At 75.4% G+C, this 55681-nt stretch carries 58 protein-coding genes and 1 pseudogene (2 of these 59 running past the window's edge); 24 read left to right on the forward strand and 35 right to left on the reverse strand.

Annotation, left to right across the window (positions count from 1 at the left end):
- Positions 1–32, reverse strand: the beginning of a protein-coding gene (locus BLS21_RS25240; RefSeq protein WP_175479617.1) for a YdeI/OmpD-associated family protein. 106 nt of this gene lie to the left of the window's left edge; 32 of the gene's 138 nt are visible here — the first part of the coding sequence; its start codon is at positions 30–32; its stop codon lies off the left edge, out of view.
- Between the two features lie 102 nt (positions 33–134).
- Here BLS21_RS25240 and BLS21_RS17915 point away from each other — a divergent pair, with 102 nt between their 5' ends.
- Both BLS21_RS17915 and BLS21_RS17920 read left to right on the forward strand, forming a co-directional pair.
- Positions 135–713 (forward strand): gamma carbonic anhydrase family protein, encoded by a 579-nt coding sequence (locus tag BLS21_RS17915; RefSeq protein WP_245700535.1) that lies wholly within the window; start codon positions 135–137, stop codon positions 711–713.
- A 79-nt stretch (positions 714–792) separates the two neighbouring features.
- Positions 793–1821 carry a zinc-dependent alcohol dehydrogenase family protein gene (locus BLS21_RS17920; RefSeq protein WP_091221594.1) on the forward strand — a complete coding sequence of 343 codons (1029 nt, stop codon included), beginning with the start codon at positions 793–795 and terminating at the stop codon, positions 1819–1821.
- Positions 1822–1832: 11 nt separating this feature from the next.
- Here BLS21_RS17920 and BLS21_RS17925 read toward each other — a convergent pair whose 3' ends face one another.
- The 7 genes from BLS21_RS17925 to BLS21_RS17955 form a co-directional block, all read right to left on the reverse strand.
- Positions 1833–2606: an amino acid ABC transporter ATP-binding protein gene (locus tag BLS21_RS17925; RefSeq protein WP_425431618.1), complete on the reverse strand. Its 774-nt coding sequence runs from the start codon at positions 2604–2606 to the stop codon at positions 1833–1835.
- Positions 2603–3568 carry an amino acid ABC transporter permease gene (locus BLS21_RS17930; protein WP_091221596.1) on the reverse strand — a complete coding sequence of 322 codons (966 nt, stop codon included), beginning with the start codon at positions 3566–3568 and terminating at the stop codon, positions 2603–2605. The genes BLS21_RS17925 and BLS21_RS17930 overlap by 4 nt, the downstream gene beginning before the upstream one ends.
- A gap of 18 nt (positions 3569–3586) precedes the next feature.
- Positions 3587–4528, reverse strand: coding sequence for an ABC transporter substrate-binding protein (locus BLS21_RS17935; RefSeq protein ID WP_217636187.1), 942 nt, complete (start codon positions 4526–4528; stop codon positions 3587–3589).
- A 115-nt stretch (positions 4529–4643) separates the two neighbouring features.
- Positions 4644–5135 (reverse strand): Rv3103c transmembrane domain-containing protein, encoded by a 492-nt coding sequence (locus tag BLS21_RS24740; RefSeq protein ID WP_139177197.1) that lies wholly within the window; start codon positions 5133–5135, stop codon positions 4644–4646.
- On the reverse strand, positions 5132–6025 hold the full coding sequence (locus BLS21_RS17945; RefSeq protein ID WP_091221602.1) for a mechanosensitive ion channel family protein: 894 nt from the start codon (positions 6023–6025) through the stop codon (positions 5132–5134). The genes BLS21_RS24740 and BLS21_RS17945 overlap by 4 nt, the downstream gene beginning before the upstream one ends.
- A 44-nt stretch (positions 6026–6069) precedes the next feature.
- Positions 6070–6873: a thioesterase family protein gene (locus BLS21_RS17950; protein WP_091221951.1), complete on the reverse strand. Its 804-nt coding sequence runs from the start codon at positions 6871–6873 to the stop codon at positions 6070–6072.
- Positions 6874–6896: 23 nt separating this feature from the next.
- A complete protein-coding gene (locus BLS21_RS17955) occupies positions 6897–7274 on the reverse strand; it encodes a hypothetical protein (protein WP_139177198.1) in 378 nt (125 codons plus the stop codon).
- Positions 7275–7532: 258 nt separating this feature from the next.
- Between BLS21_RS17955 and BLS21_RS17960 the strand changes: the two genes are divergently transcribed.
- Both BLS21_RS17960 and BLS21_RS17965 read left to right on the forward strand, forming a co-directional pair.
- Positions 7533–9374, forward strand: coding sequence for a BCCT family transporter (locus tag BLS21_RS17960; protein ID WP_091221607.1), 1842 nt, complete (start codon positions 7533–7535; stop codon positions 9372–9374).
- 112 nt (positions 9375–9486) lie between these two features.
- Positions 9487–10440 (forward strand): EamA family transporter, encoded by a 954-nt coding sequence (locus BLS21_RS17965; RefSeq protein ID WP_091221610.1) that lies wholly within the window; start codon positions 9487–9489, stop codon positions 10438–10440.
- A gap of 290 nt (positions 10441–10730) precedes the next feature.
- Here BLS21_RS17965 and BLS21_RS17970 read toward each other — a convergent pair whose 3' ends face one another.
- Positions 10731–11729, reverse strand: a complete 999-nt coding sequence (locus tag BLS21_RS17970; RefSeq protein WP_175479618.1) for an ABC transporter substrate-binding protein — start codon at positions 11727–11729, stop codon at positions 10731–10733.
- A gap of 104 nt (positions 11730–11833) precedes the next feature.
- On the opposite strand from BLS21_RS17970, the gene BLS21_RS17975 reads away from it, so the two are divergent.
- A complete protein-coding gene (locus tag BLS21_RS17975; protein WP_217636188.1) occupies positions 11834–12754 on the forward strand; it encodes a siderophore-interacting protein in 921 nt (306 codons plus the stop codon).
- Positions 12755–12780: 26 nt separating this feature from the next.
- On the opposite strand, the gene BLS21_RS17980 is transcribed toward BLS21_RS17975, so the two are convergent.
- From BLS21_RS17980 to BLS21_RS18005, 6 genes are all read right to left on the reverse strand, one after another.
- The gene (locus BLS21_RS17980; RefSeq protein ID WP_091221615.1) at positions 12781–13614 is read right to left on the reverse strand and encodes an ABC transporter ATP-binding protein; all 834 of its coding nucleotides are present in this window, start codon (positions 13612–13614) and stop codon (positions 12781–12783) included.
- A complete protein-coding gene (locus BLS21_RS17985) occupies positions 13611–14669 on the reverse strand; it encodes a FecCD family ABC transporter permease (protein ID WP_091221618.1) in 1059 nt (352 codons plus the stop codon). The genes BLS21_RS17980 and BLS21_RS17985 overlap by 4 nt, the downstream gene beginning before the upstream one ends.
- Positions 14666–15760: a FecCD family ABC transporter permease gene (locus tag BLS21_RS17990; RefSeq protein WP_175479619.1), complete on the reverse strand. Its 1095-nt coding sequence runs from the start codon at positions 15758–15760 to the stop codon at positions 14666–14668. Before BLS21_RS17990 ends, BLS21_RS17985 begins: the two co-directional genes overlap by 4 nt.
- A gap of 81 nt (positions 15761–15841) precedes the next feature.
- The gene (locus BLS21_RS17995; RefSeq protein WP_091221620.1) at positions 15842–16561 is read right to left on the reverse strand and encodes a mycothiol-dependent nitroreductase Rv2466c family protein; all 720 of its coding nucleotides are present in this window, start codon (positions 16559–16561) and stop codon (positions 15842–15844) included.
- Complete coding sequence (locus BLS21_RS18000; protein ID WP_091221622.1) at positions 16558–17052, reverse strand: glutathione peroxidase; 495 nt, start codon at positions 17050–17052, stop codon at positions 16558–16560. Before BLS21_RS18000 ends, BLS21_RS17995 begins: the two co-directional genes overlap by 4 nt.
- A 12-nt stretch (positions 17053–17064) precedes the next feature.
- Positions 17065–17472 carry a DUF2237 family protein gene (locus BLS21_RS18005; RefSeq protein ID WP_091221625.1) on the reverse strand — a complete coding sequence of 136 codons (408 nt, stop codon included), beginning with the start codon at positions 17470–17472 and terminating at the stop codon, positions 17065–17067.
- 166 nt (positions 17473–17638) lie between these two features.
- Between BLS21_RS18005 and BLS21_RS18010 the strand changes: the two genes are divergently transcribed.
- Positions 17639–19639: an acetoacetate--CoA ligase gene (locus tag BLS21_RS18010; protein ID WP_091221627.1), complete on the forward strand. Its 2001-nt coding sequence runs from the start codon at positions 17639–17641 to the stop codon at positions 19637–19639.
- A 107-nt stretch (positions 19640–19746) separates the two neighbouring features.
- On the opposite strand, the gene BLS21_RS18015 is transcribed toward BLS21_RS18010, so the two are convergent.
- Genes BLS21_RS18015 through BLS21_RS18025 form a run of 3 tightly spaced genes read right to left on the reverse strand, consistent with a single transcriptional unit; the run spans position 19747 to position 21580 of the window.
- Positions 19747–20415: an NUDIX domain-containing protein gene (locus BLS21_RS18015; RefSeq protein ID WP_175479620.1), complete on the reverse strand. Its 669-nt coding sequence runs from the start codon at positions 20413–20415 to the stop codon at positions 19747–19749.
- Positions 20412–20789: a DUF4406 domain-containing protein gene (locus tag BLS21_RS18020; RefSeq protein ID WP_091221961.1), complete on the reverse strand. Its 378-nt coding sequence runs from the start codon at positions 20787–20789 to the stop codon at positions 20412–20414. The genes BLS21_RS18015 and BLS21_RS18020 overlap by 4 nt, the downstream gene beginning before the upstream one ends.
- Complete coding sequence (locus BLS21_RS18025) at positions 20786–21580, reverse strand: DeoR/GlpR family DNA-binding transcription regulator (protein WP_091221630.1); 795 nt, start codon at positions 21578–21580, stop codon at positions 20786–20788. Before BLS21_RS18025 ends, BLS21_RS18020 begins: the two co-directional genes overlap by 4 nt.
- 240 nt (positions 21581–21820) lie before the next feature.
- On the opposite strand from BLS21_RS18025, the gene BLS21_RS18030 reads away from it, so the two are divergent.
- Positions 21821–23095 (forward strand): MFS transporter, encoded by a 1275-nt coding sequence (locus BLS21_RS18030; protein WP_091221633.1) that lies wholly within the window; start codon positions 21821–21823, stop codon positions 23093–23095.
- Between the two features lie 7 nt (positions 23096–23102).
- Here BLS21_RS18030 and BLS21_RS18035 read toward each other — a convergent pair whose 3' ends face one another.
- Complete coding sequence (locus BLS21_RS18035; protein ID WP_091221637.1) at positions 23103–23867, reverse strand: TetR/AcrR family transcriptional regulator C-terminal domain-containing protein; 765 nt, start codon at positions 23865–23867, stop codon at positions 23103–23105.
- Positions 23868–23934: 67 nt separating this feature from the next.
- Here BLS21_RS18035 and BLS21_RS18040 point away from each other — a divergent pair, with 67 nt between their 5' ends.
- Complete coding sequence (locus BLS21_RS18040; protein WP_091221639.1) at positions 23935–24312, forward strand: VOC family protein; 378 nt, start codon at positions 23935–23937, stop codon at positions 24310–24312.
- Between the two features lie 72 nt (positions 24313–24384).
- On the opposite strand, the gene BLS21_RS18045 is transcribed toward BLS21_RS18040, so the two are convergent.
- The 5 genes and pseudogenes from BLS21_RS18045 to BLS21_RS18060 form a co-directional block, all read right to left on the reverse strand.
- The gene (locus BLS21_RS18045; RefSeq protein ID WP_175479621.1) at positions 24385–25380 is read right to left on the reverse strand and encodes an ROK family protein; all 996 of its coding nucleotides are present in this window, start codon (positions 25378–25380) and stop codon (positions 24385–24387) included.
- A 51-nt stretch (positions 25381–25431) separates the two neighbouring features.
- Positions 25432–25566: pseudogene (locus BLS21_RS26460) on the reverse strand (MarR family transcriptional regulator); the annotation flags it as partial.
- Between the two features lie 4 nt (positions 25567–25570).
- On the reverse strand, positions 25571–26518 hold the full coding sequence (locus tag BLS21_RS18050; RefSeq protein ID WP_217636189.1) for a carbohydrate ABC transporter permease: 948 nt from the start codon (positions 26516–26518) through the stop codon (positions 25571–25573).
- Positions 26518–27474: a carbohydrate ABC transporter permease gene (locus tag BLS21_RS18055; protein WP_091221645.1), complete on the reverse strand. Its 957-nt coding sequence runs from the start codon at positions 27472–27474 to the stop codon at positions 26518–26520. The genes BLS21_RS18050 and BLS21_RS18055 overlap by 1 nt, the downstream gene beginning before the upstream one ends.
- Before the next feature lie 13 nt (positions 27475–27487).
- The gene (locus BLS21_RS18060; RefSeq protein WP_091221647.1) at positions 27488–28894 is read right to left on the reverse strand and encodes an ABC transporter substrate-binding protein; all 1407 of its coding nucleotides are present in this window, start codon (positions 28892–28894) and stop codon (positions 27488–27490) included.
- A gap of 167 nt (positions 28895–29061) precedes the next feature.
- Here BLS21_RS18060 and BLS21_RS18065 point away from each other — a divergent pair, with 167 nt between their 5' ends.
- Both BLS21_RS18065 and ggh read left to right on the forward strand, forming a co-directional pair.
- Positions 29062–29868 carry a sugar phosphate isomerase/epimerase family protein gene (locus BLS21_RS18065; RefSeq protein ID WP_217636190.1) on the forward strand — a complete coding sequence of 269 codons (807 nt, stop codon included), beginning with the start codon at positions 29062–29064 and terminating at the stop codon, positions 29866–29868.
- 25 nt (positions 29869–29893) lie between these two features.
- Complete coding sequence (gene ggh / locus BLS21_RS18070; RefSeq protein ID WP_091221650.1) at positions 29894–31243, forward strand: glucosylglycerate hydrolase; 1350 nt, start codon at positions 29894–29896, stop codon at positions 31241–31243.
- A 140-nt stretch (positions 31244–31383) separates the two neighbouring features.
- On the opposite strand, the gene BLS21_RS18075 is transcribed toward ggh, so the two are convergent.
- A complete protein-coding gene (locus BLS21_RS18075) occupies positions 31384–33093 on the reverse strand; it encodes an alpha-glucosidase (RefSeq protein WP_091221652.1) in 1710 nt (569 codons plus the stop codon).
- Positions 33094–33149: 56 nt separating this feature from the next.
- Here BLS21_RS18075 and BLS21_RS18080 point away from each other — a divergent pair, with 56 nt between their 5' ends.
- A complete protein-coding gene (locus tag BLS21_RS18080) occupies positions 33150–33896 on the forward strand; it encodes an SDR family oxidoreductase (protein WP_245700540.1) in 747 nt (248 codons plus the stop codon).
- Here BLS21_RS18080 and BLS21_RS18085 read toward each other — a convergent pair whose 3' ends face one another.
- On the reverse strand, positions 33897–34286 hold the full coding sequence (locus BLS21_RS18085; protein WP_091221658.1) for a VOC family protein: 390 nt from the start codon (positions 34284–34286) through the stop codon (positions 33897–33899).
- Positions 34287–34384: 98 nt separating this feature from the next.
- Here BLS21_RS18085 and BLS21_RS18090 point away from each other — a divergent pair, with 98 nt between their 5' ends.
- Positions 34385–34762 carry an FKBP-type peptidyl-prolyl cis-trans isomerase gene (locus BLS21_RS18090; RefSeq protein WP_091221660.1) on the forward strand — a complete coding sequence of 126 codons (378 nt, stop codon included), beginning with the start codon at positions 34385–34387 and terminating at the stop codon, positions 34760–34762.
- 5 nt (positions 34763–34767) lie between these two features.
- On the opposite strand, the gene BLS21_RS18095 is transcribed toward BLS21_RS18090, so the two are convergent.
- Positions 34768–35163, reverse strand: coding sequence for a MerR family transcriptional regulator (locus BLS21_RS18095; protein ID WP_091221663.1), 396 nt, complete (start codon positions 35161–35163; stop codon positions 34768–34770).
- Positions 35164–35230: 67 nt separating this feature from the next.
- On the opposite strand from BLS21_RS18095, the gene BLS21_RS18100 reads away from it, so the two are divergent.
- Genes BLS21_RS18100 through BLS21_RS18110 form a run of 3 tightly spaced genes read left to right on the forward strand, consistent with a single transcriptional unit; the run spans position 35231 to position 38165 of the window.
- Positions 35231–36466 (forward strand): MFS transporter, encoded by a 1236-nt coding sequence (locus BLS21_RS18100; protein ID WP_091221665.1) that lies wholly within the window; start codon positions 35231–35233, stop codon positions 36464–36466.
- Entirely contained in the window at positions 36463–37467 is a 1005-nt protein-coding gene (locus BLS21_RS18105; RefSeq protein WP_091221667.1) for a cation diffusion facilitator family transporter, read from the forward strand. The genes BLS21_RS18100 and BLS21_RS18105 overlap by 4 nt, the downstream gene beginning before the upstream one ends.
- A gap of 29 nt (positions 37468–37496) precedes the next feature.
- The gene (locus BLS21_RS18110; protein ID WP_175479622.1) at positions 37497–38165 is read left to right on the forward strand and encodes a DsbA family oxidoreductase; all 669 of its coding nucleotides are present in this window, start codon (positions 37497–37499) and stop codon (positions 38163–38165) included.
- 287 nt (positions 38166–38452) lie between these two features.
- Here BLS21_RS18110 and BLS21_RS18120 read toward each other — a convergent pair whose 3' ends face one another.
- Positions 38453–38695, reverse strand: coding sequence for an acyl carrier protein (locus tag BLS21_RS18120; RefSeq protein ID WP_091221674.1), 243 nt, complete (start codon positions 38693–38695; stop codon positions 38453–38455).
- 77 nt (positions 38696–38772) lie between these two features.
- Complete coding sequence (locus BLS21_RS18125; RefSeq protein ID WP_091221676.1) at positions 38773–39006, reverse strand: hypothetical protein; 234 nt, start codon at positions 39004–39006, stop codon at positions 38773–38775.
- 73 nt (positions 39007–39079) lie between these two features.
- Here BLS21_RS18125 and BLS21_RS18130 point away from each other — a divergent pair, with 73 nt between their 5' ends.
- Both BLS21_RS18130 and BLS21_RS18135 read left to right on the forward strand, forming a co-directional pair.
- Complete coding sequence (locus BLS21_RS18130; RefSeq protein WP_091221679.1) at positions 39080–39409, forward strand: ArsR/SmtB family transcription factor; 330 nt, start codon at positions 39080–39082, stop codon at positions 39407–39409.
- Positions 39406–39921 (forward strand): SRPBCC family protein, encoded by a 516-nt coding sequence (locus tag BLS21_RS18135; protein WP_091221681.1) that lies wholly within the window; start codon positions 39406–39408, stop codon positions 39919–39921. The genes BLS21_RS18130 and BLS21_RS18135 overlap by 4 nt, the downstream gene beginning before the upstream one ends.
- Before the next feature lie 5 nt (positions 39922–39926).
- Here the strand turns inward: BLS21_RS18135 and BLS21_RS18140 are convergent, their stop codons facing one another.
- On the reverse strand, positions 39927–41099 hold the full coding sequence (locus BLS21_RS18140) for an NADH:flavin oxidoreductase/NADH oxidase (protein WP_281241954.1): 1173 nt from the start codon (positions 41097–41099) through the stop codon (positions 39927–39929).
- 226 nt (positions 41100–41325) lie between these two features.
- Between BLS21_RS18140 and BLS21_RS18145 the strand changes: the two genes are divergently transcribed.
- From BLS21_RS18145 to BLS21_RS18160, 4 genes are all read left to right on the forward strand, one after another.
- Positions 41326–43140 (forward strand): phosphoenolpyruvate carboxykinase (GTP), encoded by a 1815-nt coding sequence (locus BLS21_RS18145; protein WP_091221684.1) that lies wholly within the window; start codon positions 41326–41328, stop codon positions 43138–43140.
- Between the two features lie 177 nt (positions 43141–43317).
- Positions 43318–44532: an MFS transporter gene (locus BLS21_RS18150; protein ID WP_091221687.1), complete on the forward strand. Its 1215-nt coding sequence runs from the start codon at positions 43318–43320 to the stop codon at positions 44530–44532.
- A 20-nt stretch (positions 44533–44552) separates the two neighbouring features.
- Positions 44553–44960: a rhodanese-like domain-containing protein gene (locus BLS21_RS18155; protein ID WP_091221689.1), complete on the forward strand. Its 408-nt coding sequence runs from the start codon at positions 44553–44555 to the stop codon at positions 44958–44960.
- A 35-nt stretch (positions 44961–44995) separates the two neighbouring features.
- Entirely contained in the window at positions 44996–45652 is a 657-nt protein-coding gene (locus BLS21_RS18160) for an acVLRF1 family peptidyl-tRNA hydrolase (RefSeq protein ID WP_281241955.1), read from the forward strand.
- A gap of 68 nt (positions 45653–45720) precedes the next feature.
- Here the strand turns inward: BLS21_RS18160 and BLS21_RS18165 are convergent, their stop codons facing one another.
- Complete coding sequence (locus BLS21_RS18165; RefSeq protein WP_217636191.1) at positions 45721–46731, reverse strand: zinc-binding dehydrogenase; 1011 nt, start codon at positions 46729–46731, stop codon at positions 45721–45723.
- A gap of 247 nt (positions 46732–46978) precedes the next feature.
- On the opposite strand from BLS21_RS18165, the gene BLS21_RS18170 reads away from it, so the two are divergent.
- Together BLS21_RS18170 and BLS21_RS18175 are read left to right on the forward strand one after the other, a co-directional pair.
- Entirely contained in the window at positions 46979–48991 is a 2013-nt protein-coding gene (locus tag BLS21_RS18170; RefSeq protein ID WP_091221692.1) for a HelD family protein, read from the forward strand.
- A 100-nt stretch (positions 48992–49091) separates the two neighbouring features.
- Positions 49092–51521, forward strand: coding sequence for a transglycosylase domain-containing protein (locus tag BLS21_RS18175; protein ID WP_091221694.1), 2430 nt, complete (start codon positions 49092–49094; stop codon positions 51519–51521).
- On the opposite strand, the gene BLS21_RS18180 is transcribed toward BLS21_RS18175, so the two are convergent.
- From BLS21_RS18180 to BLS21_RS18190, 3 genes are read right to left on the reverse strand one after another with little or no spacing between them, the layout of a single operon-like run.
- Positions 51506–52354, reverse strand: coding sequence for a YhjD/YihY/BrkB family envelope integrity protein (locus BLS21_RS18180; protein WP_245700545.1), 849 nt, complete (start codon positions 52352–52354; stop codon positions 51506–51508). The genes BLS21_RS18175 and BLS21_RS18180 overlap by 16 nt on opposite strands.
- Positions 52348–53901, reverse strand: a complete 1554-nt coding sequence (locus tag BLS21_RS18185; RefSeq protein ID WP_091221697.1) for a phytoene desaturase family protein — start codon at positions 53899–53901, stop codon at positions 52348–52350. The genes BLS21_RS18180 and BLS21_RS18185 overlap by 7 nt, the downstream gene beginning before the upstream one ends.
- Positions 53902–53943: 42 nt before the next feature.
- Positions 53944–54156: a hypothetical protein gene (locus BLS21_RS18190; RefSeq protein ID WP_091221699.1), complete on the reverse strand. Its 213-nt coding sequence runs from the start codon at positions 54154–54156 to the stop codon at positions 53944–53946.
- A 361-nt stretch (positions 54157–54517) separates the two neighbouring features.
- Here BLS21_RS18190 and BLS21_RS18195 point away from each other — a divergent pair, with 361 nt between their 5' ends.
- On the forward strand, positions 54518–55570 hold the full coding sequence (locus BLS21_RS18195; protein ID WP_091221702.1) for a C40 family peptidase: 1053 nt from the start codon (positions 54518–54520) through the stop codon (positions 55568–55570).
- A gap of 69 nt (positions 55571–55639) precedes the next feature.
- Here the strand turns inward: BLS21_RS18195 and BLS21_RS18200 are convergent, their stop codons facing one another.
- Positions 55640–55681, reverse strand: the end of a protein-coding gene (locus tag BLS21_RS18200) for a hypothetical protein (RefSeq protein ID WP_175479624.1). 495 nt of this gene lie beyond the right edge of the window; the window shows 42 of its 537 coding nt (coding positions 496–537); its start codon lies beyond the right edge, outside the window; it ends in the stop codon at positions 55640–55642.

A 55681-nucleotide genomic window follows, 5' to 3' on the forward strand; every position in this document is an offset into this window, starting at 1 on the left:
GCCGGCACCGGCAGGTCGGTCGGCAGCGTCACGGCGGCCGTCCTGGCGGCGGCCGGCGTCGCGGTCCACGGTCGCCGACGCCGCGGTGCATCCGGCGGGTGCGACCGCGACGCGCCTGTGCTGTGCTGTCGCCCGTGGCCGAGAACTACATCGCCGAGTTGCCGTTCGGGTCCCCGCGCATCGACGGCGAGGCCTTCGTCGCGCCGACGGCCGTGGTGGTCGGTGCCGTGACGATGGGCCCGCGGTCCAGCATCTGGTACGGCGCGGTCGCGCGCGCCGACGCCGAGGTGATCGAGATCGGCGAGGGCTCCAACATCCAGGACGGCTGCACCCTGCACTCCGACCCCGGATTCCCCCTCGTCGTGGGCCGCGGGGTGACCGTCGGGCACCGCGTGGTCCTGCACGGCGCGCGCATCGACGACGACGTCCTGGTGGGCATGGGCAGCGTCGTCATGAACGGCGCGCACATCGGCTCGGGCTCGATCGTCGCCGCCGGCGCCGTCGTCACCCAGGGCACGCAGGTGCCGCCGGGCTCGCTCGTCGCCGGCGTCCCCGCCAAGGTCATCCGGCAGGCCCGGGACGAGGACCTGCAGCACATCCGCGGCAACGCAGCCAGCTACACCGAGCGGCTGGACGGTGCCCGCAAGGTGCGCCCGGTCGTCCGCACCCCGCTCCCGCCGGCCGGGCAGACGCCCGGCGACGCGATGGACTAGGCAGACGGCGGCAGCGCGAACCAGACGGCCCGACCGGGCCACCGGGGACGTGCCGAGCGGTCTGGGGCAGGCTGCCCGGGTGCGTGCACTCGTGTTCGAGTCCTTCGGCGGCCCGCTGACCGTGCAGGACGTCCCCGCTCCCGACCCGGCGCCCGGCGGTGTCGTCGTCCGGGTGGGCGCCAGCGGCCTCTGCCGCAGCGACTGGCACGCCTGGCAGGGCCACGACCCGGACGTCGTCCTGCCGCACGTGCCCGGCCACGAGCTGGCCGGCACCGTCGCCGCCGTCGGGGCCGACGTCCGGCGCTGGCGGGTGGGCGACCGCGTCACCGTCCCGTTCGTGAACGCCTGCGGCCGCTGCGCGCAGTGCGCCGCCGGCGAGCACCAGGTGTGCACCCGGCAGACCCAGCCCGGGTTCACGCACTGGGGCTCGATGGCCGAGTACGTCGCGCTCGACGCCGCCGACGTCAACCTGGTCGCGCTGCCCGACGGGCTGGACGCCGTCACGGCCGCGAGCCTGGGCTGCCGGTTCGCCACCGCCTTCCGCGCGGTGGCGCAGGTCGCGCGGGTCCGGCCCGGTGAGTGGGTCGCCGTGCACGGCTGCGGCGGGGTGGGGCTCTCGGCGGTGCAGGTGGCCGTCGCCGCGGGCGCCCGGGTGGTCGCCGTCGACGTCTCCCCGGCGGCACTGCGGCTCGCCGCCGCCAACGGCGCCGAGCACGCGGTGGACGGCGGCGGCGGCGTCCCGGCCACCGTCGCCGAGCTCACCGGTGGAGGAGCGCACGTCTCCCTCGACGCCCTCGGCGCGGCCGTGACCTGCGAGAACTCGATCCGGTCGCTGCGGCCGCGGGGCCGGCACGTGCAGGTCGGGCTGCTGCCGCCGGCGCAGGGGCGGCCCGAGGTGCCCATGGACCTCGTCGTCGCCCGCGAGCTGCAGGTGCTGGGCAGCCACGGGATGGCCGCGCACGCCTATCCCGAGCTGCTCGGTCTCATCGCCGCCGGCCGGCTGCGGCCGCAGGCCCTGGTCACCCGGGAGCTCGGTCTCGACGAGGCCGGTGCCGCGCTGGCCGCGGTCGGCCGGGGCCCCGGCATCGCGGTGGTGACGGGCTCGTAGCGCCCCGGCTCCTAGAGGACCTTGGAGAGGAACGCCTGGGTGCGCGGGTGCTGGGGGTCGGTGAGCACCCGGCGCGGGTCGCCGGCCTCGACCACCACGCCGTCGTCCATGAAGACGAGGGAGTCACCGACCTCGCGGGCGAAGCCCATCTCGTGGGTGACGACGACCATCGTCATGCCCGACTCGGCGAGCCCCCGCATGACGTCGAGGACCTCGCCGACCAGCTCCGGGTCCAGCGCCGAGGTCGGCTCGTCGAAGAGCATGAGCTTGGGCTCCATCGCCAGGGCCCGGGCGATCGCCACCCGCTGCTGCTGGCCGCCGGAGAGCTGGTTCGGGTAGTTGTGCACCCGCTCCCCGAGACCCACCCGCTCCAGCAGCTCGACGCCGCGGGCGCGGGCCTCCTCCCGGCGGACCCCCTTCACCCCGACCGGCGCCTCGACGACGTTCTCCAGGGCGGTCATGTGCGGGAAGAGGTTGAACCGCTGGAAGACCATGCCGATGTCCCGGCGCTGCGCGGCCACCTCCCGGTCCCGCAGCTCGTGCAGCTTGCCGCCCCGTTCCCGGTAGCCGACGAGGTGCCCGTCGACCCAGAGCCGGCCGGCGTCGATCTTCTCCAGGTGGTTGATGCAGCGCAGGAAGGTCGACTTGCCCGAGCCGGAGGGGCCGATGACGCAGACCACCTCGCCCGGCGCGACCTCCAGGTCGATGCCCTTGAGGACCTCCACGTGGCCGAAGGACTTGCGCACGCCCTCGGCCCGGACCATCGCGGCCCCGTCCCCGGTCACTTCTGGCTCCCGACGTCGGCGGCCCGGCGGGCGGCCCGCTGCGCGCGGGTCTCGGTGGCGCCGAAGCCGCGGCTGAACCGCTTCTCCAGGAAGTACTGGCCGATCATGAGCAGGCTGGTCAGCGCCAGGTACCAGAGGATCGAGGCGACGGCCATCGGGATGATCTGGAAGGTCCGGGAGCCGATCGCCCGCAGCTGGAAGTTCAGCTCGGTGGTCACCGGTACCGCGATGAGCAGCGAGGTGTCCTTGAGCATCGCGATCGTCTCGTTGCCGGTGGGCGGGATGATCACCCGCATCGCCTGCGGGAGCACGATCCGGCGCATCGTGCGGCCGCGGCTCATGCCGAGCGCGTGCGCCGCCTCGGCCTGGCCCGGGTCGACCGACTGGATGCCGGCCCGGACGATCTCGGCCATGTAGGCGCCCTCGGACAACGCCAGGCCCAGCAGGCCGGCGGTGAAGCCGACGAAGATCTCGTTGCCGTCGAAGCCGAACAACCGCCAGTCGGCCTGGAACCCGAGCAGGTCCATCAGCTGCCGGTCGAACGGGAAGCCGAACTCGTAGCGCGCGTAGAGCGCGCCGAGGTTGGCGATGAAGAACAGCAGCACGATGCGGGGGATCGCGCGGAAGAACCAGATGTAGGTCCACGCCGCGCCCGAGACGACCGGGTTCGGCGACAGCCGCATCACCGCGAGGACGATGCCGAGCAGCACGCCCAGCACCATGGCCGCGACCGTCATCACCAGGGTGGTCCGCGCCCCGCGGAGCACCGCGGGCGTGAACATGTTGTCGAGCATGAAGTCCCACTGGAACACCGGGTTGGTGGCCAGCATGTGGACGAACATGGCCGCCAGCACGGCGATGACGGCGGCGGCGACCCATCGGCCCGGGTGCCGGACCGGCACCGCGCGGATCTGCTCGGGCGGTGCCGGCCGGGCCGTCGTGTCGGGCGCCTCCGCGGCCATGGTGGGGAGTCCTCCGGGTCAGCCGACGGTGGGGTCGACCGTCGGGTCGTCGATGGCGCCGTCCTGCACGCCCCACCGCTCGAGGACCTGGGTGTAGGTGCCGTCGTCGATCAGCGCCTGCACGGCGTCGCGGACCGCCTGCGCGAAGTCGGCCTGGTCCTGCGGGAGCACGTAGCCGTAGGGCGCCGAGTCGTAGATGTCGCCGAGGAGCTCCAGCTGCCCGTTGGTCTGCGCGACGGCGTAGGCCATGACCGGCGAGTCGGCCAGGACGGCGGCGTCGCGGCCGGAGACGACCGCGGCCGTGGCGTCGCTCTGCGCGTCGTACTGGTCGATCGTGATCGGCTCCTGCCCGGCGGTCTCGCACGCCTGGGAGCGGGCGGTGATGTCGTCGACCTGCACGGTGCCGCGCTGCACGGCGATGGACAGCCCGCAGGCGTTGTCGGGGTCCACGCCGTCCGGGTTGCCGGCGCGGGTGGCCCACTGGGTGCCGGCGTCGAAGTAGCTGACCATGGTGGCCTGCTCGAGGCGCTCGGGGTTGATCGTGAACGACGAGACGCCCACCTCGTACCGGCCCGAGCCCACGCCGGCGATGATCGAGTCGAACGGCGCGGTCTCGAACTGCGCGTCCAGGCCCAGCTTCTGCGCGACCAGCTCGAACAGGTCGACGTCGAAGCCGATGATCGTCTGGCCGTCCTCGGCGAGGAACTCGCTGGGCGCGTAGGTGCTGTCGCTGCCCACGGTGATCACCCCGTCCTCGGCGACGGCCGGGGGGACCCGCGCGGCGAGCGCGTCGTCCGCCGCGACGCTCGGCAGCGGCTCGCCGGTGTCCGGTGCGCCTCCCGCGCCGGTGCTCCCGCCGGTGTCGCCGGAGTCGCCCCCGCATCCGGCGAGGACGAGGGTGAGGCCGGCGACGGCCGCGACGGCGGCCCGTCCACGCCGGGTCAGGGATCGGTCAGCCACGTGTTCTCCCTCCACGGGGCCTCGCGGACGACGAGGCACGGGATGCCGATCCTGCCCTGTGCGCGCCCGGTGCGGCACGGCCAGGGTGCCCACACCGGTGCGGCGGTGGCACCGGTCACGGCGTCGGGGAGGCCGCCGTCGTCCGCGGCGGCGGAGCGGGGGCCTCCGTGGTCGTCGGCTGGAGCGTGGTCGTCGGCTGGACCGTCGTCGTCGGCGTCCGTCCCGGCGACTCCCCGGCCGGCCCGCTCTCCTCCGTCGGCGACGGCGCGGTCGTCGGTTCCGTGGTGGGGGCCGTCGTCGGGGCCGTCGTGGTGGGTCCGGGGGTCTGGGTCGGCTCCGCGGGTCCGGGAGTCGCCGGAGCCGACGTCACCGGCGTCTGCACCGTCGACCCCGACGTCGGCCCGGCGGGCGGGTCCGGCGGGCGGACGTAGAGGTAGAGGACGTAGAGCCCCACGAACAGCAGCGCCAGGACGACGGTCGAGGTGCGCGCGCGGCCGAGGTGGTGCGGCACCGCCGTCCACCAGCGGCGCGGCGCGGGCGGCGGCGCGGTGCTCACCGACGGCTCGCGGGTCGGCTCGCCGGGGCCGTTGGTCTCCGGGGTGGTCACCGGGCGCCGTCCGAGGAGGGGGAGAGCCCACCGGTCGGCGCGCCCGCCGTCGGCGCGGGGACGTTGAGACCGGCCTGGCGGAAGGCCTGGACGACGCGGGCGCGCAGGTCGCGGCCGACCTCGAACTGCTTGCCGGGCAGCGTGCGGGCCACCATCCGGACGTTGACCTGCTCGAGGTCGAGGGTCTCGACGCCCATCACGCTGGGCGTGTCGAGCAGCAGCGGGCGCAGCCGCTGGTCGCGGAAGGCCTCCGCGCCGACCTCCCTGAGGATGTCGTTGACCCGGCTGACGTCCAGCGTCGTCGGCACCGGCACGTCGACGACCGCGCGCGCCCAGTCGCGGGAGAGGTTGACGACCTTCACGATCTGCCCGTTGGGCAGGGTGATCACCTCGCCGTTGGGGGAGCGCAGCCGGGTGACCCGCAGCGTGACGTCCTCGATCGTGCCCTCGGCCGGGTCCCCGCCCCCGACCACCGTGATGGAGACGACGTCGCCGAAGCCGTACTGCCGCTCGGTGATGATGAAGAAGCCCGCCAGCACGTCACCGACGACCCGTTGTGCGCCGAAGCCCAGCCCGACGCCCAGCACGGTCGCCGGCGCCACCAGCCCGCCGATCGGGATGCCCGCCCGGTCCAGGACGGCGAAGACGGCGATCGCGTAGACGAGCACGACCAGCGTCCAGGTGATCACCTGGGTCAGCGAGTGCCGGTGCTTGGCGGCCTCGGAGCGCACCAGGGCGTCGCCGCCGGTCGCGCGGGCGTCGATGCGGTCGGTGATCTTCTCGCCGACCCAGGCGACGAACCGGGCCAGCAGGACCGACCCCAGGACGATGAGGGCGATGGGCAGCCCACGCCCGGCGAGCCAGGTCAGCAGCGGATCGAGCAGTGCCATCGCGCTCCAGCCTCCCCAACCGATCCCGGCAGCGCCAGCACCGGTCAGCGCGGCGCGACGAACAGGGCCTGCGCCGAGCGGCCGATCGGGCCGGTGGCGTCGTGGAGGTCGGCGAAGCACTGCCCGGCGCCGGCCGGCCCGATCGTGGTGGTGGCGTCGACGCCCAGCCACTCCCCGGCCGGCGGGCGCACCAGGGCGACGGTGAGGTCGACGTTGGCGAACGTGGCCCGCTGCCAGTCCAGGACGGCGGAGATGCCGCTGGCCGCGTCGGTCATCACCAGCAGGTGCTGCAGCGGGCTCATCGGCTCGCCCTCGACCAGCGTGCACAGCGCCCGGGTCCACGCGGCCGCCGGGCCGGGCGCGTTGAACGAGCCGTGCACGAAGCGCCAGTCCAGCGCCCGGTGGTAGGCGACGTCGGTGGTGAAGAAGGCCGCCGTCTCGGGGTGGCTCTCCTCCGGCCCGGGCATCGGGACGCCGGCCTGCGGCGTCCCCTCGACCGCGGAGCTGCGCATCCGCCAGGCGGTCAGCCTCATCAGCGGCCGCTCGCGGTCGGCGGAGGAGGAGCCCGCGCTGAGCACCGCCTCCACCAGCTCGATCCGCCGTCCCGGCCGCAGCAGCCGGGCGCCGACCTGCACCCGGCCCACCGGCACCGGCGCGAGGATGTCGAAGGCCAGCCGCACGGTCTGCCCGTCGGGGATCCCGGTGACCCGCTCGGCCTCGCGGGCCAGCAGGGCCGCGACCGGCCCGGCGTGCTGCAGCCCCGGGTCCCACGGCCCGATGGTGAGGTCGGTGGCGACGAAGCCGTCGCCGTCGGGCAGGTAGAGGGCGGTGGGCAGGCCGGCGGTCACGGGTGCCGAGTCTGCCGCCGCGGTCAGCCGCCCGAGCGGCGGGTCTCCCACACCGCGAACGCCGTCCACCCGGCGGCGGCGACCGCGGCGACCACCCACAGCCAGCGCAGTGACGACCCGGTCGGGTTGGCCATCACCAGCAGGACGGCGACCACCAGCACCGCCCCCGCCAGGGGTGGCGTGCGCAACAGGGTGCCCAGGGTGTCGGGTCCGGGCACGGTGATGAACACCACCAGCGCGACCACGAGGAGGAAGGCGCAGAGGGCGGCTCCGAAGCCCGCCGTCACCCCGAACTCGTCGGGCAGGCCGGCGGCGCCCAGGCCCCCGAGGACCGCCCCCACCGCCAGCCACACCAGCAGCCTCCGACGGCGTGCCGACCAGGGCGGACGCGGCTCGCTCACGGTCGGGACCTCCCCCTGTCACGACGCCGCCGTCCCGGCCGGGCGGACGCCTCGCTGCCGGGTGTGTGCCCGGCCCCGGGGGCGGGCACACAGCACCCGGTCGTCCTCCCGAGAGGTCTCGCCCAGATCAGGGCGGACCCGCACCCGTCGCACGACGTCCCTACCGTGGACGGGTTGCCGCCGTTGCCCCTGGTGCCGTCGGCCACCCGTCGTCGACCGAGAGAGGGAGGTGCGCCGAGACCGGCGCCACGGACACCTGTGACCACCACACCTGCACACTCCAGACCGTCCGGGTCCGCGGAGGCCCACCCCGCCGTCGCCGAGCCACCGCCGTCGCCGGCCGACCGCGGGGGGTCGCTGGACCGGGCCGTCTTCGGGGTCTCCGCCGTGGTGGCCCTGGCCTTCGTCACCTGGGGCTTCGCCACCCCGGAGGGCCTGGGGTCGGCCAGCGCCACCGCCCTCGAGTGGGTGGAGACCAACCTCGGCTGGCTGTTCGTGCTGCTCGCCTCGGCGTTCGTCCTCTTCGTCATCTGGCTGGCGGCCGGCAGGTACGGGCGGATCCCCCTGGGCCGGGACGACGAGGCGCCGGAGTTCCGGACCGTCTCCTGGGTCGCGATGATGTTCAGCGCCGGCATGGGCATCGGACTGATGTTCTTCGGCGTCAGCGAGCCGCTGTCGCACTACGTCTCGCCCCCGCCGGACACCGTCGCGGCCGAGACGCCCGAGGCGCTGCAGACCGCGATGGCGACCACGATGTTCCACTGGTCGCTGCACCCGTGGGCCATCTACGCCGTCGTCGGCCTGGCGATCGCCTACGGCACCTTCCGCCGCGGCCGCCGGCAGCTGATCAGCTCCGCGTTCGCCCCGCTGTTCGGGCAGCGGCGCACCGAGGGCTGGGCCGGCCGGACCATCGACGTCCTGGCCATCTTCGCCACGCTGTTCGGCTCGGCGGCCTCGCTCGGGCTGGGCGCGCTGCAGATCGGCAGCGGCGTGCAGATCCTCGGCTGGGTGGGCAACGCCGGCAGCGGCCTGCTGGTCGTCGTCATCGCCGTCCTGACCGCGGCCTTCGTGGCCTCCGCCGTCTCCGGCATCGCCAAGGGCATCCAGTGGCTGGCCACCACCAACATGGTGCTGGCCGTCGTCCTGGCCGTGTTCGTGTTCGTCGTCGGCCCGACCGTCCTGATCCTCAACCTGCTGCCCACCACGATCGGCACCTACTTCGCCGACCTGGCCCGGATGGCCGCCCGCACCGAGGCCAGCGGCGGCGACGCCACGGCCGAGTGGCTGCGCGGGTGGACGGTCTTCTACTGGGCCTGGTGGATCAGCTGGACGCCGTTCGTCGGCCTGTTCATCGCGCGGATCAGCCGCGGTCGCACCATCCGCCAGTTCGTCACCGGCGTGCTGCTGGTGCCCAGCGTCGTGAGCCTCGTCTGGTTCGCCGTCTTCGGCGGAGCCGGGATCGCCGCGCAGCGCAGCGGCGCCGACGTCGCCGGGCAGGCCACCGCGGAGGGGCAGCTGTTCGGCGTCCTGGACACCTACCCGCTGGCCACCGTGATGACCGTGCTGGTCATGGTGCTGGTGGCGATCTTCTTCGTCTCCGGCGCCGACGCCGCGTCCATCGTCATGGGCTCGCTGTCCGAGCGCGGCACGCTCGAGCCGAGCCGGACGGTGGTCGTCTTCTGGGGCGTGGTCATGGGCGCCGTGGCCGCGATCATGCTGCTGGTCGGCGGCGACGCGGCGCTCACCGGCCTGCAGAACCTCACGATCATCGCCGCCCTGCCGTTCGCCCTGGTGATGGTCGGGCTGGCGGTGTCGCTGGCCAAGGACCTGCGCTCGGACCCGCTGGTGCTGCGGCGCTCGGTCGCGGCCGAGGCGGTCGAGCAGGCCGTCGTCGACGGCATCACCCGGCACGGCGAGGACTTCGTGCTGGTGGTCGAGGCGGCACCGGACGCCGACCACGACGGCGTCCCGGACACCGCCACCGGCACCGCCCCGCTGCCGGCCACGGAGCGGCGCGGCGCCGACGGCGACCGGACGACGCGCGACGTCGGCTCGCCGCTGCCCGAGGCCGGCTCGCCGGTCCCCGGCCGCGGGCGATGAGCCCGGCCGGTCGGCCCCGTCCTCCCTGCGACGGGGCCGACCGGGCCCCCGCCGCCGTCCAGTGACCCCCCGGTAGGGGGCTCGGGCCCCGACGGTCGCTACCGTTGGGCCCGTGTCCCGTCCTCCGCTCGGCTCCGCGCTGACCGTCGGCGCCGCGGGCCTGTTCGCCGTCAACGGCACCGTCTCCACCCTGGCCCTCCAGGCGGGGGTCCCCGCGCCGTGGCTGACCGCGCTGCGCTGCGGCGGGGCGGCGGTCGTGCTGCTCGCCGTCCTGTCCGTCGTGGCGCCGGCGCGGCTGCGGGTCGCGTGGCGCGAGGTGCCGTTCCTCGCCGCGTTCGGCGTGGTCGGCATCGCCTTGACCCAGTACCTCTACTACGTGGCGATCGGCCGGTTGCCGGTCGGCATCGCGCTGGTCTTCGAGATGACCGCGCCGGTGTTCATCGCGCTGTGGGTGTGGCTGGTGCGCGGCGAGCGGGTGCGGCGCCGGCTGTGGGCGGCGCTCGGGCTGTCGCTGTCGGGGCTGGTGCTGGTCGCCGAGGTGTGGCAGGGCGGCGGCTCGCTCGACGTGGGCGGTGTGGCCGCGGCCCTCGGTGCGGCGCTGTGCCTGGCCGGCTACTACCTGATGGGCGAGCGCGGCACGACCACCCGCGACCCGGTGGCGCTCACCTGCTGGAGCTTCGTCGCGGCCGCGCTGTTCTGGGCGGTCGCCGCGCCGTTCTGGCCGTTCGACCCGGCCGTGCTCGGCTCCTCGGTGCCGGTCTCGCTCGGCTCGCTGGAGCTGCCGCTGTGGGTGCTGGTCGGCTGGATCGTCGTCCTCGGGGCGGTGCTGCCGTTCTGGCTGTCCCTGGCGGCGCTGCGCCACCTGCCCCCGACGACGGCCGGGCTCATCGCCACGGTGGAGCCGGTGCTGGCCTCGGTCGTGGCCTGGGTGTGGGTGCAGCAGGTGCTCTCCGGCTGGCAGGTGCTCGGCGGCCTCGTCGTCCTCGTGGGGATCGGGCTGGCGCAGACCGCCCGGACGGCTCGTCGTGAGGCCGCCGCGCCCGTGCCGGAGGCGGTCCCCGCCTGAGCGCGGCGAGATCGCCGGTCCCACGACGGTTCTCACGCGACGCCGCTCCCCGGTCGAGCACCGCCATGACCGCCGACGGGCTCGCGGGGTGCAGTACCTCCGTGGAGCTCCACCCCTGCTCGCCCGTGCAAGCAGGGGTGGAGGTCCACGGAGGGCGTCCGGCGGCCGTGTCTCGCGACGCAGTCCGCGTCGGGGCTGCCCCGATCGCGTGCCGCCGGCCGGCTCGTCCACACCGGCCCCGTCCCGGGTCCCGCCCTGAGCTCGCGGGGGGTGGGGAGGACGGGGTCCTCTCAGGTGACCTTCTCGGCCTCGTCCAGCCAGCCGGCCAGCTCGGTCATGTACGCCGCCTGGGCGGTGTGGTCCATGCCGATGTACTTCCAGGGGTGCTCCTGGCCGGCCTGGACGGCGGGCAGCAGGGGATAGGTGGGCTGGGCGCGCATCTGCTCCGGCGTCTCCCCGCCGCGCAGCGAGTACAGGATGACGTCGCTCGGGTGGTCGGTCACCCGCTCCCAGCTGGTGGTCTCCCAGAAGTAGCCGTCGCCGCCCGGGTCGACGAAGTCGACGCCCAGGTCGGAGTAGAGGCGCAGCGAGGGGTCGTCGGGCGCCTTGCCCATCCACCAGCCGTCCGTGGCGGTGGCGTAGACCGGCAGCACGGTGATCCCGCGCTCGCCGGCCGCGGTGAGCTCGGCCGACGCCGCCTCGTAGTCCTCGCGGGCGGCGTCGATCGTCGCGCGGTCGGCGCCGAGCGACTCGGCGAGCTCGACGGTGCGCTCGATGACGTCGGCGGCCGACCCGCGGTAGGCGATGGCGACGATCGGCGCGATCCGGGCGACCTGCTCCTGCTGCTGGAGCGACTCGAAGCCGTAGAGCGGCTGGCTCTCGTCGATCGTCCCCGAGGAGTCCGTCGGGTAGACCGAGGTGACGATGAGGTCGGGGTCGGCCGCGGCCAGGCGCTCGAGGTCGATCTGCCCGTAGCTCTCGCCGACGATCTCCAGGTCGGCGAGGTCCCTGCCCTCGAAGGCGACGTCGTCGGCCGCCGAGGTCTGGCCGAAGCCGGCGACCGGCTCCACGCCGTAGTTCCACAGCGAGGCGATGACGTCGTTGAGGCCCGCGACCCGGGTAGGCGTCGCGTCGAGCTCGACGGTGGTACCGAGGTCGTCGGTGAAGCTCCAGCCGCCCTCCCCGGCCGCCGGGGCCGGCCCGGCGGACCCGCCGGAGCAGCCGGCCGTCGCGACCAGCGCGGCGAGGGTGAGGGCGGCGCCGGCCAGGCGGCGGGGTCTGCGGTGCAACGGGTCTCCTCCGATCGGGCCCGGGGGTGGTCCCCGGCCGGGCGCTCAGGTTAGCCTCACCTAAGAAGGTCGCCGCACGGGCCGACCGGAACGGGGGACGACGCGTGACGCTCACCGCGCAGCCGGAGGTCGGAGCCGCTCCCGCCTGGCAGTTCTTCGACGCCTCGGTGGCCGCCGTCCGCCGGCTGGGCCCGAGCTCCGTGCGGCTGACCCTCACCGGTCCCGAGCTCGCCGGGTTCGGGGCGGCCGGCTGCGACCAGCGCTTCAAGCTGGTGCTCTCGCGCGACGACGCCGGGCTGGACCGGCTGCGCGAGCGCGGTCCGGACTGGTACCCGGCGTACTGCGCGATGCCCGAGGAGCAGCGCCCGGTCATCCGCACCTACACGGTGCGGGCGGCCCGGCCCGAGCGCGCCGAGCTCGACGTCGACGTCGTCCTGCACGGTACCGACGACGGCTCCGCCGGCCCGGCCGCGAGCTGGGCCGCCGCGGCGGTGCCCGGCGACCGGATCACGCTGCTGGGCCCCGACCGCCCCGGCTCCGGCCGGCCGTGGGGCGTGGAGTGGGCGCCGCCCCCGGCCGCGCGCACGCTGCTGCTGGCCGGCGACGAGACCGCCGTCCCCGCGGTGTGCGCGATCCTCGAGTCGCTCGGTGCAGGACGGTCGGTGACCGCGCTGCTGGAGGTCCCCGTGGCGGACGACGCGGGAGACGTCGCGCTGCCGGCCGGGGCGACGCTGCGCTGGCTGCCGCGGGACGGCGCGGCCCGCGGGTCGCTGCTGGTGCCGGCGGTGCACGCGGCGCTGTGCGAGCTGGGCATCGCCTCGACGCCCGCCGCGCCGCCGGAGGAGGTCGGCGACGAGCTGCTCTGGGAGGTCCCCGATCCGGACGCCGCGTCGGGCTGCTACGCCTGGCTGGCCGGTGAGGCCGGCGTGGTGAGGACGCTGCGCCGCCGCCTGGTGGGCGACCTCGGCGTCCCCCGCGGGTCGGTGGCGTTCATGGGCTACTGGCGGCAGGGCGTCGCCTCCTAGCTGCGGCCCCTGACGGGGTCCTGCGTTCAGCGCAACCGGCGGACCGGCACCACCATCGGCGTCCCGGCCACCGGGTCGGGCACGATCCGCGCCTCCAGGTCGAAGACGTCGGCCAGCAGCTGCTCGGTGAGCACCTCCGCCGGCGTCCCCGAGGCGACCAGCGCGCCGTCGTCCATCGCGACCAGCCGTTGCGCGTAGCGCGCGGCGAGGTTCAGGTCGTGCAGCACGACGACGACGGTGCGGCCGCGCTCGGCGTGCAGCCGCGCCACCAGCTCGAGGACGTCGATCTGGTGGGAGAGGTCCAGGTAGGTCGTCGGCTCGTCGAGCAGCAGCAGGTCGGTGCCCTGCGCGAGCGCCATGGAGATCCAGGCCCGCTGCCGCTGCCCGCCGGAGAGCTCGTCGACCGGCCGGTCGGCGAGGTCGGCCATGTCGGTCCAGGTGAGCGCCTCGGCCACCGCCGCCTCGTCGTCGCGGGACCACTGCCGCAGCCACGACTGGTGGGGGTGCCGGCCGCGCGCGACGAGGTCGCCGACGGTGAGGCCCTCCGGGGCGACCGGCGTCTGGGGCAGCAGGCCGAGCACCCGGGCCACCTCGCGGGTCGGCGTCCGCGCGATCGCCCGGCCGTCGAGCAGCACCTGGCCGCTGACCGGGCGCAGCAGCCGGCCCAGCGCCCGCAGCAGCGTGGACTTGCCGCAGCCGTTGGGGCCGACGACGGCGGTGAACGACCCGTCGGTGAGCTCCAGGTCCAGGTCGCGCACGACGACCCGGTCGTCGTAGGCCAGGCTGACCGACTCGGCGGCGAGACGGACCGTTCCGGTCCCCGGCAGGGTGGGGGTGGTGGTCGCTGAGTTGACGGTCACAGCGTCGATCGCCGCCTTCCGCGGACGAGCAGCCAGAGCAGGTACGGCGCGCCGACGGCGGCGGTGAGCACGCCGACCGGCAGCGCCTGGGGGAGCACGGTGCGGGTCAGCAGGTCCGCGCCGACGACGAGGGCGGCGCCGAGCAGGCCGGAGGCCAGCAGCGGCGGCCGCGAGCCGCCGGTGAGCCGGATCGCGACCTGCGGGACCACCAGCGCGACGTAGGCGATCGGGCCGGCCGCGGCCACGGCGGCGGCGGTGAGCCCGACCGCGACGAGGACCACGACCGCCTGGGTGGGGACCAGGCGCACCCCCAGGCCGCGGGCGGTGTCGTCGCCGAACTGGACGACGCCCAGCACGCGGCTGCAGGCCAGCGCGGCCGGCAGCAGGACGGCGAGGGCGACCAGCAGCGGCACGGCCTCGCTCCAGGTCCGGGCGTTGAGCGACCCGGTGATCCACACGTAGGCCGACGCGGCGTCGTAGATCTCGGCGCGGGTGAGCAACCAGTCGACCAGTGCCGCCGCGACCGCCCACAGCGCGATGCCGACCAGCACCAGCCGGTAGCCGTCGATCCCGGCACGCCAGGCGAGCAGCAGCAGGAGCAGGCCGGTCCCCAGGGCGCCGAGCAGCGCGGCGAGGGGGACGCCGATGCCGCTCGCCGTCCCGCCGAGGACGATCGCCGCGACCGCGCCGACCGACGCGCCCTGCGTGATGCCGAGGACGTCGGGGGAGGCCAGCGGGTTGCGGGCAGAGGTCTGGAAGAGCGCGCCGGCCACCCCGAGGGCCAGGCCGACCAGCGCGCCGACGGCGATCCGCGGCGCCCGCAGCTCCAGCACGATGAACCGCTGGGTCTGCTCACCGAGGCCGACCAGGGCGCGCAGCACGTCGGTCAGGCCGATCGGGAAGTCGCCGCGGCCGAGGCTGACCGCGGAGAGCAGGACGACGGCGACGGCCGCGCCGAGCGGAACGGCGACCTGCCGCCAGCGGACCCGGCCGGAGACCGGGCCGACGCGGACGACGGTCCCGCCGGGCCGGCCCACCCGCTCGGTCGTCGTCACGTGCTGACCAGCCGGCGGCGGCGGATCAGCGCGATGAAGAACGGCGCCCCGAGCAGGGCCAGTACGATGCCGACCTGCAGCTCGCCGGGGCGGACGACGACGCGGCCGAGAACGTCGGCGACCAGCAGCAGGGCGGCGCCGAGCAGGCCGGAGCAGGGGACCAGCCAGCGGTGCGCGGGGCCGGTGAACACCCGGACGACGTGCGGCACCACCAGGCCGACGAAGGCGATGGGCCCGCAGGCCGCCGTCGCCGCGCCGCAGAGCAGGGTGACCGCGGCCAGGCCGACCGAGCGGGCCAGCCACACCCGCTGGCCGAGGCCGCGGGCCACGTCCTCGCCCAGGCCCAGCAGGTCGAGGGCGGGGGCGTTGACCAGGGCGAGCACCAGGCCGGCCGCGATGAACGGAGCCACCTGCCAGGCGACGTCGGCGCCGCGGCCGGCCAGCGCGCCGACCACCCAGAACCGGAAGGCGTCGAGGCTGTCGGTGTCGCTGACCAGGACGGCCCGGACCAGCGCGTAGAACAGCGCCGACAGCGCGGCGCCGGCCAGGGCCAGGGTGACCGGCGTGGCACCGCCGCGGCCGGCCGAGCCGAGCGAGAAGACCAGCACGGTGCCCACCAGGGCACCGGCGAAGGCGAACCAGACGTACCCGGCCGGCGTGCCGACGCCGAGCAGGTGGATGGCCAGGACGACGCCGAGCGAGGCCCCGGCGGTGACGCCGAGCAGGCCCGGGTCGCCGAGCGGGTTGCGGGTGTGGCCCTGGGCCAGCGCGCCGGCGACGCCGAGGGACAGGCCGACCATCAGGCCGAGTGCGGTGCGCGGCAGCCGCAGCTCGCGGACGATGACCGTCTCCTCGGTCGGGACGCCGGGATCGGTCAGCGCCTGCCAGACCGCGCCCAGGCCGATGCCGCGGGAGCCGACCGCGATGCTCAGCGTCGCGGCGACGACCACGAGGACGAGCAGCAGGAGCAGGCCGAGCAGCCGGCTGCGCCGCTGCCGGAGCAGGCCGCCGTGCCGCGGAGCCGTGCCCTCCGGTCCGCCGAGCCCACCGGGACCCTGCCGCCGCGGGGCGGCGTCGGTCGAGGAGGACACGAGCGGCTCCCGGGGCGGACGGCGAGACAGGTGAGCCTCACCTTAGTCGCGATGCCGGACCGGGTCGGGCGAGCACCCGGCTCAGCGGTGCTGGCGGCGGCTGCCCCCGTGCCAGTCCTCCTCGAGCCCCGCCTCACCCGGGCGCACGCCGAACGCCGGCAGCTGCGGCCGCTCCCGCAGGCTGCGCTTGAGCTCGGCGAAGCCGGCGAACCCGGCCAGGCCGATGACGTGGTCCCACAGCTCGACGGCCTTGCCCGGATCGGGCAGCCGGCTGATCACCGGGCCGAAGAAGGCGGTGCCACCGGGCGGGCGGAAGTGCAGGATCGGCGTCCCGACGTCCTTGCCGGTGAGCCGCAGGGCGGCGTCGGTCTCCTCCTGGACCTCCGCGTCCCACGACTCGTCCCCGACGGCGGTCGCGAGGTCGGCCGGCAGCCCCGCCTCGGTGAGCACCTGCTCGAGGAAGGGCCGGCTGGTGACCCGCTCCGGCGGCGGCTGGCCGGCCGGGTCCTCGAACACGTGCCGGCCGAGGGTGGCGTAGAGCGGGTCGAGCGCCTGCGCGCCGTGCTCCGCGCGGGCGCGCGCGGCGACCCGGAGCAGGTGCAGCCCGGAGGTGTGCCCGGCCTCGTACTCGGGTGGGAACTGCGCGTCGTAGTCCACGTGCCGGTTGAGCAGCCGCAGCGAGATCAGCCGCCACTCGACCCGGTACTCGCGCTGCTCGGCCACCGTCCGCACCCACTTGCTGGTCATCCAGGCGAAGGGGCAGACGGGGTCGAACCAGAAGTGCAGGTCGGTGTCGCTCACCGGTGCAGGACCTCCTCGATCGCGTGCCGTACCTCGGGGGCGTCGGGCTGGGTCGCCGGGCGGAACCGGGCCGCCACCTCGCCGTCGGCGCCGACCAGCCACTTCTCGAAGTTCCAGGCGACCGGGCCGGCCTCGCCGGAGGCGTCCGGCGCCTCGGTGAGCCGCTGGAACAGCGGGTGCGCCCCCGGGCCGTTGACCTCGAGCTTCTCGGTCAACGGGAAGGTGACGCCGTACGTCGCCGAGCAGAACCCGGCGATCTCCGCAGGTGTGCCCGGTTCCTGGCCGGCGAACTGGTTGCACGGCACGCCGACGACGGTCAGGCCCCGCCCGCCGTACTCCTGCTGCAGCGCCTCGAGCCGGGTGTACTGCGGGGTCAGGCCGCAGCGGCTGGCGACGTTGACGACCAGGGCGGCGCCACCGCCGGTCAGGTCCCGGAGGGTGGTCGGCTCGCCCTGGAGGGTGGTCAGGGCAGTGCCCAGCAGGTCGCTCACGGGGGTCCTCTCTCAGTCCAGGCCGCTCAGGTCGTCGGGGACGTCGACCGCGTGCTGGCGCAGCGCCTCGATCGGGACGACCTCGAGGGCCTTCGCGTTGGTGGCCGCCAGGACGACGCCGGCCGCGGCGCCCGCCTGGTAGGCCTGCAGCCACCGCGCGGCCACCACGCACCAGCGGTCGCCCGGGCGCAGACCGGGGAAGCCGTACTCCGGCCGCGGGGTGGTCAGGTCGTTGCCCAGGGCGCGCTGCAGGTCCAGGAACTCCGCCGAGACGACGGTGCAGACGGTGTGGCTGCCCAGGTCCTCGGGGCCGCTGCTGCACACGCCGGTGCGGTAGAAGCCGGTCAGCGGCTCGGTGCCGCACGGCTGCAGCGGCCCGCCGAGCACGTTGCGCTCGACCTCGCCCTGCGGCTCGCTCATGGGTACCCATCCTGCTGCCGGACGGCGGTCCGCGCCCCTCGGCCGCGGTCGTCCCGGCACCGTCTCGGCGCGGCGTGTGCCCGCGCCGCGGTCCCGCCGGCTGCCGGCTCGGGCTGCGTGCACATGGTGCTCTCCGGGCCGGGGAGCCGGGTGGCAAGGTGGCGCCGTGAGCGCTGACACGTCCGCCGTCCCCGCGGTCCTCTGGAGCCCCACGCCCGGGTCGATCCGGGCGACCCGCCTCGCGCAGTTCGCCGACCGGGTGGCCACCCGGCGCGGACTGGACTTCGGTGACCCGCCGGACTACGACGCGATCTGGCGCTGGTCGGTCGAGCGCCTCGACCAGTTCTGGGCCGAGGTGGCCGACTGGTCCGGTGTGCTGCCCGGCGTCCCGGACGACCGCGTGCTGACCCGCCACCAGATGCCCGGCGCCGAGTGGTTCCCCGGGACGACGGTCAACTACGCCGAGCAGGCGCTGCGGCACCCGGTCGACGGCACGGTCGACCCGCAGAGCCCGGCGCTCGTCGCCGTCGCCGAGGACACCGAGCCGGTCGAGACCAGCTGGGCGGAGCTGCGCGCGCAGGTCGGGGCCTTCGCCGCCACGCTGCGCCGGCTCGGCGTGCAGCGCGGCGACCGGGTGGCCGGCTACCTGCCCAACGTCCCCGAGGCCGTCGTCGCCTTCCTCGGCGCGGCGGCGGTCGGCGCGGTGTGGTCCTCCTGCGCCCCGGACTTCGGCACCCGCAGCGTGCTGGACCGCTTCGCCCAGATCGAGCCCACCGTGCTGGTCGTGGTCGACGGCTACCGGTTCAACGGCAAGGAGTACGACCGCCGCGACGTCGTGGCGGAGCTGCGCGCGGCGCTGCCCAGCGTCCGGACGACGATCGCCGTCCCCCGGCTGCACCCCGGCGAGCTGTCCGACGGCGCGCTGAGCTGGGCCGACGCGGTCGCCGAGCGCCAGGAGCCGGTCTTCGAGCCGCTGCCCTTCGACCACCCGCTGTGGATCGTCTACTCCTCGGGCACCACCGGCCTGCCCAAGGGCATCGTGCACGGCCACGGCGGCATCGTCCTGGACCAGCACAAGCAGCTGGGCCTGCACGGCGACGTCGGCCCCGGCGACCGCTTCTACTGGTACGCCTCCACCGCCTGGATCATGTGGAACATCGCCACCTCGGCGCTGCTGCTCGGCGCCACCGTGGTCGTCCACGACGGCGCCCCGGCGTACCCGGCGATCGACGCGCAGTTCGCGATCGCCGCCCGCCACCGGCTCACCTATCTCGGCACCAGCGCCGGCTACCTCACCGCCTGCGAGAAGGCCGGCATCCGGCCGGGGGAGACCCACGACCTCTCCGCGCTGCGCACCGTCGGGTCGACCGGCTCCCCGCTGCCCGCCTCGGCCTACCACTGGGTGTACGACGCGGTGAAGCGCGACGTCCTCCTCGGCTCGCTGTCCGGCGGCACCGACGTCGCCACCGGCTTCATCGGCAGCTCACCGCTCCTCCCGGTGACCGCCGGCGAGCTGCAGCGCCCGATGCTGGGCGTCGCCGCGGCCGCCTGGGACGAGCAGGGCCGGCCGGTCGTCGGCGAGCTCGGCGAGCTGGTGATCACCGAGCCGATGCCGACCATGCCGCTGTACTTCTGGAACGACCCCGACGGGTCCCGCTACCGCGAGACCTACTTCGAGCCCTGGCCCGGCGTCTGGCGGCACGGCGACTGGATGGAGATCACCGAGCGCGGCACCTGCGTCATCACCGGCCGGTCGGACTCCACCCTGAACCGCGGCGGCGTCCGCATGGGGACGGCGGACATCTACGCCGCCGTGGAGTCGATCCCCGAGGTCGCCGACTGCGTCGTCCTCGGGGTGGAGCAGCGCGACGGCGGCTACTGGATGCCGCTGTTCGTGAAGCTGGCCCCGGGGGAGGAGCTCACCGACGAGCTCGTCGACCGCATCAAGGCCGCGATCCGCAGCCAGGCCAGCCCGCGGCACGTGCCCGACGAGGTGCTCGTCGTCCCCGCCGTGCCGCACACCCGCACCGGGAAGCGGCTGGAGGTCCCGCTCAAGCGGCTGTTCCAGGGCGTCGACCCGGACCGCGCGCTCAACGTCGGCGCCGTCGACGACCCCGCGGCGATCGACCACTACGTCGCCCTGGCGCGGGAGCGCGGCGCCCGCTGACGTCCGCACCCCCGCCGAGTGCGACGAACCCGGGGCGATCGGCGTTCGACGGCCACGAGTCCGTCGCACTCGGCGCCCGTCCCGGCGAAGCGCCCCGAGGACGTGGCTCAGGCGCGGAAGGGCCCGCGCAGCACCGCCCACTGCAGCAGCATGATCGTCTTCGCGTCGGCGATCCGGCCGTCGTCGACCATGGCCAGCGCCTCGTCGACGTCCAGCTCGAGCACCTCGATGTCCTCGCCCTCCTCGGCGAGCCCGCCCCCGGCCGACACCCGGTCGGCCGGGGTGTACGGCGCGGCGAAGAAGGAGACCCGCTCGGTCACCGACCCCGGGCTCATGAAGACGTCGAAGACGTGCTCCAGTGCGCCCACCGCCACACCGAGCTCCTCGGCGGCCTCCCGGCGGATCGCGGAGGCGGGGTCCTGGTCGTCGAGCAGCCCGGCGGCGGCCTCGACGAGCATCCCGTCGGGGGAGCCGTTGACGTAGGCGGGGAAGCGGAACTGCCGGGTGAGCAGCACCGTCCGCCGCGCGGTGTCGTAGGGCAGCAGCGTGGCGCCGTTGCCGCGGTCGTAGGTCTCCCGCTGCTCGGTGGTCCACCGACCGTCCCGGCGGCGCTGGTCGAACGTCGTCCGCCGCAGCACGTGCCAGCCGCTGGCCAGCAGCTCCACGTCGCGGACGACGACGTCCGGGTTGCCGGTGAGGTCGCGGCCCACCCGGTCCAGCCCGGTCCGCCCCCGGGAGTCGGGGACGTCGAGGCCCGGCACGCCCACGGCGGTCACCGCGCCACCGCCGGCACCTGGTCGACGCTCGTGTAGACCGCGGCTCCCCGGGCGCGGGCCAGGGCGACCATCTCGTCGGACCCGGCCGAGGCGCCCGGCAGTCGCAGGACGGCGTCGACCCGGGCCACCAGCCGCCGTCCCATCGGGTGGAACACCTCGTCGAACGCGGCGTCCCCCACCCGCGTCGACCCGGCCAGCTCGGCCAGCGGGAGCGCGAGGTCCTCCCCGTTGACGGCGAGGTGACCGGCCCGGAAGAGCTCCAGGCAGGCGCGCTGGATCGCCCGGTGGTTGGCCGCGATGAGGTCGGGGTCGTCGCCGGTGCCCCCGCGGTAGGGGCCGGCCACCAGGATCATCAACGGGTCTGTTCGGGTCATGCGCACAGCACCTCCACGTCGGCGTTCTCCAGGGCGGCGAGGGTGTCCTGCGCCGCGGGGGTGAGTCGGGGGTCGCGGGCGCTGCGGTCGGTGACCAGCCGGCCGACCGCGCCCAGCGGGGCGACCGAGGCGAAGGCGCGGACGCCGAGCTTCGACGCGTCGGCCACCACGAGGCTGCTGCGGGCCTGCTGCAGGGCCACCTGCTTGACCGCGGCGTCCTCGAGGGTGAACTCCGACCAGCCCGCCTCGGCGCTGACCGCCCCGATGGACATGACGAACAGGTCGAAGGTGAGCTGCCGCAGCACCGCGGCGGTGAGCGGCCCGGCCAGACTGCGCTCGCCCGGCCGGGACTCCCCGCCCACGACCAGCAGCCGGACGCCGGGCCGGTCGGCCAGGGCGTCGGCCGCGGGCAGGCTGAGGACGGCGACGGTGAACGGCCCCTCGCCGGCGGCGGCGCGGTCGGCCAGCGCCCGGGCGACGTGCACCGTCGTCGTCCCGGCGTCGAGCAGGACGGTCGCGCCCGGCTCGACCAGCGCGGCGGCGGCCCGGCCGATCCGGTCCTTGAGGCCGGCCTGCCAGTCGGCGCGCGCGGCGAACCCGGCCGCGCTCTCCGGCTCGGCGACGGCGACCGCGCCGCCGCGCACGCGCTCGACCAGACCGCGCGCCTGCAGGGCGTCGAGGTCGCGGCGCACGGTCATCTCCGAGACGCCCAGCCGCGACGCGAGGTCGGCCAGCGACGCCCGCCCGGCGTTGCGGACCAGGCGGAGCGTCACGTCGAGGCGGTCGGCCACGAGGACAGTCCTACCAGCATCGTGTGAGGTCTGTGAAGTACTTGTGAGTAAACGACCGCCTGCTGCCCCGATCACCGCCGAGCTGTCAGTGCGCCCCGCCTCGCGCGCGCGAGGGGCGGGACCGTGCCGGCCACCCGACCGTCCTTGCCCTCCTCCCGAAAACCACGTGCCCGCTGTCGGTGCCCTCCGCGAGCATGGGGGCCCGGGCGCCGACGGCGCCCGCCGACGACGGAGGGGGAGATGGCCGGCCTGCCGCGCGCGCTCGCGCCCCTGCGCTCCCGGGACTACCGCCTGCTGGCCTCGTCCATGGGCCTGTCGCTGCTCGCGCAGGGCCTGTGGACCGTGGCCCTGGTCTGGCAGGTCGTGGACCTCGGCGGCGGCCCCGGCGCGCTCTCCCTGGCCACCTCGCTGCAGGCCGCCGGCATGCTGGCCAGCACGCTGGTCGGCGGCGCGCTGGCCGACCGGGTGCCGCAGCGGCGCATCCTGCTCGGCGTCGCCCTGCTGCAGACGACGGCGGTCGGGTCGGTGGCGCTGCTGGCGCTGGCCGGTGCCCTCACGCTCGGCCCGCTGGCCGTGGCGTCCCTGGCCGGCGGGGTCGCGATGGGGCTGTACTACCCGGCCTACTCGGCGCTGGTGCCCGGCGTCGTCCCGCCCGGCGAGCTGCTCGCGGCCAACGGCCTGGAGGGCGTCGTCCGCCCGGCGCTGGCGATGGCGGCCGGTCCGGCGGTCGGCGGCCTGCTGGTGGCGGCCCTCTCGCCGGGCGCGGCGCTGCTGGCGACGGCGCTGACCTCGGCCGCCGCGGCCGCGTGCGTGGCGGCGCTGCCGACGCTGCCGGTCCGCCGCGAGGGCGAGCACCCGGGGCTGCTCACCGACGTCCGCGAGGGCGTGGCCTACATGGTCCGCACCCCCTGGCTGCTGGCCACGCTGCTGTTCGCCTCGCTGATGGTGCTGCTGATCATGGGCCCGTTCGAGGTCCTGGTGCCCTTCGCGGTCCGTGACCGGGCCGGCGGGGGGCCGGCCGAGCACGCCTGGGTGCTGGCCGCCTTCGGCATCGGCGGTGCCCTGGGGTCGGCCGTCGTCGCCTCGTTGCGGCTGCCGCGCCGCTACCTCACGGTGATGAACCTGCTCTGGGGCGCCGGCTGCGTGCCGCTGGTCGTGTTCGGGGCGACGTCGGAGCTGTGGGTGATGATCGCGGCGGCCGGGCTGCTCGGGGCGGCGTTCGAGGCCGGCACGGTCATCTGGGGGACGCTGCTGCAGCGGCGGGTGCCCCCGGCGCTGCTGGGGCGGGTGTCCAGCCTCGACTTCTTCGTCTCGCTGGCGTTCATGCCGCTGTCGATGGCGCTGGCCGGCCCGGTCAGCCAGTCGCTCGGCCTGACCGGCACCTTCCTGCTCGCCGGGCTGGTGCCGCCGGTGCTCGCCGTCGTCGCCGTCCTGGCGTGGCGGCTGCCCGCCGACGAGCTCGCCCACCCGCTGGACGAGCCCGAGGCGGCCGAGCGGGTCGGCGCCCCGGCCTGAGCGCAGGTCAGCGCCGGGCGTCGATGAGCGCGGCCAGCCCGTCGAGGACCCGGGCGAGGCCGAACCGGTAGGCGTGGTCGGGGTCGTGCGCGCTGCCGTGCGCGGCTCCGGCCGCCGCCCCGATGCGGACGGCGCGCGGGTACCGCGCCGGGTCCAGCACCCGGGCCAGCAGGGGCCCGGCCGCGGTCCACCACTGGGCGTCGTCCAGCCCGCTCTGCCGCCGGGCGGCCTGCGCCTCCGCGGCCGCCCGGGCGTTGGCCTGCACGAACGACAGCAGGTGGGTGAGGCAGTCGTCGCGCTCGACGTCGTCCAGGCCGGTGTCGTCGAGCGCGGCCAGCTCGTGCTCGTACTTGGCGGTGGAGCCCGGCCCCAGGGGAGGGCGCAGCGTGGAGACCGCGGCGGCCCAGGGGTGGGCGGCGAACAGCGCGCGGTTCTCCTCGGCGACGGCGGTCAGCCGCTCCCGCCAGGGCCGGCCGGCGGTGTCGCGGCGGGCCGTCTGCGCGTGGACGGCGTCCAGCATGAGGTCCAGCAGCTCGGCCCGGCCGGGCACGTAGGTGTAGAGCGTCATCGGCGCGACCCCCAGCGCCTGGGCGACCGCGCGCATGGTCACCGCCTCCAGGCCGTCCCGGTCGGCGAGGCCGACGGCCGCCGCCACCACCGCGTCGAGGTCCAGCGCCCGGGCCGGTCCGCGCCGCGGGCCCCCCGGCGGCTGCCGCCACAGGAGGGCCAGGGTGCGGGCGGGGTCGCCCGCGCTGCTGCGGTCGGTCGGCACGCGGGCATCCTCCCCACCGGAACGGCGTACAATGTACGGGGTTCGGTTCCCCCGTCAGGAGGCCCCCGTGCGCATCACCTCCACCGCCGTCTCGCTGAACGTCGACGACGTCCCCGCCAGCAGCGCCTTCCTCGCCCGCCACTTCGGGTTCCGGGAGGAGATGGCCGCCGACGGCTTCGCCTCGCTGACCCGTGAGGACGCCGGCGTCAACGTGGTCTTCCTCCGTCGCGGCCTGCCCACGCTCCCGGCCGACCAGCGCGACGTGCCCGCCGCCGGGCTGATCCTCGCCTTCGTCGTCGACGACCTGGAGGGCGAGCTGCGCCGGCTCCAGGACGAGGGCGTGGCGATCACCATGCCGCTGACCGTCGAGGAGTGGGGCGAGCGCGCCTTCCAGGTGCGCGACCCCAACGGCGTGGTCGTGCAGCTCGTGGACTGGCAGGGCTGAGGAAGGACCCCGTCCCCCCACCCCCCGCACGCTCAGGGCGGGGCCAGCGGTGCTCCGGAGGGGCCGGGCCTGCTAGGACACGGGCTGACGGCGGCCGGCCAGCGCCCGGTCGACGGCCTCGGCGGAGAGGACCTCCTCGAGCGCCAGCCGGGCGGCGCCGACGATGCCGACGCGGTCGCCGAGGGTGCTGGCCACCACGCGCAGCCCCCGCGCGGCCTGCGGCTGCGTGCGCTGGTACAGCCGCTCGCAGACGGCGCCGACGAAGTGGTCCTGCACCCGGACCAGGTCGCCCCCGAGGGCGAGGACGCGCGGGTTGAGCAGGCTCACCGCGGTCGCCAGGACGTCACCGACCACCAGCCCCGCCTGGCGCACCAGCCGGGTGGCCTCGGCGTGGCCGGTCAGCGCCAGCTCGACGGCAGACCGGCTGTCCGGGACGTCCTCGCCCCGCTCGCGCAGCGCCCGCGCCAGCGCCCGCCCGCTCGCCGACGCGGCCAGGCAGCCGCGCGCCCCGCAGACGCAGAGCGGGCCGGCGTCGGCGCTGGTGATCCGCACGTGCCCGAGGTCGCCCTCGGCGCCGTCCGCGCCCCGCAGCAGGCGACCGTCGACGACCACACCGGCACCGATGCCCGTGGCCACCGTGACGAACAGCAGCGGCGAGGAGGACGGGCCGACCGCGTGGTACTCGCCGAGGGCCATGGCGTTGGCGTCGTTGTCGACGACGCAGACGACGCCGAAGCGCTGCTCCAGCAGGTCCCGCACGGGGTGGTCGCGCCAGCCCGGCAGCACGGGCGTGTGGTGGACCACCCGCCCGGTCGCGGCGTCCACCGGCCCCGGGACGCCGATCCCGAGACCGAGGACCCGGCCGGCGTCCACTGCAGCGGCGTCCAGCATCGCCCGCCAGCGCTGCTCGACCCACCGGAGGACGGGCTCGGGGCCGTCGGCCAGCCGGACCTCGTGCACCGCCTCGGCCAGCGGGTGCCCGGACAGGTCGCACAGCGCGAGGGTCGCGTGCGCGGCGCCGAGGTCGGCGGCCAGCACCACCCCGCCCGACCCGTCGAGGCTCAGCACGTGGGAGGGCCGGCCGCGGACGGAGGCCTCCTTGCCCGACTCGCGCAGGTACCCCGCGGCGACCAGGTCGTCGACGCGGGCGGCGACGGTGGAGCGGGACAGCCCGGTGATCTCGATCAGGTCGCCCCGCGTGCGGGCCCGCCCCCGGCGGATCAGTTCGAGCAGCTGCCCGGCGCGCTCACCCAGGTCCTCACCCCTTCTCGGCGCCGGCGGTCAGGCCGCCGGTGAGAAGCCTCTCGGTGGCGAAGAACAGTACGACGATCGGCAGCGTCAGGATCACCGATCCGGCCATGAGCACGGTCGTCGGGATCTCGATGCTCCCGGCGAGCTGGGACAGCCCCAGCGAGACGGTCCACCGCGACCGGTCCTCGACCAGGAACAGCAGCGCGAAGAGGAACTCGTTCCACGCGATCATGAAGACGAAGAGCCCGTTGGACAGGATCGCCGGCATCGCCAGCGGCAGGGTGATCCGGCGCATGATCGTGAACCGGCTGGCGCCGTCCACGGCGGCGGCCTCCTCGATGCTGGCCGGCACGGTCTGGAAGTAGTTCCGGAGCGTGTAGACCGCGACCGCGATCGTCTGCGACACGTACACCAGCACGAGGGGTCCCAGGGCGCCGCGCAGGCCGAGCCGGGTGAGGAACACGAACAGCGGGACGGCGAGCAGGATGCTCGGGAACAGGTAGACGGCGAGGAACAGCACGCCGACCTTGCGCCGGCCCGGGAAGCGCAGCCGGGCGAGGGCGTACGAGCCCAGCACGGCGAAGACGAGCGTCACCGCGACCGTGCCCAGCGCGATCAGGCCGCTGTTGGCCATGAGGCGCACGAACCCCTGACCGCCGGACTCGGTCGGGGTGAGCACCTCGCGGTAGGTGCCGACCGTGAGCTCCGAGAGCAGCGGCCACAGGCGGCCCGGGTCCTGGAGCAGCGAGCTCAGGTCCCGGACGGAGAGCAGCACCATGTAGTAGAAGGGGAACAGCGTGAAGATCGCCAGCCCCGCGATCACGACCCAGCGCAGGACGCCGAGCACCCGGGTCTCGACCGTGGTCCGTGACCAGCCCCGCCCCGCGGGGGCCCGGGACGGACGGGTGTCGGGTGCGGCCGGCGCGTCCGCCGGCGCCGTCACCATGCGGGTCATCAGGCCACCTCGTCCTTCGCCGCGAAGCGGTGGTACACGGTGACCAGCACGATCAGCACCGTGGCGAGGACCAGCGCCTGCGCCGACGCCGCGCCGATGTCCCCGCGGCTGACCAGGAAGTCGAACACCCGCACGCTGATCACCTCGGTGCCGGCTCCTCCGCCGGTGAGCAGGTAGATGTCGTCGAAGTTGTTGAACGTCCAGATGAAGCGCAGCAGCGCCAGGACCGCGATCGTCGGCAGCAGCTGCGGCCAGACGATGTGGCGGAACACCTGGGTCGGGGTCGCGCCGTCGACCTGGGCGGCTTCCTCCAGCGTGGCCGGCGCGGCCTGCAGCCGGGCGGTGAGGAAGAGGAAGGCGAACGGGAAGGACCGCCACATCTCGAAGACGATGACGGTGACCAGGGCGGTCGGGCGCTCGGAGAGGAAGGCGATCGGCTCGTCCCAGCCGAGCAGCCCCGTGCCGACCTCGTTCACGATGCCGAACTGGGGGTTGAGCATCACGCCCCACACGAAGGTGGCCGCCACGACCGGCGCGACGTAGGGCAGCAGCAGGGACGCCCGCACGAACGTCCGCCCCCGGAAGGGACGGCGCATCGCGAGCGCCGCGACCAGCCCCAGCCCGACGGACGCCGCCGTGCCGCACCCGGCGTAGACGAGCGTGGTGACCAGCGCCTGCCAGAAGCCGGGGGAGCCGAAGACGTCGACGAAGTTCTCGACCGTGTAGTCCCCGAACAGGCCGGCGGTGCGCAGCCGGATCAGCCGCAGGTCCTGGAAGGCCAGCACCACCGTCCAGAGGATCGGCAGCACCACGAGCACCAGGACGAGGACCACGGTCGGCGAGATCAGCGCCAGCCCGGTCCGGGCCTCCCGCCACCGCAGGGTCCCGCGGCCGGACGTGGCCGGATCGCGGTCGCGGGACCGCCGACGGGGGGAGCGCGCCGGAGCCCCGGTCATCGCAGCGCCCCGGTCATTCCAGGGACGAGGCGATCTCGCGGAGCGCGTCGGCCGCCTGCTGCGCCGCCTGCTGCGGGTCGAGCTCGCCACCGGTCATCGCGCTGATCGCCTGCGGCACGGGCAGCTCACCGAGGGAGGCCCCGACGAGGGCACCCTGTCCCTGGGGGATGCCCCACGGGGAGATGGTGTCCGGGGCGTTGCGCAGGGCGTCGAGCACCTCGGCCGAGTAGAAGTCCGACAGCGGCGCCTTGGTGTCCACGCCCGCGGGCAGCGTGGCCCAGGCGTCGATGAAGCGCGTCGGCTCCTCTGCGGTGCCCTGCCGGGTCGGCACCTTGCCCTCGGGCGAGAAGCCGATCCACTGCTCGTAGCCGTCCTCCAGCATGTAGGTGACGAACCGGGTGGCCGCGTCGGTCTGCGCGTCCGCGGTCACGGCCCAGGAGACGACCTCGCCGAACTGCGCCCCCTGGTCCCCGTCCGGGCCGGCGATGGCGGTCACCACGCCGCTGTTCTTCGCGAGGAAGGCGGGGTCGGCGGAGCACTCGGGGCAGGTGGGCAGCGCGTCGGCCCGCAGGCCGGCCATCTCGTCGAGGATGAACGACGACCAGACCACCATCGCCGCCTGTCCCGCGAAGTAGGCTGCGCGGGTGGTGTCGACGTCCTGGCTGCCCGACACCGAGTAGTCGCTGATCAGCCGGTCGTAGAACTCGAACGCGGCGACGCACTGGTCGCTGTCGAGGGTGACCTCGCCCCCGTCGTCCACGAGCTGGCAGCCGTTGCCGAGGGCGAGGTGCTCGAAGGTCTGCTGGGTGAAGGCGTCGTTCGGCGCGGTCGCGCCGGTGAACCCGGCCGTCTCCGGGCTGTCGATGGCCTGCGCCGCGGCCAGGATGCTCTCGTAGCTGTCCGGAACTGCCAGCCCTGCGGCGTCGAAGAGGTCCTTGCGGTACACGAGCAGCTGCGCCCAGCCGTCGCTCGGGACGGCGAGCTGGGTGCCGCCGTCCCGGGTCAGCTCGAGGGCCTGCTCGGAGAAGGTGTCGGCGCCCAGGCCCTCCACCACGTCGGCGGCCACGTCGGGGGCGAGCAGCTCGTTGGTCGCCAGCGCCTGGACCCCGGCCAGCGGCAGCGCGCCGATGACGTCGGGCAGCTCCCCGGCGGCGGCCGACGAGGTGAGCAGCTGGTTGAACTGGTCCTCGTCGATGCCGACGAGCTCGACCTCGATGCCGCTGCTCCCGGTGAAGGCGGCGGCGATCTCCTCCTGGGCGGCGAGGCGGTCGGGCAGGTTCTCCAGGGTCCACACGGTGAGCGGGCCGCCCCCGTCGCCGCCGCCCCCGCCACCACCGTCGCCGGAACCGCAGGCGGCGAGCAGGACGGTCACCCCGACCGCCGCCACCGAGACCCGGACCCGTCGCCCCGTCGCGCCCATCTGCTCTCCTCGCAGTCACCGGCGTCCGCGCTGGACTCCGGACAGTAGCGGCTCGGTGTGTGACGTGGGTCACGATCCGGTTATGCCGGCGGAGCACGCATTAAGCGCCGCGGATCACGAATAAGGTCCTCCCGTACCTGCCGACCGCGACGTGGCGGGGGTGCCGCGTGAGACTGGCCGTCCAGGAGCAGCTGCTCCCCGGCGACACGATGCAGGTCAAGTGGGAGGCCGCGCTCGCCTGGGGCTTCGACGCCATCGAGCTCCGCGGCGCGGGCGGGCACGCGCTCCGCGCGCGGCTCCCGGAGCTGCTCGAGGCCCAGCGGGACGGCGTCGTCATGCCCACGGTCTGCGTGGACATGGACCACTTCATCGGCGACTTTGACCCCGCCCGGCGGGCGGACGCGGTGGCCAACATGGCCACCCAGCTCGCCGTCATCGGGGCGCTCGGCGGGGTGGGTGCGATGACCCCGGCGTCCTGGGGGATGTTCTCCCGGCGGCTGCCCCCGTTCACCCCGCCCCGCTCGGCCGAGGGCGACCGCGAGGTGCTGCTCGAGGCGCTGACCCGGCTCGGCGAGGTCGCGGCCCGGGAGGGCGTCCTCCTCCTGCTCGAGCCGTTGAACCGGTACGAGGACCACATGGTCAACACCCTGGCGCAGGCCGCGGAGCTGGCGAGGGCGACCGGGCTGGGCAGCGTGCAGGTCGGCGCGGACACCTACCACATGAACATCGAGGAGGCCGACCCGCTGGCGGCGCTGCGCGCGAACGCCGACCGCCTCGGGCACGTCCAGCTCTCCGACAGCAACCGCCTCGAGCCCGGCGCCGGCCACCTGGACTGGGCGGCGCTGCTGCGGTGCCTCGAGGCGATCGGCTACGGCGGCTGGCTGGCGTTCGAGTGCCGGCTGTCCGGGGATCCCGCCCGGGTGCTGCCGCGGGCGACGGCCATGCTGAGGTCGGCGCTGCGGGCCGCCGCGTGACGACACCCGAGGGGGTGGGCACCGCGTGACCGCCGTCAGCGACCTCCCGGTCCACCGCGGCGCCGACCTCGTCGCCCGCGCGGCCGCCGTCCTGCGGGCGAACGACACCGGGGTGATGGTGCGGGCCGCTCCCACCCTCTACCCGCACCAGTGGAGCTGGGACGCCGCGTTCGTCTCGGTCGGTCTCGCCCACCTCGACCCGGGCCGGGCGTGCGCGGAGCTGGACCACCTGTTCCGCGGGCAGTGGCGCACCGGGATGCTGCCGCACATCGTCTTCGACCCCGGCGAGACCACCTACTCCCCCGGGCCGGACCGCTGGGGCTGCGCCGAGGTCACCGACGACGCACCGGCCGCCCCCCGGACGAGCGGCATCTGCCAGCCGCCCGTGCACGCCCTGGCCGTGGAGCGGATCGTGGCCCTCGCCGAGCGCCGGGGCCCCGCAGCGGTCGCGCGCGTCCGGGCCTGGCTGCCCGGGGCCTACCGCCGGCTGCTGGCCTGGCACCGGTACCTCGTGCGCGAGCGCGACCCGCTGCGCACCGGGCTGGTCGCCATCCACCACGGGTGGGAGAGCGGGATGGACAACTCCCCGCGGTGGGACGGGCCCTACTCCCGCATCGCCGTCCTCCCCGATCTCCCGCCGTACCGACGCCGGGACACCCGCGTCGTCCGGGACGCCGCCCAGCGCCCGACCCAGCTGGAGTACGACCGGTACCTCTCCGTCGTCGAGGAGCTGCGACGGGCCGGCTACGACGACGCCCGCACCCGCGCGACGGGCGGGTTCCTCGTCACCGACGTCTTCGCCTCGGCCGTCCTCGCCGCGGCGAGCGAGGCGCTGGCGGGGATCGCGCGGTCCCTGGGGGCCGGCGAGGTCGCCGAGCTCGAGGAGCACGCCGAGCGGTTCCGGGCCGGTGTCGCCGGCAGCGAGGACGCCGAGCTGGGGCTGGCCCTGGACACCGACCTGCGGACCGGCGCGCCGCTGCGCGTGGAGACGGTGGCCGGGTTCGCCCCGCTGCTCTGCGGCGGCCTGCGGACGGCGGCCGAGCGCGACATGGTGGCGCTGCTGCGGTCCGAGCGGTGGACCGGGCACCCCGGGCTCCGGCACGCCGTCCTGCCGAGCACCAGCCCCGCCGCGCGGGAGTTCCGGCCCCGCGCGTACTGGCGCGGCCCCAGCTGGCCGGTGGTCACCTGGTTCTTCGTGTGGATGCTGGAGCGGCGCGGCCGGCCGGACGTCGCCGCCCCGCTGCGCCGCGCCCTGCTCGACGAGCTGGCGGAGGGCTCGTTCGCCGAGTACCACGAGCCGCTCACCGGGGAGCCGCTCGGCAGCGCCGCCCAGTCCTGGACCGCGGCCGCGGCGCTGGACCTGCTGCTCGGCTGACGAAGGACCCCGTCCTCCCCACCCCTCGCAGGCTAGGCGGAAGGACCCTCCTGCCCGCCGCCACTCGCAGGCGCGCGGCGGGACCCTGCAGGAGGGCCGCCGGGACGGGGCCGCGCGGGGACGTGAGCCCGGCCGCTGGGTCAGCGGGGCCGCAGCACCCGGGCCTCCCACGGCCGCAGGACGACGGGGTCGCCCCCGTCGGCCAGGTTGCCCAGCACCAGCTCCGCGCCGACCGCCTCGGGCAGCAGCTCGTCCAGCGGGTGGGTCGAGGAGCCGAGGTTGCAGACGACGAGCAGCGTCGCGCCGTCCAGGCTGCGGGTGAAGGCGTACAGCTCGTCGTGCTCGGGCAGCAGCATGGTGAAGTCGCCGAGCGCCACCACCGGGTCGTCGTGCCGCAGCGCGATCAGCCGCCGGTGGTGGGCGAACACCGAGGTGGGGTCGGCGCGCTGCGCCTGCGCGTTCCACCCGGTGGAGTCGGGGTTGACCGCGATCCACGGGGTCCCGGTGGTGAAGCCGGCGTTCGGCGAGTCGTCCCACTGCACCGGCGTCCGCGCGTTGTCCCGGCTCATCGTGCGCAGCGCGGCCAGCACGGTCCCCGGGTCCTCGCCGTGCGCCACCGCCTGCGCGAAGTGGTTGAGCGACTCGACGTCCCGGAAGTCGTCGACGCCGTCGAACGGGGCGTTGGCCATCCCGAGCTCCTCGCCCTGGTAGACGTAGGGCGTCCCGCGGTGCAGGTGCAGCAGGGTGGCCAGGCAGGTCGCGGAGTCCCGCCGGTACCGCGGCGAGTCGTCGCCGAAGCGCGAGACCGCCCGCGGCTGGTCGTGGTTGCCCCAGTAGAGGGAGTTCCAGCCGACGTCGGCCAGCCCCGCCTGCCAGCGGCCGAAGGAGGCCTTGAGGTCGCGCAACCGCAGCGGCCGCGGGCGCCACTTGGACTCGTCGAAGTCCAGGCCCACGTGCTCGAACTGGAACACCATGTCCACCTCGGCCCGCGCCGGGTCGGTGAACAGCCGGGCCTGCTCCACCGTCACGCCCGGCATCTCGCCCACCGTGAGCAGCCGGTCGGACCGCCCGGCGAACACCTCGCGGTGCATCTCCTGCAGGAACTCGTGGATCCGCGGCCCGCACAGGAAGGACGCCGTCCCGTCGCCGTAGGGCAGGCCCGGCAGCGGGGGTCCGTCGCGCAGCGAGCCGTCCGGGGCGACGTCCTTGCTGATCATGTTGATGACGTCCATGCGGAAGCCGTCGACGCCGCGGTCGAGCCAGTCCCGCATCATCGCGTACACCGCCTGGCGGACCTCCGGGTTCTCCCAGTTCAGGTCCGGCTGCTCGCGCGCGAACAGGTGCAGGTAGTACTCGCCGCTGGCCTCGTCGAGCTCCCAGGTGGGTCCGGAGAAGTACGAGTGCCAGTTGGTCGGCTCGGCGCCGGGCTGCCCCGCCGTCAGGCCCGGGCGCGGCGGCCGCCACCAGTACCAGTCGCGCTTGGGAGACGTCCGGGACGCCCTGCTCTCCTCGAACCACGGGTGCTGGTCGCTGGTGTGGTTCACCACCAGGTCCATCACCAGCTTGATCCCCCGCTCGTGCAGGGCGGCGATGAGCTCGTCGAGCTGCGCCAGCGAGCCGAACAGCGGGTCGACGTCGGTGTAGTCGCTGATGTCGTAGCCGTTGTCGGCCTGCGGCGAGGGGTAGATCGGCGAGAGCCAGACGACGTCGACGCCCAGGTCGGCGAGGTGGTCGACGCGCTGCAGGACCCCGCCGAGGTCGCCGATCCCGTCGCCGTCGGAGTCCTGGAACGAGCGCGGGTAGACCTGGTAGACGACGGCACGGGTCCACCAGGGGGGATCGACGGGCATGCGCCCAGCCCAGCACGGCGTGCGGCGTCCCGCACCCGCTCCGCTACGGTCCGACCGTGCCCCCTGGTGTGGTGCTCGTGACCGGCGGCAGCCGCGGCATCGGCGCGGCGACCGCGCGCGCCGCGGCGGCGGCCGGGTGGTCGGTCGCGCTCACCTACCGGGACGACGGGGCCGCGGCCGCCGCCGTCGTGGGCGGCATCGAGGCCGCCGGCGGGACCGCGTGCGCCGTCCGCGCCGACGTCTCGGTCGAGGACGACGTCCTGGCCGCCTTCGCCGCCGCCGAGGGCCTGGGCCCGGTGACCGGGCTGGTGGCCAACGCCGGGATCGTGGGCCGGCGGGCGCGGGTCGACGAGCTGACCGCCGAGCGGGTGCAGCGCATGCTGGCGGTCAACGTGCTGGGCACCGTCCTGTGCTGCCGGGAGGCGGTGCGGCGGATGTCCACCCGGTACGGCGGCTCCGGCGGGTCGATCGTGCTGGTCTCCTCGGCCGCCAGCCGGCTGGGCTCACCCGGGGAGTACGTCGACTACGCGGCCAGCAAGGGCGCGGTCGACACCCTCGGCGTCGGGCTGGCCCGCGAGGTCGCCGGCGAGGGGGTCCGGGTCAACGTCGTGCGGCCCGGGATCATCGAGACGGAGATCCACGCCAGCGGCGGCCAGCCCGACCGGGTCGCGCGGGTGGGGCCGACCGTGCCGATGGGCCGGGCCGGTCTGCCCGAGGAGGTCGCGGCGGCCGTGCTGTGGCTGCTGGGTGACAGCGCGGGCTACTGCACCGGCAGCCTGCTCGACGTCGCCGGCGGCCGCTGATCAGCCCTCCGGGGGCGTGTGGTGGACGGCCTCCACGTTGTTGCCGTCGGGGTCGCGGAGGAACACGCCGTAGTAGCCGGGGTGGTACTCGGGCCAGACCCGCGGCTCGTGCAGCACCTCGGCACCCCGCTCCCGGGCCAGCGCGAACACCTCGTCCACCGCCGCCCGCGACGGCGCGCGCAACGCCAGGTGCACCGGCCGCTCGGTGCCCTCGGCCAGCGGGCTCAGCCACAGCTGCGGGAACCCGTCGGGCCCGCACATCCCCACGACGGGACCGCCCGGCGTCTCGTACCGCATCGCCTCGCGCAGGCCCGCCGGCGCGAACACGGTGGTGTAGAAGGCCACGGCGGCCGGGACGTCGGCGCACTGCAGCCCCAGGTGGTCGATCACGCCGCCGGACCGTAGCCCGCCCGGCGACCCGGCGGAACCGCTGTTTGGATGGGGGACGACCGTCGGGACCCACCCGGCACCGACCCCCAGGAGAACCGATGGCCGAGCCCACCCGCCCCGACGTCGAGCCGCCGACCGGTCCCGCGCCCGACGACCTGGTGATCGAGGAGATCACCGTGGGGGACGGCCCCGAGGCGAAGGCCGGGGACCTGGTCAGCGCGCACTACGTCGGCGTCACCCACGACGGCGGCGAGCAGTTCGACGCCTCCTGGGACCGCGGCGACCCGCTGGAGTTCCGCCTCGGCGTCGGCATGGTCATCCAGGGCTGGGACGAGGGCATCCAGGGGATGCGGGTCGGCGGACGGCGCCGGCTGACCATCCCGCCGCACAAGGCCTACGGCGACCGCGGCGCGGGCGGGGTCATCAAGCCCGGCGCGACCCTCGTCTTCGTCGTCGACCTCGTCGGGGTGCGCTAGCAGGGTCAGGCGGCGGTGCCGTCCGGCTCGGCCTCGACGACGGTCACCGTCGCCAGGTACCGCCGGACGGCGTCGCGGCTGCGGGCCAGGCAGGTGAGCCGGTCCTCCAGCCGCACCAGCTCGCCGCGCAGCTGCGTCGCGAACGTGGCGGTGCAGGTCGCCGTCCAGCCGGCCGCGGCCGGCCCGCCGTCCAGGCCCATGTCGAGCACGGCCCGGACGAACCGGGTGGGCAGACCCGCGTCGAGCAGGGCGCGGACCTGCCGCACCCGGTCGACGTCGGCCTCGCCGTACTCGCGGTAGCCGTTCGCCGACCGCGTGGGCGTCACCAGGTGCTGCTCCTCGTAGTAGCGCAGCATCCGGGTGCTCACACCGGTGCACCCGGCCAGCTCGCCGATCCTCATCCCGCCCTCCTCCGCGACGGTCCGTGGGCTTGACCTTCACACCGGTGTCAAGGTCGAGCATCCGCTCATGGCCTGTGACACCACCCCGGTCCCCGTCCCGGCGGCGGCGCTCCCCGGCGCCGCCTGCGCTCCGCCGCAGCGGACGCTGACCGCGCTCACCGCCGCCGCGTTCGCCACGGTCACCATCGAGCTCAGCCCCACCGGCCTGCTGCCGGTGATCGCTGCCGACCTCGCGGTGAGCCCGTCGGCCGCCGGGTCCCTCGTGGCCACCTGGGCGGTCACCCTGGCCGCGACCAGCCTCGCGCTGGTGCGGGCCACCCGCCGCCTGCCCCGGCAGCGGGTCCTCGCCGTGGCGCTGCTCGTGTGCGGCGCAGCGACGCTGGCCACCGCCGCGGCGCCGTCGCTGGGCGCCGCCGTCGTCGCCCGGGTGGTCGGCGCGGCCGCCCACGGCCTGGTGTGGGCGCTGCTGGTCCCGCACGTCGCGGATCTCGTGCCCCCCGAGCGGCTGGGGCGCGCGGTGTCCACGGTGCTGGTCGGGCCGACGGCGGCGAGCGTGCTCGGCGTCCCGGTCGCTGCGTCGCTGGGCGGGGTGCTCGGTTGGAGGTGGACGCTCGCGCTCCTGGCCGCGCTCACCCTGCCACCGGCGCTGGTGCTGGTCCGCGGCCGCACGGTCCGGCGGGACGGGGCGGGCACGGCCGCCGGGGCCTGGTGGCGGCACCCCAGCGCGCGGCCGGTGCTGCGCACCGCGGGTGGTACCGCGGCGCTGCTCGCGGGCCACTTCGCGGCGGCCACCTACCTGGCGGTCCTCGTGACCGACGGCGCCGGGCTACCCGGCGGCGCCGTCCCTGCGGTGCTGTTCGTGTTCGGCCTGGCCGGTGTCCTGGGCCTCGCCGTCGCCGGACCGCTGTCGGACCGCCGGCCCGCCACCGCGCTGCCCGCCGTCGCGGTCGCCTTCGCCGCCGGGCTCGCGGCACTGCTGCTGGTCGGGACGCACCCCGCCGTCGCGGTCACCCTGGTCGCGATCTGGGGCGTGCTCATCGGGCTGCTGCCGCCGGTGTTCCAGACCCGCGTGACCCGGATCGCCGCGCCGGAGATCCGCGACGTCGCCGGCGCGGTCGCGATCACGGCCCTCAACGTGGGCATCGCCGCCGGCGCGGCCCTCGGCGGCCTCGTGCTGGCCCGATCCGGGCCGACCGGGTTGGTGCTCGCGGCGGCCGGTGCGGCTGCGGCCGGTGCCCTGGTGCTGCTGGTGCGGAGGCCGGCGGTTGCACCGGGCAACGACGGGGCACGGGAGGCGCCATGACCGAGCCGGGACCGACCCGCGACCACGCCCTGGCGGAGGAGGCGGCCGGTGCGTCCGGCGGCGGGGAGTCGACCGGCACCGTCGTCGTCGCCGGGCTGGCCAACCTGGGCATCGCCGTCGCCAAGCTCGTCGGCGGTCTGCTCAGCCACTCCTCGGCGATGCTGTCGGAGGCGGCGCACTCGCTCGCCGACACGATCACCGAGGTGCTGCTGTTCGTCGCGCTCAAGCGCGGCAACCGGGCGCCGGACGCCCGGCACCCGGTGGGCTACGGCCGGGAGACCTACTTCTGGGCACTGCTGGCCTGCCTGGCCACCTTCACCCTCGGCGCGGGCTTCTCCTTCTACCAGGGCGTCACGACCGTCGTCGGGGGTGAGGAGCAGGGCGACCCGCTGGTGGCCTACGTCGTCCTGGCGGTGTCCTTCGTCCTCGAGGGCACCTCGCTGCTCAAGGCCGTCCGCCAGGTGCGCGGCTCGGCCCGCCGGTGGGGGACGACGCCCCGCCGCTACCTCGCCGCCACCACCGACACCACGGTCAAGGCGGTGACCTTCGAGGACAGCGCCGCCCTGGTCGGCCTCGTGCTCGCCGCGCTGGGCCTGTTCCTCGAGCAGGTCACCGGCAGCGCCACCTGGGACGGCCTCGCGGCGCTCGCCATCGGCGTCCTCCTGCTGCTGGTCGCCGGGTCGCTGGCGCGGGCCAACGTCTCGCTGCTCATCGGCCAGTCGCTGCCCCGCCGGCTCGAGGACCAGTTGCGCGCCGAGGTCGCCGGCCTCGACCAGGTCGTCGACGTCCCGGTCCTGCTCACCACCGTGATCGGGCCCGGTCAGGTCATCGTCTCGGCCAAGGTCGACTTCGCCGACGAGGTGACCGTCGCCGACATCGAGCGCGCCTCCGACGAGGCCGAGCGGCGGTTGGTCGCCAGGTACCCGGGGGTGCGCTACGTCTTCCTCGACCCCACGCCCGGGGACGGCCGGGCGCGGGCGGGAGCGCACCGGCCGGAATGAGCCGGGCGGGCGTGCAGTTGGTGCGCTCCGTGCGCATCGAGGTCTGGTCCGACGTCGTCTGTCCGTGGTGCTACATCGGCAAGCGCCGGCTGGAGGCCGCGCTCGAGCGGTTCCCGCACCGCGACGAGGTCGAGGTCGTCTGGCGCTCCTTCCAGCTGGACGCGGGCACCCCCGAGGGCGAGACCCACGCGACCCTCCCGGCGCTGGCCGCCAAGTTCGGCCGCCCGGTCGAGGACGTGCGCGGGATGATGCGGCACGTCGAGGAGACCGCCGCCGGTGAGGGCCTGCGCTACGACCTGGCGAGCGGTGTCAGCGGCAACACGCTGCTGGCCCACGAGCTCATCCACCTGGCCGCCGAGCGCGGGCTGCAGGGTGCGGTGAAGGAGCGGCTGCTGCACGCGCACTTCGAGGAGGGGCGCTCGGTCTTCGACGTCGACTCCCTCGCTGCGCTGGCAGGGGAGGTCGGCCTGGACGAGACCGAGGTGCGCGCCGCGCTCGTCGACCACCGGTACCGGCCCGCCGTCCTCGACGACATCCGCACCGCGCGGGAGCTCGGCGCGACCGGTGTCCCCTTCTTCGTCGTCGACCGCAGGTACGGCGCCGCCGGCGCCCAGCCCGCCGACCTGCTGCTGCACGTGCTCGAGCAGGCGTGGGCCGACACCGCGCGGTCAGGTCAGCAGGTCGCAGGCCGCCCGTAGCGCCCGCTCGGCGTCGGCTGCCATCTCCCGGACGACGTCGGCCGCGGGCCGTTCGCCGGTGACCGGCCCGGCCGGCTCCCCGGCGTGGAGCGGCGCTGCGGAGACGTCGCCAGCGCCCAGGCCATGAGGCCGATCCGAGGGGGACGGCACGTGCGCGCGCACTGCCGGCCACACCGGCCATCGGGGCTCCGACGACCGGTGCGGCCAGCGTGAACGTGCGGGCCAGCGGCGTGCGGATCACACCGCCACCGTGCCCGCCGGGTCCGTCCCGGGACGGGGCCCTCGCGCTACTGGGTGGCGGGTCCGCCCTGCTCGGTCCCGGAGATCTGCCGCAGGAACTCGTGGCAGCGCCGCGCCCGCGCGGAGTCCTGCTCCATGACCTCGCGGAAGAACGACGCGATGTCCTGCAGCCCGGCGTTCTCCGCGTCACGGACGTACTGGCCGTAGTCGTGCCCGGCCTTGAGCGAGTGGTACTGCACCGAGATGAGGTCGTAGGTGACGTCCTCGAAGCCGGTCTCACCGGTGGCCATGGTGGTCCTCCTCCTCGCTGAGGGACTGGGGCCCGAGGGTTGCCCGGCCGACGAGTCCTGAAACGGACCGCCCCGTCTCAGTCGCGTGGCGCCTCGGAGAACGCGCCGCCGGTCACGTCGCCGCCGCCGGCGTCGTCGGCCGCGTCCCGGCCGGCGGCCAGGCCCTGCTCGGCCAGTTCGTCCTCGCCGGTCGAGACGGCGTCGTCCTCGGTGGAGGCGAGGTCCTCGCCCTGCCCCAGGGCGCCGGGGTCGGCCTGCAGGGTGCGCGGGTCGTTGAGCGGGTCGGGGACGTCCGGGTCGGTGACGGTCATGGCCTCCCCGTGCCCGGCCGGTCGGCGCGCCAACCCCTGGCCTAACGCGTAACACTTGTGTTACACATTGCCCGTGGAGGCGCTCGCGGCGCTCGCCGACCCGACCCGGCGCGAACTGGTCGCCCTGCTGGCGCGGGGCGAGCTCGCGGCGGGGGAGCTCGCGGAGCGGTTCCCGGTGAGCCGCCCGGCGATCAGCCGGCACCTGCGCGTGCTGCGCGAGGCCGGCCTGGTCCGCAGCCGGGTGGAGGGGCGCCGGCGGCTCTACGCGCTCGACCCGCGCCCGCTGCGGGAGCTGGACGACTGGCTGGCGCCCTACCGCGACCTGTGGGCCCAGCGGTTCGACGCACTGGACACCGAGATCGCCCGCGGCCGGCGGGCCCGGAGGAGCGGAGACACCCCATGACCGTGCAGGACGCGATGGCCCGCCGCGGCGTCGTCACCACCGAGGCCGACGGCCGGCAGCGCCTGGAGTTCCACCGCTCCTGGCCCGACCCGGTCGAGGACGTGTGGTCGGCGCTCACCGAGCCCGACCGGATGGCCCGCTGGATCGGCACCTACGACGGCGAGCGCGCCCCCGGCGGCACCGGCACCTTCACGATGACCCACGAGCAGGAGCCGGTCGGCGAGGTGATGACGGTCGTCGACTGCGAGCCGCCGCGGCGCCTCGTCGTCTCCTGGGTGGGCCAGGACGACTGGACCGTCGAGCTGGACCTGTGGCGCGAGGACGGCCGGACGGTCCTGCGCTTCCGCCAGGTCTTCGCCGCGGACGCGGACGTCGCCGACTTCGCCGCCGGCTGGCACTGGTACCTGGACAAGCTCGACGCCGAGGTCGGCGGGCGCCCCGTCCCGAGGGACTGGGACGCCTTCGCCGCCGACGTCGCCGCGCCGGTCTACGGGATGTCGACCGGATCCTGAGCCGATCAGCTCGGGCCGGTCGTCTGCACCGGGTCGGGCCCGGTCCACGGGCCGAGCGTGGTGAGCAGCCGGTCGCGCGCGGCCAGCCGCGGCCCGGCCTGGACGGGGTAGGCGTCGTACCCGGCCGTGAGCTCCCGGGCGGCGTGGACGGCGAAGTTCGGGTCGTCCTGGGCCTCCCGGGCGACCGCGACCAGGTCGGCCGAGCCGCCGGCGACGACCGCCTCGGCCTGGCGGGCGTCCACGATGAGCCCGACGGCCATCGTGGCGACGCCGGCCTCGGCACGCACCCGGGCCGCGAAGGGCACCTGGTAGCCGTAGCCGACGGGGTGCTGCCAGCCGCCGCCCAGCCCGCCGCCGGAGGTGTCGACCACGTCCACCCCGCGGGCGGCCAGCTCCCGGGCGAACGCCACGGTGTCCTCGAGGGTCACCCCGTCGGACGAGCCGTCGACCGAGGAGACCCGCACGAACAGCGGCCGGTCCTCGGGCCACGCCGCTCGCACCGCCTCGACGACCTCGAGCGGGAAGCGCATCCGGGCCTCCGGCGAGCCGCCGTAGCCGTCCTCGCGCCGGTTGGTGAGCGGGGAGAGGAACTGGTTGAGCAGGTAGCCGTGCGCCGCGTGCACCTCGACGACGTCGAAGCCGGCGGCCAGGGCCCGCCGGGTCGCCGCGGCGAACGCGTCGCGGATCCCGGCCATCTCCTCGACGGTCAGGGCGTGCGGCTCCGGCCAGCCCGGGCCCACGGGGACGGCGCTGGCCGACACGGTCGGCCACGGCTGCTCGCCGGGGCGGGCGCTCTCCTCGGTCACCGGGCCGGTGCCGTCCCACGGCCGCAGGCTGCTGGCCTTGCCGCCGGCGTGCGCCAGCTGGACGCCGGCCCGCGCGCCGGAGGCGTGCAGGAAGTCGACCACGCGGGCCAGTCCGGGCACGTGCGCGTCGGACCACAGCCCGACGTCCCCGTGGCTGATCCGGCCGTCGGCGGTGACCGCGGTGGCCTCGACCAGCACCAGCCCGAAGCCGCCGAGGGCGAAGCGGCCGAGGTGGACCAGGTGGTAGTCGCCGACGAGGCCGTCGGTCACCGAGTACTGGCACATCGGGGCCACGACCAGCCGGTTCGGCAGGGTCACCCCGCGGAGGGTCAGCGGTGTGAGCAGGGCGGGGCGGATCGGTGCGGTGTCCACGGACCAGGCCAACGCCCGTCCCCACCAGGGACTTCCGGCCCACGAGGTAGACGTCTTATACGTAACATCTCTCACGGTTACAGTGGACGTCCCCGCCGTTAGGCTGTCCGGAACCGGAACCCCACCGGTACCCGTGGCGCCCCGGCGGCCCGGACGACAGCTGAGCAGGACGGAAACACCAGCGCCGGCGGCAATCACCCCGGTGTACCCAGAGGATGGAGACGCCGTGACTTCTGTGGCCACCCCCGGTCTCGACAACGCCCCGACCACCCACGCCCGGCTGCTGGCCTGGGTGCGCGAGATGGCCGAGCTGACCACCCCGGACCGGGTCGTGTGGGTCGACGGCAGCGACGAGGAGTGGGAGCGGCTCACCCAGCAGCTGGTCGACGCGGGGACCTTCACCCGCCTGGAGAAGAAGCCCAACTCCTTCTGGTGCGCCTCCGACCCCAGCGACGTCGCGCGCGTCGAGGACCGCACCTTCATCTGCTCGGTCGACGAGGCCGACGCCGGTCCCACCAACAACTGGATGGACCCGGGCGAGATGAAGTCGATCATGACGGAGCTGTACCGCGGGTGCATGCGCGGCCGGACGATGTACGTCATCCCCTTCTGCATGGGTCCGGTCGAGGCCGAGAACCCGATGTTCGGCGTCGAGCTGACCGACTCCGAGTACGTCGTCGTCTCGATGCGGGTCATGGCCCGCATCGGCAGCGCGATCCTCGAGGCGATGGGTGAGGACCGGCCGTTCGTGCCGGCGATGCACTCCCTGGGCGCCCCGCTCGACGAGGGCCAGCAGGACGTGCCCTGGCCCTGCAGCGAGACCAAGTACATCGTGCACTTCCCCGAGGAGCGCATGATCTGGTCGTACGGCTCGGGCTACGGCGGCAACGCCCTGCTGGGCAAGAAGTGCTACTCGCTGCGCATCGCCTCGGTGATGGCCCGCGACGAGGGCTGGCTCGCCGAGCACATGCTGATCCTCAAGCTGACCAGCCCCCAGCAGAAGACCTACTACATCGCCGCGGCGTTCCCCTCGGCCTGCGGCAAGACCAACCTGGCGATGCTCGAGCCGACCATCCCCGGGTGGAAGGTCGAGACCCTCGGCGACGACATCGCCTGGATGCGCTTCGGCGAGGACGGCCGGCTCTACGCGCTCAACCCCGAGTTCGGCCTCTTCGGCGTCGCCCCGGGCACCGGCTGGGACACCAACCCCAACGCGATGCGCACCATCGACAAGGGCAACTCGGTGTTCACCAACGTCGCGCTCACCGACGACGGCGACATCTGGTGGGAGGGCATGACCGAGGAGCCCCCGGCCCACCTGACCAGCTGGAAGAAGCAGGACTGGACGCCGGGGAGCGACGAGCCCTCCAGCCACCCGAACAGCCGCTTCTGCACGCCGATCACCCAGTGCCCGATCCTGGCGCCGGAGTACACCGACCCGAAGGGCGTGCCGATCTCGGCGATCCTCTTCGGCGGCCGCCGCAAGACCACCATCCCGCTCGTCACCGAGGCCCGGGACTGGAACCACGGCGTGTTCATGGGCGCCACGCTGTCCTCGGAGACGACGGCCGCGGCCACCGGCGCCGTCGGCGTCGTCCGCCGCGACCCGTTCGCGATGCTGCCCTTCATCGGCTACAACGCCGGTGACTACTTCGGCCACTGGGTCGAGACCGGCAAGCAGCACGACGCCACCAAGCTGCCGAAGATCTTCTACGTCAACTGGTTCCGCCGCGACGAGGACGGCGGCTTCCTGTGGCCGGGCTTCGGTGAGAACAGCCGGGTCCTGAAGTGGGTCGTCGAGCGGCTCGAGGGCACCGCGGCGGCCGAGGAGACCGCGGTCGGCCACGTGCCGACGCCTGACTCACTGGACGTCTCCGGGCTGGACATGACCCGCGAGCAGGTGGAGAAGGCCCTCGCCGTGGACAAGGACGAGTGGCGCGCCGAGGTCCCGCAGATCACCGAGTGGTTCCAGAAGTTCGGCGACAAGCTCCCCAGCACCATGTGGGACGAGCTCGCCATCCTGGAGCACCGACTCGCCTGAGGGAGCACCGCCCTGCAGGGCCCCGCACCGGTCAACGGCGACCGGTGCGGGGCCCTGCGCCGTCCCGGGGTCGGGCGCGCTGCACCGGCACGAGCACCGCCGGGCCGCGGTCGCGTGGGTCCGTTAGCGTGGGTCGTACCGGCGCCCCTCTCACCTGAGACGACAGGTCACCTCCCCGTGCCCAACCCCTACCTGCACGTGCTGCGCACGCCGCACGCGCGGCCGATGGTGCTGGCCGCCTTCATCGGCCGCCTGCCGCTGTCGATGGTCGGACTCGGCTCTGTGCTGCTCATCGCCTCGGAGACCGGCAGCTACGGGCTCGGCGGAGCGGTCGCCGCGACCGGGGCCGTCACCACGGCCGTCTCCGGGCCGCTGCTCGGCCGCTGGGCCGACACCCACGGCCAGCGCCGCACGCTGCTGCCGGTGCTCGCCGTCTTCATCGCCGCGGGCTGCGTGTTCCTGCCCGCGGTCAAGGAGGACTGGCCCCGCTGGATCCTGTTCGCCTCGGCCGGGCTGGCCGGCGCCTGCATCCCGCCGGTGGCCTCGATGATCCGGGTGCGCTGGACCCACCTGCTGCGCGGCACGCACCGGCTGCCGGCCGCGCTGGCGATGGAGTCGGTGGTCGACGAGTTCGTCTTCATCGTCGGCCCGGTGCTGGTCACCTTCCTGTCCACCACCGGGCACGCCACGTCCGGGGTGGTCACCGCGTTCGTCTTCGCCGTCATCGGCAGCCTGCTGTTCGCCGCCCAGACCCGCACCGAGCCGCCACCGCACGGGCACGCGGCTCGCAGCGGCCCGTCGGCGATCCGCACAGCCGGCATCCGGGTGCTCTTCGTCGTCGGCGCCGCCGTGGGCGCGGTCCTGGGCACCCTGGAGATCGCGCTGGTGGCCTTCGCCGACGAACGCGGCGCCATGGCGCTGTCCGGCGTCCTCATCGCCGCCCTCGCGGTCGGGTCCATGGCCAGCGGCATCGGGTGGGGCAGCGTGCACTGGCGGCACCCCCTGCGGCACCGGCTGGTCGTCGTCCTGGGGGTGCTGACCGTGCTGAGCCTGCCGCTGGCGCTGGTGGGCGACGTGTGGGTGATGATCCCGTTCGTGGTGCTCGCCGGGCTGGCCGTCTCGCCGTCCCTGATCAGCTCGTTCACGCTGGCCGAGGTCCTGGTGCCGCGCTCGGCGACCACCGAGGCCTTCACCTGGATCGGCACGGCGCTCGGCCTGGGCGTCGCGGTGGGCTCCTCGGCGGCCGGCAAGCTGGTCGACACGGTCGGGGCCAACAGCGCGTTCCTGGTGGCCACCCTCGCCGCGGCGATCGCCACGGTGGTGGTCGCGGCCACCCAGCGGCTGCTGCACGTGCCGGCCGAGCACGCCGCCGAGCCGGCGATGGCCCGCTGACGTCGGTCACGATGACCCCCGTGGAGACCCCATCCGCCCCCCGGTCCATCGACGAGGTGCTCGAGGAGACGCGCGGCCGCCTGCACCGCCTCGAGCCGGCCGAGGCGGCGGCGCGGATGGCGGCGGGCGCCCTGCTCGTCGACACCCGCCCGGTCGCCCAGCGGGCGGCCGACGGCGAGGTGCCCGGCGCGCTGGTGGTCGAGCGCAACGTGCTCGAGTGGCGGCTGGACCCGGCCAGCGAGGCGCGGCTGCCCGAGGCCACCGACCACGACGTCGAGGTCATCGTGCTGTGCAACGAGGGCTACGCCTCCAGCCTCGCCGCCGACTCGCTGCGGGCCCTGGGCCTGCACCGCGCCACCGACGTCGTCGGCGGCTACCAGGCCTGGGCCGCGGCCGGCCTGCCCACCACCCGGGACGCCGAGCGCTGACCCGCGCGCGGCCCGCTGCCGGTGGTGGCCGGCAGCTGCGCGTCCCGCCCGAGCGCCTGGCGCGCTGGCTGGACGGCGTCGCCGCCCGGCACGGCGCCTTCGACGGCGTCGGGCTCGTCGACGGGGCGGTGCGGGTGACCTGCGCGGACAGCACCGAGGTCACCCTGCGGGCGCCGTTCGGCTGGCGGCCCGGGCCGGCTGCACCGTCCTCACCCACCCCGCCCCTGCTCACCTCGTTCAGCGCGGCGGTCCGGGTGCCGCACCGCGCCGCCGTCCTCCTGGTCCGCCGCGGACGGTGGGCGGTCGGGGTGTTCGACGGCTCCGACCTGGTGGTCTCCAAGGTCGACACCCGCCGGGTCCAGGGGCGGACGGCGGCCGGCGGCTGGTCGCAGCAGCGCTTCGCCCGGCGACGGGCCAACCAGACCGACGCCGTGGTGGGCGCCGCGGCCGAGACCGCCGTGCGGGTGCTCGGGCCGCACACCGGCGAGGTCGAGGCGTTGTTCACCGGCGGCGACCGCGGCCTGGTGGACGACGTGCTGGCCGACCCGCGGCTGCGGGCGCTGGCCGCGCTGCGCCGCGGGCCGGCCCTCGAGGTCGGTGACCCCACCAAGGCCGTGCTGCTGGAGACCCCTGCGCAGTTCCGTGCGGTGGAGGTGCACATCGTGGAGCCGGGGGAGCGGACCGGGCCGTGATCATCGGCAGGTGGTCGCCACGTGCGGCGTGTCGGCCGACCACCCGCCGATGACCACCGGCTCCACCGTCAGGGTGTGATGACCAGGCGGATGGGGTCGCCCTCCTTGTGCGCGAGCATCTCGACCCCGCGGGCGGCCTCGGTCAGCGGCAGCGTGCCCGAGATCGACCGGGAGAGGTCCAGCCGGCCGTGCCGGACCAGCGACACCAGCTCCTCCACGTGCGCGGGCTCGGATCCGTAGTGGCCGAGGATGCGCTGCCCGAAGTAGCTGAACTGGGTGCCGTTGCGGACGGTCAGCGGCTGGTCGGTGAGCCCGACGAGGACCAGGGCGCCGTCGCGCTCCAGCGTCCGCACCGCCTGCTCGCGCACCGGCGCGACCCCGGCGAAGTCGAAGGCGTACGCCAGCCCGGCGCCGCCGGTCAGCTCCCGCACGCGCGCGGCCACGTCGTCCGCGGGGTCCAGGGCGAGGTCGGCGCCGAAGGCCAGCGCCCGCTCCCGCGCGGCGGGCACCGGGTCGACGGCGACGATCGGCGCGGCCCCGGCCAGGCGCAGCAGCTGGACGGCGTGCGCGCCCAGCCCGCCGATGCCCCAGACGCCGACCGGCTGGCCGGCGCGGACCCCGGCGGTGCGCACGATCGAGGCCCACGGCGTCGAGACCGCGTCCGGCACGATGCACGCCTGCTCGAACGGCAGGCCGTCGGGGACGGGCACCAGCGTCGACACCGTGGCCAGCGCGTACTCCGCCCAGCCGCCGTCGTAGTCGACGCCGCGGGTGTGCACCCAGCCGTCCTTCTCCTCCCCGGCCTGCAGCAGCACCCGCTGGCCCACGGTCGCACCGGTCACGCCGTCCCCCAGCTCGGCGACCGTGCCGGCCACCTCGTGGCCGAGGGTCACCTCGTCGCCGGCGAGGAACAGCGGGGAGAGCTGGCCCTCGATGAGGTGGACGTCGGACAGGCAGATGCCGGCGGCGGCCACCTGGACCAGCACCTCACCGGGGCCGGGGGTGGGCTTCGGGACCTCCTTCACCGCGAAGGCGCGGGTGCGCACGTCCAACCGTCCGGCGAGCATCGTCTCGGGCATGCGGCCATCCAACGCCGCGGTCGCCGGGGCCCCGACGAGCGGGGGCCCGGAGGGTGCCACGAGGAGGGCCGGGGTGGGCTCGGCTCAGCTGGGGGACGGCACGTGGCCGCGGTGTCGGTCCGACGAGTGGGGCCCGGAGGGTGCCGCGAGGAGGGCCGGGGTGGGCTCGGCTCAGCTGGGGGACGGCACGTGGCCGCGGTGTCGGCCGGTAGGCCGACGGACGGAACAGGAGTAGCGTCCTCCGACCGTGTCCTCCGCATCGAGCGAGACGACCACCGCCCTCGACCCCGTCCTCGCCGCCGAGCGCGCCCACCTGGTGCGCGCGGCCGACTGCCTGACCGTCATGCGCGCGAGCGCCTCCGCCGTCGTCGACGCCGGCGTCGACGCCTGGGCCTCCGAGCGCCTCGGCGCCGCCCGCGCCGAGCGGCTGCGGGCGCTGGCCGCCGACCCCGGCGTCCCGCCGTTCTTCGGGCGCACCGACACCGGCACCGAGACCTTCCACATCGGCCGTCGGCACGTGCGCGACGCCGACGGCACCCCGGTCGTCATCGACTGGCGGGCGCCGATGAGCCGGCCGTTCTACCGGGCCAGCGCCGCCGATCCGCAGGGCCTGGTGCGCCGCCGCCGCTTCGGCTTCTCCGGCGGCGAGCTCACCAGCTACGAGGACGAGCTGCTCGGGGTGGGGGAGACCGCGACGAGCAGGCTGCTCGAGGAGGAGATCGAGCGCCCGCGCTCCGGCCCGATGCGCGACATCGTCGCCACCATCCAGCCCGACCAGGACGCGATCGTGCGGGCGCCGCTGGCCGAGTCGATCTGCGTGCAGGGCGCCCCCGGCACCGGCAAGACCGCCGTCGGCCTGCACCGCGCGGCCTACCTGCTCTACACGCACGGCGGACAGCTGGCCCGCACCGGCGTCCTCGTCGTCGGGCCGAACCGCGCGTTCCTCCGCTACATCGAGCAGGTGCTGCCCACCCTCGGCGAGGTCGACGTCGAGCAGACCACCGTCGCCGGGCTGACCGCCCGGGTGCCGGTGCGCGGCGTCGACGCCCCGGAGGTCGCCGTCCTCAAGGGCGACGCCCGCCTGGCCGAGGTGCTGCACCGCGCGCTGTGGGGCTCGATCGCCAAGCCGGCGGACGACGTGCAGGTGCCGCTGGCCGGGCGCCGCCGCCGGGTTCCCGTCGACCGGCTGAAGCGCCACGTCGACGACCTGCGCCGCCGCGGCCGGGCCGGCGAGGACCAGCAGGTGCTGCACCACGCAGCCGGCCGGGAGCGGCTGGCCATGCTGCTGGCCGAGGACGCCCGCCGGCAGGCCGAGGCCGCCGGTGGCAGCCCCACGGACGCCGAGACCCGCCGGGCTGCCCGCAGCGCCGAGGTGCGCGCGTTCTGCGACGCGGTGTGGCCGGCGTGGGACGCCGCGGAGCTGGTGCACGCCCTGCTCACCGACCCCGCCGTGCTGGCCCGGGCCGCCCGCGGGGTGCTCGACGACGCCGAGCAGGCGCTGCTGCTCCGCCCGGCCGGCCCCCTGCGCAGCGCCCCCTGGACCGAGGCCGACGCGGTGCTGGTCGACGAGGTCACCGGCCTGCTGGAGCGCACCGCCGGCTACGGGCACGTGGTCGTCGACGAGGCGCAGGACCTCTCGCCCATGCAGTGCCGCGCGATCGCCCGCCGCCTGGCCGCCGGGTCGCTGACCGTGCTCGGTGACCTCGCCCAGGCCACCAGCCCGTGGTCGGCGGCGGACTGGGGTCGCACGCTCGCCGGCCTGGGCCGCCCCGACACCGCCGTCCGGCCGCTGACCCGCGGCTACCGCGTGCCCGGCGAGGTGCTCGACTACGCCAACCGGCTGCTGCCGGCGATCGCGCCGGGCCTGCCGGCCGCCACCGCGGTGCGCCGCGGCGCCGGCTCCCTGCGCATCCGCGCCGACGGCCCGCTGCCCGAGGTGGTCCGCGAGCTCGCCGCGACGCCGGGCTTCATCGGCGTCGTCTGCGCCGACGCCGCCGTGCCCGAGGTGGCCGGCGCGCTGGTCGCGGCCGGGCTGCCCGCGGCGGTGCTGGGGGACGACGGCGACGCGGGCCTGCTCGCCGTCGTCCCGGCGACGCTGGCCAAGGGGCTGGAGTTCGACGCGGTCGTCGTGGTGGACCCCGCCGCGATCGCCGCCGCCGAGCCGCGCGGGCTGCACCGCCTCTACGTCGTCCTCACCCGGGCGGTGAGCACACTGGTGGTGCTGCACGCCGGGGACCTGCCGGAGCTGCTGGCAGCGTGACGCGTGTGCCGTGCGGGTCCGGGCGGACCGGCCTGCGCGGCGCGCATGGTTGTGACCGCCACCGATCCCTGATCGAGTGGCACTCCACGGAAGGGGGCCCATGGACCTGCGCACCGACGCACGGGTCAGGACGCTGCTCAAGCTCGCCGCCACGGTCGTGGTGGCCGGAGCACTCGTCGCGGCACTCCTCTTCCCCTGGGTCGGCGGACCCGCGGTGGCCGCCCAGCAGTCGACCAGCCTGCTCGGCGACCTCCCCACCGAGCTGACCGTCGACGCCCCGCCGGCCAACACCGTGCTGCTGGCCGCCAACGGCGAGGTCATCACCTCCTTCTACGAGGAGAACCGCGCCCCGGTGACCGGCGACCGCATCGCCGAGGTCATGAAGCAGGCGATGGTCGCCATCGAGGACGCCCGGTTCTACGAGCACCACGGCCTCGACGTGCAGGGCACCGCCCGCGCGCTGGTGACCAACATCGCCGCGGGCGGCGTGCAGGAGGGCGGGTCGACGCTCACCCAGCAGCTGGTCAAGCAGACCCTGCTGCAGACCGCCGACACCCCGGAGGAGCGCCGCGCGGCCACCGAGCAGACGCTGGGCCGCAAGCTGCGGGAGGCCCGGCTGGCGCTGGCGCTGGAGGACACCTACGCCAAGGACGAGCTGCTCACCCGCTACCTCAACATCGTCTACTTCGGGCGGAACGCCTACGGCGTCCAGCCCGCCGCGCAGGCGTTCTTCGGCGTCGACGCCGCCGCCCTCACCCTGCCGCAGGCCGCGCTGCTGGCCGGCCTGGCGCAGAGCCCGACCCAGGACGACCCGTTCACCAACCCGGAGGCGGCCACCGCGCGCCGCAACGAGGTCCTCTCCCGGATGGCCGAGCAGGGCCGCGTGTCCCCGGCGGACGCCGCCGCTGCGCAGGCCGCGCCGCTCGGCCTCGCCCCCGCCCCGGCGCCGCGCCGCGGCTGCGTCGAGGCCACGGTCGGCGCGTTCGTCTGCGACTTCGTGCAGCGCTACCTGATCCAGGAGCTGGGGCTGACCCAGCAGCAGCTGGACAACGGCGGCTACGTCGTCCGGACGACCCTGGACGCCGACCTGCAGCGCGCCGGGGACGCCGCCGTGCTCGAGACGCTGGCCATGGGCAACTTGCTGGCCGGCATGTTCACCGCCGTCGAGCCGGGCACCGGCCACCTGCTGGCGATGAGCGTCAACCGGGTGTTCGGCTACGACCAGGAGGACCCGGCGCAGGAGTCGTTCAACCTCAACCTCGCCCCCAGCAAGGGCTCGGGGTCGACCTACAAGGTCTTCACCGCCGCGGCGGCGCTGGACCGGGGCTACTCCGGCTACTACACGCTGACGACGTCGGACCCCTACGTCTCCCGCGTCTACCGGGACGGCACGGGGCGCTACGACGTCGAGAACGCCGGCACCTACCGCTCGACGCTGGACCTGACCACCGCGCTCTACCAGTCCTCCAACACCTACTTCCTCGCCCTCGAGGACGCCCTGGGCAGCGTGGAGGAGCCGGTGCGGATGGCCGAGCGGATGGGCCTGTTCCAGTTCAGCGACCCGGCCCTGCCGCAGCAGATCATCGACGAGAACCGCGGGTCGTTCACCTTCGGCGCCGAGGCCACCAGCCCGCTCGCCCTGGCCAGCGCCTACTCGACGCTGGCAGCCGGCGGGACGCAGTGCGACGTCGTCCCGGTGACCGCGGTGCTCGACCAGCACGGCGAGCCCGCGGTCGGGTCGGACGGCGAGCCGCTCGCGGTCGGCGACCGCTGCACCCCGGAGGCGATCAAGCCCGGCGTGGCCAACACGCTCAACCAGATGCTGCGCAAGGACGTCGAGCCGGGTTACTCCGGAGCGACCGGCACCCGCGCCTACGTCCCGGGCCACCAGATCGCCGGCAAGACGGGGACGTCCCAGGACAACGACTCGATCGCGTTCGTCGGGTACACCCCCGAGATCACCGCGAGCGTCATGGTGCTCAACCCCAAGGAGAAGCAGAACGTCGGCGGCTTCGGCGGTGGCAAGGCGGCCACGGTCTGGCGCGACGCGATGGCGCCGATCCTGGAGGCCCGCGGCAGCGGAGAGTTCCCGCCGGCCGACGAGGTCGTGATGAACGGCAACACGCGGCCGGTGCCGGGCTGCACCTCGGTCCGCGCCTGCCGGACGGCGCTGTCCGACGCCGGCTTCGAGCACCGCACCGTGGAGGTGGACAGCTCCCGGCGCTCCGGCGTCCTGCTGGGCACCAGCCCGCCGCGCGGCGGCCGCGCGGTGGCGGGCCAGGTCGTCTCCATCCTGGTCAGCAACGGCGAGGACTACGTCCCGCCGCGGCCCCGACCCGATCCCGAGCCGTCGCCGCGGTCGCGGCAGCCGGAGGCCCCCGAGCCGTCGGTCGAGCCGCCGCCGTCCGCCCCCGAGACCGTCGAGCCCGACCCCGAGCCGGAGCAGGGCCGGGACGGCGGCGAGGACCAGGACCAGGACCGCGGGGAGGGCCAGGACTGGGGTCAGGACCGGGGTCAGGACGAGGGCTGAGCTCCCCTGCGGAGCCGGTCGTCGAGGGACTGGGTGAGCAGCCAGCCCCCGATCACGACCAGGTGCAGCAGGAACAGCCACAGGCTGATCGCCACGACCGCGCCGACCACCGTCAGCCCGCCGAACGGCGCGCCCAGCGCCAGCGGCAGGGCCAGGAAGATCGCGAAGCCCTGCAGGAAGCCCGACAGGCAGGCGGCGGTGAACAGCACGCCGGACAGCAGCGCCGGCCAGCGCAGGTCGCCGGCCGCGACCACGCCGAAGCCCCACAGCAGCGGCACGGTGAGCGCGAACAGCACGGAGTAGTAGCCGACGGCCAAGGCGCCCAGCCCGCTGCCCCGCTCGGTGAGCTCCACCATCGCTGACGCCGCCTGCAGCAGCGCGTACATCAGCAGCGGCGTGGTCAGCACCAGCGGCAGCGCCAGCAGCCGGCCGCGCCAGCCGGTCAGCCGGTCCTGGCGGGGGGTGAAGCGCAGCAGCGCCCGGCGCAGCCCCTCGCCGTAGAACGACAGCGGGACCAGGGCCAGGACGAAGTCCAGCAGGTCCAGGCCGGTGCCGGCCTCGGCCAGCGTCCGCAGCGCCCCGGGGGCGCCCAGCTCCGGCGGGAGCAGCTGGGCCAGCCGGTCGCTCAGCTCCCGCACCCGCTCGGCCGAGGTGAGCAGCGCGGTGAGCGAGAAGGCGACCAGCAGCAGCGGCACCACGGCGATGCCGGCGTAGAAGGTCAGCCCGGCGGCGATCAGCGCGACGTCCCGGCCGCGCAGCTGCTCGGCGGCCCCGCGCAGCAGGGACGTCGTCTCGGCGCGCAGCCGGCGCGCCGTCCAGGCGCGCCTCAGCACCGGTCCAGCAGCGCGCGAGCCGCCGCGTAGCCGCCCAGGCCGCTGACCGCCCCGCCGCGCACGGTGCCGCCCGAGGAGGCGGCGACGACCCGCGCGTGCGCCGTCGCCACGCCCCAGGTGCCGACCTCCTCCGGCGTCGCGGCGACCGGCCACGACAGGTCGCCGTGGAAGATGTGCCCGCCCGGCATCGCCAGCGACGCCTCGACGTCCAGCGGCGAGGCCGCCTGCAGGCACGGCCGGCCCTCGGCGTCCCGGGCCAGGCAGTCCAGCAGCGGCTCGGCCAGGTGCGCGTCGAGCTGGGCCACGACCCGCCTCACCGCCTCGTCCCGGACGCCCGCGGGGTCGTCGCGGAACAGCGCCGCCGGCGTGTGCAGGCCGAAGAGGGTCAGGGTGTGCCAGCCGGCCGCGCGCTCGGCCGGGCCCAGCACCGTCGGGTCCGTCAGCGAGTGGCAGTAGACCTCGAAGGGGACGACGTCGGGCAGGCGGCCGGCCCCGGCCTGGGCGTGCGCGGCGTCGAGCTGGGACGCCGCCTCGTCGACGTGGCAGGTGCCGGCGAAGGCGAGCGCCGGGTCGATGTCCGAGCGCAGCCGGGGCAGCCGCGCCAGCACCATGTTGACCTTGAGCTGGGCGCCGTCCGCGGAGGGGCGCGGGGCCTGGCCCAGCAGGCGGTCGACCACGGCCGGGGCGGCGCCGCCGACCACCCGGCCGGCGTCCACCGCCCGCTCGGTGCCGTCGTCGTCGGTCCAGTACACGGTCGCTCCGTCGTCCCGCGGCTCGACGGCGGTCACCTCGGCCCGGGTGACCAGCTCCGCGCCGGCACCGCGCGCGGCGGCGGCCATCGCGCCGGTGACCGCGCCCATCCCGCCCACCGGGACGCGCCACCGCCCGGTGCCGTTGCCGACCACGTGGTACAGGAAGCAGCGCCCGGCCAGGCCGTCGGCGGCGTGCACGTCGGCGTACGTGCCGATCAGCCCGTCGGTGAGCGCCACCCCGCGGACGACGTCGTGGGACAGCGCGTCGGCGACCACGTCGGCCAGCGGGCGCTCCCGCAGGTCGTGCCACAGCCGCGGCTCGCGCAGCCGCCCGGCCAGGTCGGCGGGGGAGAGCAGCGGCTCGGTCAGGGTGGGGGCGAGGTCCTCGGCGAGCGTGGCCACCCGGCCGTGGAACCGCTGCCAGGCCGCCAGCTCGGCGTCGGAGCCGGTGAGCGCCCGGAAGGACGCCGCGGTGGCCGGGCCCTCGTCCCGCTCGACGAGCAGTCCCGGCCCGTCCGGGACGGCGGTGTACGAGGCGACCGCGCGGTCGGCCAGCGTCACCTGCAGGCCGAGGTCGGCCACGATCCGGTCGGGCAGCAGGCTCACCAGGTAGGAGTAGGCCGAGAGCCGGACGTCGACGCCGGGGAACACCTGCCGGCTGACCGCGGCGCCGCCGACCTCGGCGAGCCGCTCGAGGACCAGCACCGACCACCCGGCCCGGGCCAGGTAGGCCGCGGCGACCAGCCCGTTGTGCCCGGCGCCCACGACGACGGCGTCGTACCTGCGCGTACCCACCGGCGGACCGTAGCCGGAACGCCCTGCCTCTCCGTGCCGCGGTCAGCTCGTGCCGTCGTCCTCCTGGTCGGTCTGCTGCTCGTTGTCCTGCTCGGTGTCGTCGCAGGCCTCCTGCTCGCTGGCGCCGGCCTCGGCGGCGCCGCACTCGGTGGTCCCCCGGTCGGTGTCGGTGTTGCCGCCGGTCTCCGTGGCGGCGCTGCACCCGGCCAGGGCGGCGACGGCGGCCAGCACGACGAGGGGTCGCTTGAGATCCATGACCCCTGCGTGCCCCGCGGCACCCGCGGCGAACCTCGCCCGCCACACCCGCCCCACCCGTTCCCGGCGACCGGCGCGGTCGAGTCGAGAGTCCACCAAATCACACCCGGGTGATTGTCACGACGACGTCACGGACCTTACGGTGAGTGCATCCGCCGGGGCGCTCCGTCACCAGCCTGGGTGACACCCCGCGGATGCCGCCGAGCCGGCGCTCCTCCCCGGGAGCGCGGGGCCGGGGACCCACCGAACCACTGGGGTGAAGCGCGCGCCGGCACCGCGGCCGGCCGCGCCGGGCTCGTCCGGCCCGAACCCGTCAGCTGACCCGGTAGGCGGCCGTGGATGAACGGAGTGCCGCCGCACCATGGCGACCCCTCGCACCGCCCGCCGCGCTGCCCTGGTCCTCGCCGGCGCCATCGGCCTCGCGCTCGCCCCCGCCCCGGCCGGCGCCGAGGAGCCCACCACCGCCGCGGACGCCGCGGCCCTCGTCGCCGCCCGCGGCCACGAGCTCGAGGTGCTCACCGAGGAGTTCAACGAGGCCCGCGAGACGCTGGCCGGCCAGCAGGCGGCGGCGCAGGCGGCCGCCGCGGCGGTCGCCGAGGCGCAGACGGCGGTCACCGCCGCCCGGGAGTCGGTCGTCGGCGTGGCGCGGACCGCCTTCACCGGCGACAGCATGGGCTCGTTCCAGGCCCTGATGACCAGCGACTCCGCCGACGAGTTCGTCAACCGGGTCACCCTGCTGCAGGCCGTGGCCGGCCACCAGGGCGAGCTGCTCGAGGCGGCCGTCGTCGCCGGCGAGGCCGCCGCGCAGGCGCAGATCGTGGCCGACCGGGCCGCCACCGAGGCGCAGACGCAGTACGACGCGGTCGCCCGCCAGCAGGCCGACCTGCAGGCCCAGATCGCCGAGTACCAGGCCGACTACACCCGGCTCTCGGCCGAGGAGCGGCGGGCCGCCCTCGAGGCCGCCGCCGCTGCCCACGGTGCCGGCGAGGACGGCCGGGCCAGCCGCACCGAGCGCGAGGAGCCGGCCGCGGCGTCCTCCGCTCCCGTGGCCGTCTCCGGCGGTTCGCTCCAGGCGGTCGTCGACCGCGCGCTGGCCCAGCGCGGCAAGCCCTACGTGTGGGCGGCGTCGGGGCCGGGCTCGTTCGACTGCTCGGGCCTGGTGCAGTACGCCTTCCAGGCGGCCGGGATCAGCCTGCCGCACTCGAGCCGCATGCAGTCGCAGATGGGCACCCCGGTGTCCCGCGCCGAGGCCCGCGCCGGCGACCTGGTCGCCTTCTACAGCCCGGTCAGCCACATCGGCATCTACCTGGGCAACGGCCAGATGGTGCACGCGCCGACGTCCGGTGACGTCGTCAAGATCGCCAGTGTCGACAACATGGGCGCGACGCCGAAGTTCAACCGCATCGCCGGTTGACGGAAGGACCCCCTGCCCCCCGCCACTCGCGGGCTCGCGGCGGGACCCTGCAGGGGGCCGGCCGGGGCGTCACGGCCGCTCGACCTGTTGCAGGAGGCCCCAGACGAAGCG

Origin of the sequence: Geodermatophilus siccatus (assembly GCF_900103785.1) — a bacterium.
Classification (GTDB): Bacteria; Actinomycetota; Actinomycetes; order Mycobacteriales; family Geodermatophilaceae; genus Geodermatophilus; species Geodermatophilus siccatus.

Excerpts from the sequence above, each read along its gene's own strand:
- BLS21_RS18030 (WP_091221633.1), top strand. The coding sequence starts at position 21,821 with ATGGCCGGCCTGCCGCGCGCGCTCGCGCCCCTGCGCTCCCGGGACTAC.
- BLS21_RS17945 (WP_091221602.1), bottom strand. The coding sequence starts at position 6,025 with ATGGCACTGCTCGATCCGCTGCTGACCTGGCTCGCCGGGCGTGGGCTG.
- BLS21_RS18175 (WP_091221694.1), top strand. The coding sequence starts at position 49,092 with ATGGACCTGCGCACCGACGCACGGGTCAGGACGCTGCTCAAGCTCGCC.
- BLS21_RS18135 (WP_091221681.1), top strand. The coding sequence starts at position 39,406 with ATGACCGTGCAGGACGCGATGGCCCGCCGCGGCGTCGTCACCACCGAG.
- BLS21_RS18095 (WP_091221663.1), bottom strand. The coding sequence starts at position 35,163 with ATGAGGATCGGCGAGCTGGCCGGGTGCACCGGTGTGAGCACCCGGATG.
- BLS21_RS18195 (WP_091221702.1), top strand. The coding sequence starts at position 54,518 with ATGGCGACCCCTCGCACCGCCCGCCGCGCTGCCCTGGTCCTCGCCGGC.
- BLS21_RS18060 (WP_091221647.1), bottom strand. The coding sequence starts at position 28,894 with ATGGGCGCGACGGGGCGACGGGTCCGGGTCTCGGTGGCGGCGGTCGGG.
- BLS21_RS18105 (WP_091221667.1), top strand. The coding sequence starts at position 36,463 with ATGACCGAGCCGGGACCGACCCGCGACCACGCCCTGGCGGAGGAGGCG.
- BLS21_RS18120 (WP_091221674.1), bottom strand. The coding sequence starts at position 38,695 with ATGGCCACCGGTGAGACCGGCTTCGAGGACGTCACCTACGACCTCATC.
- BLS21_RS18075 (WP_091221652.1), bottom strand. The coding sequence starts at position 33,093 with ATGCCCGTCGATCCCCCCTGGTGGACCCGTGCCGTCGTCTACCAGGTC.
- BLS21_RS18005 (WP_091221625.1), bottom strand. The coding sequence starts at position 17,472 with ATGAGCGAGCCGCAGGGCGAGGTCGAGCGCAACGTGCTCGGCGGGCCG.
- BLS21_RS18090 (WP_091221660.1), top strand. The coding sequence starts at position 34,385 with ATGGCCGAGCCCACCCGCCCCGACGTCGAGCCGCCGACCGGTCCCGCG.
- BLS21_RS18165 (WP_217636191.1), bottom strand. The coding sequence starts at position 46,731 with ATGCCCGAGACGATGCTCGCCGGACGGTTGGACGTGCGCACCCGCGCC.
- BLS21_RS18125 (WP_091221676.1), bottom strand. The coding sequence starts at position 39,006 with ATGACCGTCACCGACCCGGACGTCCCCGACCCGCTCAACGACCCGCGC.
- BLS21_RS18055 (WP_091221645.1), bottom strand. The coding sequence starts at position 27,474 with ATGACCGGGGCTCCGGCGCGCTCCCCCCGTCGGCGGTCCCGCGACCGC.
- BLS21_RS18050 (WP_217636189.1), bottom strand. The coding sequence starts at position 26,518 with ATGACCCGCATGGTGACGGCGCCGGCGGACGCGCCGGCCGCACCCGAC.
- BLS21_RS18020 (WP_091221961.1), bottom strand. The coding sequence starts at position 20,789 with ATGACCCGAACAGACCCGTTGATGATCCTGGTGGCCGGCCCCTACCGC.
- BLS21_RS18100 (WP_091221665.1), top strand. The coding sequence starts at position 35,231 with ATGGCCTGTGACACCACCCCGGTCCCCGTCCCGGCGGCGGCGCTCCCC.
- BLS21_RS18190 (WP_091221699.1), bottom strand. The coding sequence starts at position 54,156 with ATGGATCTCAAGCGACCCCTCGTCGTGCTGGCCGCCGTCGCCGCCCTG.
- BLS21_RS17930 (WP_091221596.1), bottom strand. The coding sequence starts at position 3,568 with ATGGCCGCGGAGGCGCCCGACACGACGGCCCGGCCGGCACCGCCCGAG.